At 62.9% G+C, this 55,734-nt stretch carries 57 protein-coding genes and 1 tRNA gene (2 of these 58 cut by a window edge); 34 read left to right on the top strand and 24 right to left on the bottom strand.

Translation table 11 applies throughout. The features are described from left to right. Together ACFQO4_RS01975 and ACFQO4_RS01980 are read right to left on the bottom strand one after the other, a co-directional pair. On the bottom strand, positions 1-287 hold the beginning of the coding sequence (locus ACFQO4_RS01975; protein WP_500259330.1) for a heavy metal translocating P-type ATPase. It extends 2,047 nt beyond the left edge of the window; the window shows 287 of its 2,334 coding nt (coding positions 1-287); it begins with the start codon at positions 285-287; the stop codon falls past the left edge of the window. 87 nt (positions 288-374) lie between these two features. Further along, the gene (locus tag ACFQO4_RS01980) at positions 375-1,364 is read right to left on the bottom strand and encodes an NAD-dependent epimerase/dehydratase family protein (protein ID WP_500259331.1); all 990 of its coding nucleotides are present in this window, start codon (positions 1,362-1,364) and stop codon (positions 375-377) included. 166 nt (positions 1,365-1,530) lie between these two features. On the opposite strand from ACFQO4_RS01980, the gene ACFQO4_RS01985 reads away from it, so the two are divergent. Further along, a complete protein-coding gene (locus ACFQO4_RS01985; protein ID WP_500259332.1) occupies positions 1,531-2,466 on the top strand; it encodes a branched-chain amino acid transaminase in 936 nt (311 codons plus the stop codon). Positions 2,467-2,588: 122 nt separating this feature from the next. On the opposite strand, the gene ACFQO4_RS01990 is transcribed toward ACFQO4_RS01985, so the two are convergent. Next, a complete protein-coding gene (locus ACFQO4_RS01990) occupies positions 2,589-3,143 on the bottom strand; it encodes a DUF6735 family protein (protein ID WP_500259333.1) in 555 nt (184 codons plus the stop codon). Positions 3,144-3,438: 295 nt separating this feature from the next. On the opposite strand from ACFQO4_RS01990, the gene ACFQO4_RS01995 reads away from it, so the two are divergent. Beyond that, positions 3,439-4,110 carry an HAD family hydrolase gene (locus tag ACFQO4_RS01995; protein ID WP_500259334.1) on the top strand — a complete coding sequence of 224 codons (672 nt, stop codon included), beginning with the start codon at positions 3,439-3,441 and terminating at the stop codon, positions 4,108-4,110. Positions 4,111-4,157: 47 nt separating this feature from the next. Here ACFQO4_RS01995 and ACFQO4_RS02000 read toward each other — a convergent pair whose 3' ends face one another. Beyond that, on the bottom strand, positions 4,158-4,604 hold the full coding sequence (locus ACFQO4_RS02000) for an SRPBCC family protein (protein ID WP_500259335.1): 447 nt from the start codon (positions 4,602-4,604) through the stop codon (positions 4,158-4,160). Between the two features lie 194 nt (positions 4,605-4,798). On the opposite strand from ACFQO4_RS02000, the gene ACFQO4_RS02005 reads away from it, so the two are divergent. Then, positions 4,799-6,088, top strand: coding sequence for a DUF7405 family protein (locus tag ACFQO4_RS02005; protein WP_500259336.1), 1,290 nt, complete (start codon positions 4,799-4,801; stop codon positions 6,086-6,088). Positions 6,089-6,269: 181 nt separating this feature from the next. Here ACFQO4_RS02005 and ACFQO4_RS02010 read toward each other — a convergent pair whose 3' ends face one another. Both ACFQO4_RS02010 and coxB read right to left on the bottom strand, forming a co-directional pair. After that, complete coding sequence (locus ACFQO4_RS02010; protein ID WP_500259337.1) at positions 6,270-8,759, bottom strand: cbb3-type cytochrome c oxidase subunit I; 2,490 nt, start codon at positions 8,757-8,759, stop codon at positions 6,270-6,272. Next, positions 8,759-9,745 carry a cytochrome c oxidase subunit II gene (gene coxB / locus ACFQO4_RS02015; RefSeq protein ID WP_500259338.1) on the bottom strand — a complete coding sequence of 329 codons (987 nt, stop codon included), beginning with the start codon at positions 9,743-9,745 and terminating at the stop codon, positions 8,759-8,761. The genes ACFQO4_RS02010 and coxB overlap by 1 nt, the downstream gene beginning before the upstream one ends. A 369-nt stretch (positions 9,746-10,114) precedes the next feature. Here coxB and ACFQO4_RS02020 point away from each other — a divergent pair, with 369 nt between their 5' ends. Further along, positions 10,115-10,405, top strand: a complete 291-nt coding sequence (locus tag ACFQO4_RS02020) for an amphi-Trp domain-containing protein (protein WP_500259339.1) — start codon at positions 10,115-10,117, stop codon at positions 10,403-10,405. Positions 10,406-10,465: 60 nt separating this feature from the next. Here ACFQO4_RS02020 and ACFQO4_RS02025 read toward each other — a convergent pair whose 3' ends face one another. Further along, positions 10,466-10,876 carry a DUF7975 family protein gene (locus tag ACFQO4_RS02025; protein ID WP_500259340.1) on the bottom strand — a complete coding sequence of 137 codons (411 nt, stop codon included), beginning with the start codon at positions 10,874-10,876 and terminating at the stop codon, positions 10,466-10,468. Between the two features lie 59 nt (positions 10,877-10,935). Between ACFQO4_RS02025 and ACFQO4_RS02030 the strand changes: the two genes are divergently transcribed. Beyond that, on the top strand, positions 10,936-11,571 hold the full coding sequence (locus ACFQO4_RS02030; protein ID WP_500259341.1) for an adenylate kinase: 636 nt from the start codon (positions 10,936-10,938) through the stop codon (positions 11,569-11,571). Positions 11,572-11,597: 26 nt separating this feature from the next. Here the strand turns inward: ACFQO4_RS02030 and ACFQO4_RS02035 are convergent, their stop codons facing one another. Further along, positions 11,598-14,195 carry a vWA domain-containing protein gene (locus ACFQO4_RS02035; protein WP_500259342.1) on the bottom strand — a complete coding sequence of 866 codons (2,598 nt, stop codon included), beginning with the start codon at positions 14,193-14,195 and terminating at the stop codon, positions 11,598-11,600. Between the two features lie 321 nt (positions 14,196-14,516). On the opposite strand from ACFQO4_RS02035, the gene ACFQO4_RS02040 reads away from it, so the two are divergent. From ACFQO4_RS02040 to ACFQO4_RS02050, 3 genes are all read left to right on the top strand, one after another. Beyond that, entirely contained in the window at positions 14,517-15,473 is a 957-nt protein-coding gene (locus ACFQO4_RS02040) for a DUF106 domain-containing protein (protein WP_500259343.1), read from the top strand. A 104-nt stretch (positions 15,474-15,577) separates the two neighbouring features. Then, positions 15,578-16,153: a (d)CMP kinase gene (gene cmk / locus ACFQO4_RS02045; protein WP_500259344.1), complete on the top strand. Its 576-nt coding sequence runs from the start codon at positions 15,578-15,580 to the stop codon at positions 16,151-16,153. Continuing rightward, entirely contained in the window at positions 16,153-17,076 is a 924-nt protein-coding gene (locus ACFQO4_RS02050; RefSeq protein ID WP_500259345.1) for an RNA-guided pseudouridylation complex pseudouridine synthase subunit Cbf5, read from the top strand. The genes cmk and ACFQO4_RS02050 overlap by 1 nt, the downstream gene beginning before the upstream one ends. Positions 17,077-17,124: 48 nt before the next feature. Here the strand turns inward: ACFQO4_RS02050 and ACFQO4_RS02055 are convergent, their stop codons facing one another. Beyond that, positions 17,125-17,523: a MaoC family dehydratase gene (locus tag ACFQO4_RS02055; RefSeq protein WP_500259346.1), complete on the bottom strand. Its 399-nt coding sequence runs from the start codon at positions 17,521-17,523 to the stop codon at positions 17,125-17,127. An 87-nt stretch (positions 17,524-17,610) separates the two neighbouring features. Between ACFQO4_RS02055 and ACFQO4_RS02060 the strand changes: the two genes are divergently transcribed. From ACFQO4_RS02060 to yqeC, 12 genes are all read left to right on the top strand, one after another. Next, positions 17,611-18,486: an alpha/beta fold hydrolase gene (locus ACFQO4_RS02060; protein ID WP_500259347.1), complete on the top strand. Its 876-nt coding sequence runs from the start codon at positions 17,611-17,613 to the stop codon at positions 18,484-18,486. Beyond that, complete coding sequence (locus tag ACFQO4_RS02065) at positions 18,483-20,186, top strand: AMP-binding protein (RefSeq protein WP_500259348.1); 1,704 nt, start codon at positions 18,483-18,485, stop codon at positions 20,184-20,186. Before ACFQO4_RS02060 ends, ACFQO4_RS02065 begins: the two co-directional genes overlap by 4 nt. A 76-nt stretch (positions 20,187-20,262) precedes the next feature. Then, on the top strand, positions 20,263-20,985 hold the full coding sequence (locus ACFQO4_RS02070) for a helix-turn-helix domain-containing protein (RefSeq protein ID WP_500259349.1): 723 nt from the start codon (positions 20,263-20,265) through the stop codon (positions 20,983-20,985). A 72-nt stretch (positions 20,986-21,057) separates the two neighbouring features. Further along, positions 21,058-22,227 (top strand): thiolase domain-containing protein, encoded by a 1,170-nt coding sequence (locus ACFQO4_RS02075; protein ID WP_500259350.1) that lies wholly within the window; start codon positions 21,058-21,060, stop codon positions 22,225-22,227. Further along, a complete protein-coding gene (locus ACFQO4_RS02080; protein ID WP_500259351.1) occupies positions 22,224-22,601 on the top strand; it encodes a Zn-ribbon domain-containing OB-fold protein in 378 nt (125 codons plus the stop codon). The genes ACFQO4_RS02075 and ACFQO4_RS02080 overlap by 4 nt, the downstream gene beginning before the upstream one ends. A gap of 338 nt (positions 22,602-22,939) precedes the next feature. Then, complete coding sequence (locus tag ACFQO4_RS02085) at positions 22,940-24,391, top strand: ABC transporter substrate-binding protein (RefSeq protein ID WP_312907128.1); 1,452 nt, start codon at positions 22,940-22,942, stop codon at positions 24,389-24,391. 5 nt (positions 24,392-24,396) lie between these two features. Further along, positions 24,397-25,323 carry an ABC transporter ATP-binding protein gene (locus tag ACFQO4_RS02090; protein WP_500259352.1) on the top strand — a complete coding sequence of 309 codons (927 nt, stop codon included), beginning with the start codon at positions 24,397-24,399 and terminating at the stop codon, positions 25,321-25,323. Next, a complete protein-coding gene (locus tag ACFQO4_RS02095; RefSeq protein ID WP_500259353.1) occupies positions 25,320-26,018 on the top strand; it encodes an ABC transporter ATP-binding protein in 699 nt (232 codons plus the stop codon). Before ACFQO4_RS02090 ends, ACFQO4_RS02095 begins: the two co-directional genes overlap by 4 nt. Beyond that, on the top strand, positions 26,015-27,211 hold the full coding sequence (locus tag ACFQO4_RS02100) for a branched-chain amino acid ABC transporter permease (protein ID WP_500259354.1): 1,197 nt from the start codon (positions 26,015-26,017) through the stop codon (positions 27,209-27,211). Before ACFQO4_RS02095 ends, ACFQO4_RS02100 begins: the two co-directional genes overlap by 4 nt. A 130-nt stretch (positions 27,212-27,341) precedes the next feature. Further along, positions 27,342-28,571 carry a branched-chain amino acid ABC transporter permease gene (locus tag ACFQO4_RS02105; protein ID WP_500260440.1) on the top strand — a complete coding sequence of 410 codons (1,230 nt, stop codon included), beginning with the start codon at positions 27,342-27,344 and terminating at the stop codon, positions 28,569-28,571. Between the two features lie 106 nt (positions 28,572-28,677). Next, positions 28,678-29,700: a 3-oxoacyl-ACP synthase gene (locus ACFQO4_RS02110; protein WP_500259355.1), complete on the top strand. Its 1,023-nt coding sequence runs from the start codon at positions 28,678-28,680 to the stop codon at positions 29,698-29,700. Between the two features lie 66 nt (positions 29,701-29,766). Next, positions 29,767-30,549 (top strand): selenium cofactor biosynthesis protein YqeC, encoded by a 783-nt coding sequence (yqeC, locus tag ACFQO4_RS02115; RefSeq protein ID WP_500259356.1) that lies wholly within the window; start codon positions 29,767-29,769, stop codon positions 30,547-30,549. 71 nt (positions 30,550-30,620) lie between these two features. Here yqeC and ACFQO4_RS02120 read toward each other — a convergent pair whose 3' ends face one another. Further along, positions 30,621-31,004, bottom strand: coding sequence for a CBS domain-containing protein (locus ACFQO4_RS02120; protein ID WP_500259357.1), 384 nt, complete (start codon positions 31,002-31,004; stop codon positions 30,621-30,623). 75 nt (positions 31,005-31,079) lie between these two features. Beyond that, positions 31,080-31,646 (bottom strand): 8-oxoguanine DNA glycosylase OGG fold protein, encoded by a 567-nt coding sequence (locus tag ACFQO4_RS02125; protein ID WP_500259358.1) that lies wholly within the window; start codon positions 31,644-31,646, stop codon positions 31,080-31,082. 147 nt (positions 31,647-31,793) lie between these two features. Between ACFQO4_RS02125 and fdhF the strand changes: the two genes are divergently transcribed. Continuing rightward, entirely contained in the window at positions 31,794-33,872 is a 2,079-nt protein-coding gene (fdhF, locus tag ACFQO4_RS02130) for a formate dehydrogenase subunit alpha (protein WP_500259359.1), read from the top strand. Positions 33,873-33,959: 87 nt separating this feature from the next. On the opposite strand, the gene udk is transcribed toward fdhF, so the two are convergent. Continuing rightward, entirely contained in the window at positions 33,960-34,619 is a 660-nt protein-coding gene (gene udk / locus ACFQO4_RS02135) for a uridine kinase (RefSeq protein ID WP_500259360.1), read from the bottom strand. Between the two features lie 122 nt (positions 34,620-34,741). On the opposite strand from udk, the gene ACFQO4_RS02140 reads away from it, so the two are divergent. After that, on the top strand, positions 34,742-35,506 hold the full coding sequence (locus tag ACFQO4_RS02140) for an aldo/keto reductase (protein ID WP_500259361.1): 765 nt from the start codon (positions 34,742-34,744) through the stop codon (positions 35,504-35,506). 60 nt (positions 35,507-35,566) lie between these two features. Here the strand turns inward: ACFQO4_RS02140 and ACFQO4_RS02145 are convergent, their stop codons facing one another. Continuing rightward, positions 35,567-35,992 (bottom strand): JAB/MPN domain protein-containing protein, encoded by a 426-nt coding sequence (locus ACFQO4_RS02145; RefSeq protein WP_500259362.1) that lies wholly within the window; start codon positions 35,990-35,992, stop codon positions 35,567-35,569. Positions 35,993-36,076: 84 nt separating this feature from the next. Beyond that, on the bottom strand, positions 36,077-36,760 hold the full coding sequence (locus ACFQO4_RS02150; RefSeq protein WP_500259363.1) for a hypothetical protein: 684 nt from the start codon (positions 36,758-36,760) through the stop codon (positions 36,077-36,079). A gap of 119 nt (positions 36,761-36,879) precedes the next feature. On the opposite strand from ACFQO4_RS02150, the gene ACFQO4_RS02155 reads away from it, so the two are divergent. Beyond that, positions 36,880-37,599: a VOC family protein gene (locus ACFQO4_RS02155; RefSeq protein ID WP_500259364.1), complete on the top strand. Its 720-nt coding sequence runs from the start codon at positions 36,880-36,882 to the stop codon at positions 37,597-37,599. A 13-nt stretch (positions 37,600-37,612) separates the two neighbouring features. On the opposite strand, the gene ACFQO4_RS02160 is transcribed toward ACFQO4_RS02155, so the two are convergent. Further along, positions 37,613-37,903 carry a DUF5779 family protein gene (locus ACFQO4_RS02160; protein ID WP_500259365.1) on the bottom strand — a complete coding sequence of 97 codons (291 nt, stop codon included), beginning with the start codon at positions 37,901-37,903 and terminating at the stop codon, positions 37,613-37,615. A gap of 160 nt (positions 37,904-38,063) precedes the next feature. Here ACFQO4_RS02160 and ACFQO4_RS02165 point away from each other — a divergent pair. The 3 genes from ACFQO4_RS02165 to ACFQO4_RS02175 all read left to right on the top strand — a co-directional run bounded on the left by ACFQO4_RS02165 (position 38,064) and on the right by ACFQO4_RS02175 (position 39,035). Beyond that, positions 38,064-38,134, top strand: a tRNA-Pro gene (locus ACFQO4_RS02165). Between the two features lie 78 nt (positions 38,135-38,212). Beyond that, a complete protein-coding gene (locus tag ACFQO4_RS02170) occupies positions 38,213-38,443 on the top strand; it encodes a DUF7563 family protein (RefSeq protein ID WP_500259366.1) in 231 nt (76 codons plus the stop codon). Then, positions 38,436-39,035 carry a J domain-containing protein gene (locus ACFQO4_RS02175; RefSeq protein WP_500259367.1) on the top strand — a complete coding sequence of 200 codons (600 nt, stop codon included), beginning with the start codon at positions 38,436-38,438 and terminating at the stop codon, positions 39,033-39,035. The genes ACFQO4_RS02170 and ACFQO4_RS02175 overlap by 8 nt, the downstream gene beginning before the upstream one ends. A 74-nt stretch (positions 39,036-39,109) precedes the next feature. Here the strand turns inward: ACFQO4_RS02175 and ACFQO4_RS02180 are convergent, their stop codons facing one another. Then, on the bottom strand, positions 39,110-39,301 hold the full coding sequence (locus ACFQO4_RS02180) for a hypothetical protein (RefSeq protein ID WP_500259368.1): 192 nt from the start codon (positions 39,299-39,301) through the stop codon (positions 39,110-39,112). A 107-nt stretch (positions 39,302-39,408) separates the two neighbouring features. Here ACFQO4_RS02180 and ACFQO4_RS02185 point away from each other — a divergent pair, with 107 nt between their 5' ends. The 5 genes from ACFQO4_RS02185 (at position 39,409) to ACFQO4_RS02205 (ending at position 43,039) form a co-directional block, all read left to right on the top strand. Further along, positions 39,409-39,774 (top strand): hypothetical protein, encoded by a 366-nt coding sequence (locus ACFQO4_RS02185; protein ID WP_500259369.1) that lies wholly within the window; start codon positions 39,409-39,411, stop codon positions 39,772-39,774. Beyond that, positions 39,764-39,964, top strand: coding sequence for an RNA polymerase subunit sigma-24 (locus tag ACFQO4_RS02190; protein WP_500259370.1), 201 nt, complete (start codon positions 39,764-39,766; stop codon positions 39,962-39,964). The genes ACFQO4_RS02185 and ACFQO4_RS02190 overlap by 11 nt, the downstream gene beginning before the upstream one ends. Positions 39,965-40,274: 310 nt before the next feature. Continuing rightward, complete coding sequence (locus ACFQO4_RS02195; protein WP_500259371.1) at positions 40,275-40,400, top strand: hypothetical protein; 126 nt, start codon at positions 40,275-40,277, stop codon at positions 40,398-40,400. Between the two features lie 112 nt (positions 40,401-40,512). Beyond that, a complete protein-coding gene (locus ACFQO4_RS02200; protein ID WP_500259372.1) occupies positions 40,513-42,141 on the top strand; it encodes a DUF7845 domain-containing protein in 1,629 nt (542 codons plus the stop codon). A 340-nt stretch (positions 42,142-42,481) separates the two neighbouring features. Beyond that, entirely contained in the window at positions 42,482-43,039 is a 558-nt protein-coding gene (locus ACFQO4_RS02205; RefSeq protein ID WP_500259373.1) for a restriction endonuclease, read from the top strand. 409 nt (positions 43,040-43,448) lie between these two features. Here ACFQO4_RS02205 and ACFQO4_RS02210 read toward each other — a convergent pair whose 3' ends face one another. Beyond that, positions 43,449-44,213 (bottom strand): hypothetical protein, encoded by a 765-nt coding sequence (locus ACFQO4_RS02210; protein ID WP_500259374.1) that lies wholly within the window; start codon positions 44,211-44,213, stop codon positions 43,449-43,451. Between the two features lie 257 nt (positions 44,214-44,470). Here ACFQO4_RS02210 and ACFQO4_RS02215 point away from each other — a divergent pair, with 257 nt between their 5' ends. Beyond that, positions 44,471-45,421, top strand: a complete 951-nt coding sequence (locus ACFQO4_RS02215) for a hypothetical protein (protein WP_500259375.1) — start codon at positions 44,471-44,473, stop codon at positions 45,419-45,421. Between the two features lie 140 nt (positions 45,422-45,561). Here ACFQO4_RS02215 and ACFQO4_RS02220 read toward each other — a convergent pair whose 3' ends face one another. The 4 genes from ACFQO4_RS02220 to ilvD all read right to left on the bottom strand — a co-directional run bounded on the left by ACFQO4_RS02220 (position 45,562) and on the right by ilvD (position 50,290). Further along, positions 45,562-45,948, bottom strand: a complete 387-nt coding sequence (locus tag ACFQO4_RS02220; protein WP_500260441.1) for a PD-(D/E)XK family putative nuclease — start codon at positions 45,946-45,948, stop codon at positions 45,562-45,564. 477 nt (positions 45,949-46,425) lie between these two features. After that, positions 46,426-47,562 carry a S8 family peptidase gene (locus ACFQO4_RS02225; protein WP_500259376.1) on the bottom strand — a complete coding sequence of 379 codons (1,137 nt, stop codon included), beginning with the start codon at positions 47,560-47,562 and terminating at the stop codon, positions 46,426-46,428. Between the two features lie 652 nt (positions 47,563-48,214). Then, on the bottom strand, positions 48,215-48,412 hold the full coding sequence (locus ACFQO4_RS02230; RefSeq protein WP_500259377.1) for a hypothetical protein: 198 nt from the start codon (positions 48,410-48,412) through the stop codon (positions 48,215-48,217). 135 nt (positions 48,413-48,547) lie between these two features. Beyond that, complete coding sequence (gene ilvD, locus ACFQO4_RS02235; protein WP_500259378.1) at positions 48,548-50,290, bottom strand: dihydroxy-acid dehydratase; 1,743 nt, start codon at positions 50,288-50,290, stop codon at positions 48,548-48,550. A gap of 203 nt (positions 50,291-50,493) precedes the next feature. On the opposite strand from ilvD, the gene ACFQO4_RS02240 reads away from it, so the two are divergent. Then, complete coding sequence (locus ACFQO4_RS02240) at positions 50,494-50,772, top strand: HalOD1 output domain-containing protein (RefSeq protein ID WP_500259379.1); 279 nt, start codon at positions 50,494-50,496, stop codon at positions 50,770-50,772. 95 nt (positions 50,773-50,867) lie between these two features. On the opposite strand, the gene rqcH is transcribed toward ACFQO4_RS02240, so the two are convergent. Beyond that, positions 50,868-53,063 carry a ribosome rescue protein RqcH gene (rqcH, locus tag ACFQO4_RS02245; RefSeq protein WP_500259380.1) on the bottom strand — a complete coding sequence of 732 codons (2,196 nt, stop codon included), beginning with the start codon at positions 53,061-53,063 and terminating at the stop codon, positions 50,868-50,870. 159 nt (positions 53,064-53,222) lie between these two features. Further along, positions 53,223-53,792 (bottom strand): twin-arginine translocation signal domain-containing protein, encoded by a 570-nt coding sequence (locus ACFQO4_RS02250; RefSeq protein ID WP_500259381.1) that lies wholly within the window; start codon positions 53,790-53,792, stop codon positions 53,223-53,225. A gap of 807 nt (positions 53,793-54,599) precedes the next feature. Here ACFQO4_RS02250 and ACFQO4_RS02255 point away from each other — a divergent pair. After that, a complete protein-coding gene (locus ACFQO4_RS02255) occupies positions 54,600-54,836 on the top strand; it encodes a hypothetical protein (protein WP_500259382.1) in 237 nt (78 codons plus the stop codon). A gap of 166 nt (positions 54,837-55,002) precedes the next feature. Here ACFQO4_RS02255 and ACFQO4_RS02260 read toward each other — a convergent pair whose 3' ends face one another. Then, positions 55,003-55,734, bottom strand: partial view of a DUF5806 family protein gene (locus tag ACFQO4_RS02260; RefSeq protein ID WP_500260442.1) — the 3' portion only. It continues 120 nt past the right edge of the window; the window shows 732 of its 852 coding nt (coding positions 121-852); its start codon lies beyond the right edge, outside the window; the stop codon is at positions 55,003-55,005.

Here is a 55,734-nt window from a genome sequence, read left to right on the forward strand (position 1 = left end):
AACATTTGCTCGTGGCCCTCGTGCATGCCACTGTGGTCGTGGCCGCCGCCTCCGTGGTCGTCGTGTCCAGCCCTGCGTTCGTACCGGTCGCCGACCTCCCGTCTCGCTTCGTCGGCGTCTTCGGCTTCCTCCTCGAGCATGGACTGTTCCACGCGGGGTTCCGACCGATCGGCCTCGGCGTCAATTTCCCGATTCTCGGTCGCCTCGGGGTCGTGACGGTGGCTGTGGTCGTGGTCACGATGGCCGCCGTCGGGTCCCTCACCGTCGGTGTCTCTATGATCGTCCATCTCGTTGCTTCGTCACACGACACCGCGAGTCAAGAAGGGATACCCCGCTCGAGGCGGCGCAAACAGAGCAGATCCGTTCCGAACGTCTCAGAGCGTATCGAGAATTCCAAGCACTCGTTCTTCGGCGTCCCTCCCCGGATCGTACTCGCTCCCGTCCCGGTCGCTCGCCTCGTGTTCCTCGAGCGTCCGTGCCATCGCCTCCTCGAGTGGGGTCGACTCCCAGCCGAGGGCGGCGAGCTTCGCGGTCGAGAGGACGTGCGGATAGTCTCGGTAGAGGACGTAGTCGTCCGTCGAGAGGCCGCCGGCCTCGAGTTCGCGCGGGCCGGCGTGGACGACCTCGACGTCCCTACCTACGGCGTCAGCGATCAGGTCGACCATCTCCTCGAGCGTGACGATCCGGCGGTCGCCGACGTTGTAGAACTCGCCCGGCTCGCCCCGCTCGGCGACGATCCGGAGGGCGCTGGCAACGTCCTCGACGAAGGCGCGGTGCCAGACGTTGGTGCCGTCGCCGGGGACGATCACGCGGTCGTACTCGAGGACGCGGTCGAGCCAGAAGTCCATCCGCTCGGTGTAGTCGTGAGGGCCGTACACGATGCACGGCCGGACGGACATTGCGTTCACCCCCCGGTCCGCTGCGGCGACGACCGCGCGGTCGCCCTCGGCCTTCCGGTTGCCGTAGGTGTCACTCGACTCGTCGGTCGCCTGCTCGGGGCTGCAGGGTCGCATCGGCGTCTCGTCTTCCCGCTTCGGAATCTCCTCGCGGCCGTAAGCGTCCCCGCTCGAGATGTAGACGTAGGCGTCGACGTCGGCAAAGATTTCGGTCGCCGCGCGCACGTCCCGCGGGTAGTAGGCCACGCAGTCGAAGACGGCGTCCGGATCGACGTCCGCCGCGGCGGCCTCGAGCACCGAGTCGTTCGTCCGGTCGCCCTGGACGTGGTCGACTCGGTCGTCCTCGGCGAAGGGATCGTCGTGGTTCCCGCGGTTGAAGAGGGTGACGTCGTAGTCGTGTGCGAGGAGGTCGGTGACGAGGTGGCGGCCGATGAATCGCGTGCCGCCGATGACGAGTGCGGTGTCCATACCGAACGCTCGCTCGAGAGGGTCAAAACGGTGGCGGAGGCGGCTAGGGAGACGCCCCGGGCGTCCCACATGTAACCGCTCAGACCACGGCCGAGGGCGACCGCGCTCGAGGCCGACGCGGGAGCAATCGCCAACGTTCATTACGAAGGCCTTCGTCTCCCTGGGTATGGGATTTGACGAGATGGACGTCGACACGATCTGGATGGACGGCGAGTTCGTCGACTGGGAAGACGCACAGGTCCACGTGCTCACACACGGACTCCACTACGGGACCGGCGTCTTCGAGGGGGCGCGCTGTTACGACACCGAGAACGGACCCGCGCTCTTTCGCTGGGAAGAGCACGTCGACCGCCTCTTCCAGTCCTGTAAGCCCTACGAGATGGAAATCGGTCACTCCCACGAGGAACTGACGGAGGCAACCAAGGAACTCATCCGCCGCCAGGGCCTCTCGTCGTGTTACATCCGCCCGCTCGTCTACTACGGCTACAAGAGTCTCGGCGTCAGCCCCCAGGACTGTCCGACGAAGACCACCATCGCCGTCTGGCCCTGGGGCGCCTACCTCGGCGAGGACGCCATCGAGAACGGCATCGACGTCAAAGTTTCGTCCTGGCGCAAGCACGCCTCGAGCCAGATTCCGACGAACGCCAAGACGACGGGATTGTACGTCAACAGCCTGCTTGCCGGCGAGGAGGCCCGCCGAAACGGGTTCGCCGAGGCCATCGTCCTCAACAAGGAGGGCAACGTCGCGGAGGGTCCCGGCGAGAACCTCTTCCTCGTGCGCGACAGCGAAATCTTCACGCCCGGCCTCTCCGAGTCGATCCTCGACGGGATCACCCGCAACGCGGTCATCCGGATCGCCCGCGACCTGGGCTACACCGTCCACGACACCGTCTCCATCTCTCGAGGCGAGCTCAACACGGCCGACGAACTCTTCTTCACTGGCTCCGCCGCGGAGGTGACGCCAATCAAGCGCGTCGACAACGTCACGATCGGCGAGGGAACCCGCGGGCCGATCACCGAGGAGATTCAGCAGAAATTCTTCGACGTCGTCGAGCGCCGAACCGACGAGTACGAGGAGTGGTTCGACTACGTCGAGGCGTAGACCGCGTTCAGTTGCTGTTTTTCGACCTTCGTGTCTCGCATCTCGCATCTCGCATCTCGCATCTCGCGTCTCAGGTCATAGGTCTCACACCACTCGCGTCGTTCATCCGATCATCACACATCTCACTCGAGCCCCTCGCTCCCGAGAAACGCGTCGAACGCTTCCGTCGGTCCGTCGTCCACAGCGACGCCGTCAGCGTCACCGTACGTGTAGAAGTAGCCGTTCTCGTCCTCGGCGATCCGGGCCTCGAGGTACGACTGGGCGGCCCGCCGTGAGAGGACGCCCATCTCTACGACGTCGGCGAGGGCGGTCTTCGTGGCGCGAAACCAGGTCCGGACAGCGAGGTCGCGTTCCCCCGGTTCGACGGCGACGAGCGCGCCTCGACCCTGTTCGCGGCCGTCGCCCCACTCGAGCCAGCAGACGCGGTAGGCGCGAATCTCGTACTCGGGTGAAACCAGAATCAGCGCCTCGTATCCACAGGGATCGAGGTAGTCGGTGAGGACGCTGTCCAGGGCGACGGAGTCCGCGAGGAGGTCGGAGTCGATTCGCCCGCCTGCGAGCGGTGCGTCGACGGAGAGGGACTCGAGGACGCTGAGTTCGTCGCCACCCCAGTGGCTGTACCGGAGGTCGTAGAGTCGGTCGGGACGTCGGTAGGCGATTAACGCTCTATGCCCCATCGGTACACCTCGGTCGGTGGTGCTGGATCGGCCGTCGAGAGGGACGAACAGCGACCCGACAAACGGCGCGGATACGCGAACGGAAGTACATCACCCCCTTTTGGCCGTGGACTGGTATTTGAATTCACGGGTCGTCAGCGGGTGATCGACGACTCGAGGGTCGGACGACCCGACGACCCAACGGCCCGCCGACCCAGCCATTCGACGGTCCGGAGATCCAACGATCTGGTGATCCGCCGATCCCACAGCTCGCTGGGCGTAAGGCCAAAACCCTCTCAGCCCGTATCCCCGGTGAATGGCATACGACGCAGTCGTCTTCGACAACGACGGCGTGTTGACGACCCCGACCAGCTACGAGGCGCTCACGCGAGCGATGACTCTCGCGTTCGAACGCCACGGCATCGACGACCCCGTCCAGGACGACCTCGAGACCCTGATCTCCCCGACGATCGACGAACTCGAGGCCGTCACTGATCGGTACGACCTCGAACCGGAGTCACTCTGGGCGGCCCGCGAACGGGCGGCGATCGAGGTCCAGCACGAGGAACTCCTGAACGGGAACAAGACGCTCTACGACGACGTGTCGACGCTCGAGACGCTCGACGCCCCGATGGCTATCGTGAGCAACAACCAGCACGAGACCATCGAGAACATCGTCGACCACTTCGAACTCGAGGCGTTTGATCCGTACTACGGCCGCGAGCCAACTATCGACGGCATCAGGCGGAAGAAGCCCACACCGTACTACCTCGAGCGAGCGATCGACGACCTGACGTGTGCGAACCCGCTGTACGTCGGCGACAGCTGGGTCGACGTCGCGGTCGCTGAGGCCCTCGACATCGACTCGGCGTTCATCCGTCGGTCCCACCGCGAGGACTACGCGTTCGCCGACTTCGGCTACGACGGCGAGGCTACCCACGAGATCACGTCCCTGGAGGCATTGTCGCGGCTCGAGCCGTCGTCCTGACGGATCGACAGGCTAGTGTTCGCGGTGTGTCGACTCACTAACCACGTTCAGGCAGTCGCCCGAACCCGGTGCTCCGCTCGCTCCTTGAGTCCCCGGTTCATCGCACGAAAACCTCGTTCGATTCGACGCCGGTGAAACAGCACTGGAACCAGCGCTCCTCGAAACGTCTCCCGCTGGAGCAGCTGCGTTCGTCGCCCGCCGTCGATCGGCTCGAGGTGGAATTCGTGGTAGCCATCGAAGGCGAACGGAACTCCCAGCCGACCGAGCCAGACGAGCCGACGGTTCGTCTCGACGGTGAGAACCCTGGTCCAGATCGTCCGGCTTCGACCACCCGGCAACTGGACGCGAATCGTCAGCCGCTCCCCTTCGACGGGGAGCCCCTCGACGGAGCGGAGAAACGGGTTCCACTCGGGATAGGCGTCGAACTCGAGAAGGACCTGCCAGACGGTCTCCGGTGGAGCGTCGATCGTCTCGAACACCTCGAGTTGTTCCATGGTAGCAGCGAACGTGGCGAATGGCAAAGCACCTGTCGGTCACGTGGGTGCGCTCACCTTCTCACCAACTGCCATCTCGTCCTCTCACACCTGTCACCTCACACTTCACCGATTGCCACCTCTCGACCCACCCCACCTCACCACCGTACGACCCCACCACAACCCCCATTACCGCGCAGTCCCGAGAGCCGAGTATGACGCGTTCGTCGCGCACGATTTCGCGCCGATCCTTCGTCCGCAGTGCCGTCGCTATCGGCGGCGCGAGCGCCCTCTCCGCCTGCCTCGATCGAGAGAGCGGAGATGCGGACACCCCGCCTCGAGGCGCCGACACCGACGAACTCGAGGCTCTTCCCGAGCGCCAGCACGCCTGGACGGCCGCCCAGCGGACCGACGAGCACGGCAACCCGCTCGTCCCCGAACACCACGTCGCTCTCCACTTCGCATACGTCGGCGACGGTCCGACCGACGAGGAGCGCGAGCAAGTGGAGACGGCGTTCGAAACCCTCGAGCGAGCGTACGCCCGAAGCAACGAGGGTTTGCTGTTCACCGTCGGCTACGGCCCCGCCTACTTCGACCAGTTCGACGAGGCTTTGCCCGAGAGCGTCGACCTCCCGGAGCCGAGGGCGCTCGCTCCCATCGAGACGCCCGAGTTCGATAGTTTCGACGCCATGGTCCACCTGGCCAGCGACCGCGGGTCGGTCGTATTGAGCGCCGAAGAGGCGCTCACCGGCGAACTCGAGTCGATCAACGGCGTCGACGTCGAGGCCACGCTCGAGGGCGTTCTCGAGGTCGAAGAACGCCGAACCGGGTTCACGGGTGCCGGATTGCCCGCCGAAAACCAGGACGGCGTTCGCGGGATTCCCGACAGCGAACCCGTCTCGGAGGACGCCCCGATGTTCATGGGCTTCAAGTCCGGATTCAAGAAGAACCAGGCCTCGGAGGACCGCGTGACCATCCAGGAGGGGCCGTTCGCCGAGGGCACTACGACGCACCTCTCTCGTATTCGCCTCTCGCTCGATCAGTGGTACGAACAGGACAGTCGAACGATCCGCGAACGGAAGATGTTCTGCCCCGCTCATGCCGACGAGGGGAAAATCGAGGGGCCCGGCGACAACCTCGGCGACTCGAGTCAGCTGGGCGAGTGCCCGGCGCACACGCTCGAGGACGCCCGCGAGTACGGAACCGTGGGTCACTCCCAGAAGTCCGCCCGCGCCCGCGAGAACGACGAACCGATCATCCTTCGCCGGGACTTCAACTCGACGGACGACGACGAGGCGGGGCTTCACTTCCTCTCCCACCAGCGTCGCATCGAGGACTTCGTGAAAACGCGCGAGGCGATGAACGGGACCGACGTCGCCGAGCAGTCCGCGATCGGCGCGCGGACGAACAACGGCATCCTCCAGTACATGACCGTTCGGCGCCGGGCGAACTACCTGGTTCCGCCGCGACGGCACCGGGCATTACCTACGCCGCGACCCGAGTAGGGCTGGACTGCGGTACCAAGAGTCGGTCCCGTTTCTCGAGTCACCTCTGCACGTATTCTCTCGAAACTGCTTCGCTCGGGCCGACTGTGGAACGCCCCGCTCGAGGGCACTAAGAGACAAAGTGGAGACTGATTCTCGAAAACGATCGCAAAACGAAACAACCGGGGCTCCCGCCCGCTGTCTACATCAGGTAGAACAACGGGAATAGGAACACCCAGACGATGTCGACGAAGTGCCAGTAGAGCCCAAAGTACTCGACCGGCCGGTGATCCTCGAGGTAGGCGTCGACCGTGGCCACGCGGTAGATCATGAAGCCGGCGACGAGCAGCCCCAGGATCACGTGCAGGGCGTGCAGGCCCGTCGTGACGTAGTAGATCGAGTACTCGAGGCCGCTAAACCAGTAGTCACCGTGAGAGAACTTCTGGCTCCACTCCCAGCCCTTGACGCCCATGAACGTCAGGCCGAGCAAGACCGTCACGGACATCGTCGTGAGCAGCCCCTTCTTGTTCCCGCGTTCGGCCATCACCAGTGCCAGGATGACCGTGAAACTCGAGGTCAGCAGGATGTAGGTGTTGACGAGTCCGGCCATGGGGATCGAGTCGAACTCCCAGGCAGACCAGCCCATGTGGATGCGCATGAATACGAACGCACTGATGGCCGCACCGAAGACGACCACGTCAGAGGCCAGGAAGAACCAGACTCCGAGTTTCGTGTTATTGACGCCCTCGAACGGCCAGCGCTCGGCAACGTGCATTACCGGGGCGTCGAACTGCTCCATGCCGAACTCCCAGAGTGTGTACGCCATCATCGCCAGCCCGATCACGAGCAATGCCGGGGACACCAGACTCGGCTCCTGAGCGGACACGTCAGCCCCGTTTGCCGCAGCGAACTCCGCGACGTAGGGCGTCATCCCCGACAACCCGAGGAAGAAGACGGCCGTTGAAAGCCCGATTCCGAACGGCCAGATACTGGCGTGGTCGGCGTGTTCTTCCTCGTGAGCGTGCTGAGTCGTCGCTGGCGTCGCGTGCCCTCGGCCAGTTTCGGGGACGGCGACGGTCCCGCCGTCGGTCGCGGCGCCAGACTCGTCGTCGACGAACTCGAGGCGACCGCTCGCGTAACTCGGACGACCCGACCAGTTCTCGAGCGGCGGCGGGGACGGAATCGCCCACTCGGCCGTACGGGAGAACTCCCACGGGTTGTCCGGCGCATCCGGGCCGGAGATCAGGCTCTTACCCAGGATGTAGAACATGAGCAGGAACGACGCGCCGAAGATGAACGCGCCGATCGTCGCGAGCTGGTGGTAGATTTCCAGCCCCTCGCCGAAGTGGAAGACGCGTCGTGGGGTCTCCCAGGCGAGGAACATCGGGAAGTAGAGCAGGTTGAACCCGAAGAAGTAGATCGCGAAGTGGATCTTTCCAAGGGTCTCGTTGTACATCTTTCCGCTAATCTTCGGCCACCAGTAGTAGATACCGGCGACCAGCGCGGTCACGCCCGAGACCATCACGTAGTGGAAGTGAGCGACGACCCAGTAGGTGCCACGGAACTCGTAGTCGAGCACGACGGCCCCGAGGAACACCCCGGTAATGCCACCGAGGATGAACAACAAGAGCGCACCCAGGCTAAACAGGAACGGCGTGGTGAACCGCACCCGCCCCTTGACCATCGTGTAGATGAGCGCGAAGACCATCAGGTCGAACGGCAGCGATATGCCGATCGTGGTGGCCATGAACAGCGTCTTGATCTCGAGGTTGATCGTCGTCAGGAACATGTGGTGCATCCAGACCAGGAACGACTGCACCGCGACGAGGACCATCGCGATGATGACCCACTTCCGGCCCACGAGACGCCGACCACAGAAGGTCTGGAAGGTCTCGAACATGATCCCCAGTGCGGGGAAGAAGACGATGTACACCTCGGGGTGGCCGAAGAACCAGAAGACGTGTGCCCAGAGCAAACTCGAGCCCTGGTCGGTCGCGAAGTACTGCGTCAGGAAGATGCGATCGATCCCGAGCAACAGCAACGCGGCGAGCAGGGCCGCGAACGCGAACAGCATCATCCAGACGGTCAGGAGCCACGACCAGGTGTACATCGGCATGTTCCACAGGCCGAGGCCTTCCGCGCGCGAGCGGTGGATCGTCGTGAGGAAGTTGACCGTCCCGAGCGTGATCGAGAACACGAACATCATCAACGCGAGGATCGTCGCGGTCCCGCCGGTGGTCGCCTCCACGGCGGGGGTGTACGTCGGCACGTTCAGCGGCGCATACATCGTCCAGCCGCCCTCGAACGTCCCACCCTGGAAGAACGAGATCATGAACATCGCCCCCGAGAACAGGTAGAACCAGTAGCTCAGGGCGTTCAGGCGGGGGAACGCGAGGTCTTTCGCCCCGATTTGCAGCGGGACGAAGTAGTTCGCGAAGCCCGAGGCGATGGGCGAGAGGAACCAGAACACCATCAATAGCCCGTGGGCGGTCACCGCCTGGTTGTAGGAACTATCGGTGAGGAGACCGGCACCACCGCTCTGCCAGAGGTGCGCTCGGAACAGGAGCGCCATCAACCCTCCGAAGAGCAAGAAGAACAGGGCTGTCGCCATGTAGAGAATCCCGACGTCCTTGTGGTTCGTCGTGACCAGCCATCGCTTGACGGACGTCATCGGTGGGAAGTCATCGGACATCAGTTCTCACCTCCGCTGTCGTCGGATTCGTTTCCGTTTCCATTTTCATCTTCACTACTGGATTCGTCCTCGCCGTCTCCGCCATCGGATCCACCGAGCTGGAGCGATTCCTCGGGACCGTCGACGATCTCGAAGTCGTCCTCCGTGGTCTCGAAGGAGCCGTCGGTCGACTCGACGATCACGGTGTAGGTGTCGCCCTGCTCGACGCTGATCTCGAGGGCGCCCTCATCATCGAAGTCCTCGCCAGTGTAGGTGCCGACAGTTTCGCCGTCGGGATCCTGGACCGTGACCTCGACGTTCTCGGTGTCGTTTACCGTCTCACCCTCACCATCCTCGAGAGTCAGCGTGAGCGTGAGCTGATCCTGGACCCACTGGTCGTAGTCCTCCTGGCTCATCACGGTGAGCGTCCCCTCCATGCTGGAGTGGCCGGGGCCACAGAGTTCGAAGCACTCGATCAGGTACTCACCCTCGTCGTCGGCCTGGAACCACGTCTGGTCGGTCTCGCCCGGAATTGCGTCGGCTTTCACCCGTTGTGAATTGATGCCGAACGAGTGCCACACGTCTGTCGACGTCACGTCGACCCAGACTGGTGTCCCCGCTGGGACGACGAGTTCGTTGCTGGACTCGACGCCGTTCTCGTAGTAGAACGACCAGCTAAAGGTCTGGCCTTCCACGTCGACCTCGAGGGCGTCCTCGCCGGGGCCCTCGGGTCCGCTCTCGACGTCGATCAACATGCCGTACGACCAGAGCGTGAGCGAGATGACGATGAGCGCGCTCAGGAAGAACGAAACGAAGAGCTTCTTCCCGCCGCTCCCGCCGGTCGGAAGTTCGCCGAGGGTCGGCAGGTCCTCGTCCGGGTGACGCTCCCCGTCGTCACGATATTTGTACGCATTGTACAGGATGTACGCTACGACGATGATGCCGACGATCGTCCCTAATCCCAGGAACACGAGGAAGAGCTCCTGGAAGATGTCGACACGCGTCATCTGCGTTTGGAGTGGAGTGGAGATTGTGTTCACCTCAATTATACGGGTCTCTTAGTGGGGGCTCATTGCCGCGTGCACTTATCTATTTGGAAACGCCCGACGGCGACCGTAGTCCGACGACGGCGGGACACGTTGTGGCCGCCTGCAGAGTCTCCTGGGAACCCCCATATGCCCTTGCGTAGACCGATTGACTCGGGTACCTTCTGTCTATCGTTCTTGCGGACGAACACCGTCGACGCAGATGATCGTTGGCGGAAACATGTTCGGGCGTGCTCGAGCAATGCCCGATTATCGGATGTCGGCCGATAGAGACGAAGGCACACCCAGTTGCTACGTGCGATTTATACCCCCAGGCACCCAAGGAAGCGCATGCCAGAAGAAGTGCTCTTTTCGTTCGAGCAATCGCTGACGAGGGGCGAAATCGCCGATTACCTCCGGACCGTCGCCAATCGACTCGAGAGCGGTGACGACCTCGTCCTCGAGAGCGGGGGCGACTCGGTCACGATGCAACCACCGGGACGGCCGACGTTCGAAGTCAAGGCCGAGCGGGAAACCTCGCGGTCGGGCGGTCCAGCCGAGTTCAGCGTCGAGTTCGAACTCGAGTGGGACGAAGGAGACGACGAGAACGAAGGTTATGACGGCTCGCTAACAATTTCCTGAATCCGGGCCGTTCGGAGTTGCCTCGAGTACCCGATCACTCGACCTCGATCGCTGCGTTCGTCACACAGCAGCGATCCAGATCGTCGCATCCTCCGGACACTCGAACACCGCACGCAGAACGTGATCGCAGAACTGGGCGATCCGGTTGGGATCGGCCTTCGCGCTCACGCGCACGTTGGTGCCTTCTGCGTCGTCCGGCCGCGTCAACTCGTCGATTTTGAACGCCGGGTACTCAGGGAGGAGGGTTTTCAACCGTTCGAGTTCGGCGTCCGTACAGTCGAGGCTCACGATTCCATCGGCGAATTGGATCCAGGGCACGCCCAGGTCGGGATCTGGTGCATCGTCGCGCTCGAGGACGGTCTCGTCGACTTCGATGGTCAGGAACGGACTCGCTCGTTCGCGGTGGGCGACGATGGCGTCGACGATCAGGCGTCGCCGTTCCTGTGGGTCGGCAGCCGAGAATCGGGTCATACCCGGACGATTGTGCGCCATTCTTTAAGCCTTTATGCGCTGGGGCAGAAGGACGGGGTATGGCACAGCCACGGATTCTCATCCTCGGTGCCCCCGGGGCGGGGAAAGGGACCCAGAGCGCAAAGATCGCGGAGCACTTCGACGTCGAGCACATCACCACGGGCGACGCCCTTCGGTCGAACAAGCAGATGGACATCTCCCACCTCGACCTCGAGTACGACACCCCGGCCGAGTACATGGACCAGGGCGAACTCGTTCCCGACGAGGTCGTCAACGCCATCGTCGACGAGGCGCTCTCGTCGGCCGATGGGTTCATCCTCGACGGGTACCCACGCAACCTCGAGCAGGTCGAAGCACTCGAGGACATGACCGACCTGGACGTCGTCCTGGCGCTCGACGTGAGCGAGGAGGAGCTCGTCCACCGGCTGACGGGCCGACGGATGGACCCCGAGACGGGCGACATCTACCACGTGGAGTACAACCCGCCGGAGGATCCGGAGGTCGAGGAGCGACTCGAGCAGCGCGAGGACGACACCGAAGAGACGGTTCGCGAGCGGCTTCGGGTTTACGACGAGAACACGGCGCCGGTGTTAGAATATTACGAGGAGGAGGGATCACTCGAGCGCGTCGACGGCGAGCAGGCGCCCGACGAGGTATGGGAGGACGTGAAGGCGACGATCGAAGCGAACGCATAACGGCGGTCGACTCGAACGGTCAGTTGCTAGTCTTCTGCAATCTCAACGTTCCAGTGATCGACGGCGATGGCATAGTCGTTCGATCCGCCGACGGCGGAATAGTCGGCGTGGACCTCGAACCGCGTGTCGGCCTGGACGATGTCCTCTGCAATCCCGTCGAATATATCCATGAGGTTCTCCGCGTTGTCTGCGTGTCTGTACTCCCCGCCAGTCGTCTGGGCGACCTCTTCCAGTAATTCTTCGTCTGCCCCGTCCCCGAGTCCGATTGTGTAGATCGTGATTCCCGAATTGGCGGCGTTTTCGGCCGCCTCGAGCGTATCGTCATCGTGTTCGGAAGGGTCATTAAAACCATCACTCAACAAGACGAGGATGCGGTCGGCATCTCGCGGATTAACCTCGAGTTCGTTGACGCCGGTCTCGAGTCCGGCAGCCATATTGGTGCCGCCACCGATGTTGTTTTCGACGCTGTCGTTGACCGTCTCGAGATCGGTAGACAGATCGTGGACGCGATGGGAAGTGCTGTTGAACTCGAAAACCGCCGCACGATCACGGTGGTCGGGATCGAGCGACGCCGACGCGTTCAGTTCGCCGATGAACGAGCGTGTTGCGTCAACGCGCAATCCGTCAGGATCGTATCCTGGATGCTGATGATCGACGGCTACCGGAACGTTACCCCACCAGGGGTATGTCTGATCAGAACGTACCGTATCACCGTCGTTAAGCGTCGTTCTGTCGCCGTCGCTCAATTTTTCGACCCCTCCTGCCGCACGGTTAATTTCCAGATCGCCTCCCACGACGATATCACCAGTGTGAACTGGATGTTGCCACGATCCGTGATTGTAATACTCACGAATCGTGTGTAGCCCCATCGAGCCCGATCGATCCAGGACGAACCCGACGTCGATCGGATTCCTGGTCGTCACGTTTTCGAACTCGAGCGTCCGGTTCTCTTCCGGAATCGGGACGTCGGTTCGAAGTGATCGATCGAAGTGCACCTCCAGGTCGGAGCCCCCGGCGGCGTTCCCCGGTCCGCCGATCCCTTCGACCGTCCCGCTCACGATGGCGCCGTAGATTTCGGTCCCGTCTTCAACCTTGAGGGAACCGGCACCTGGCGCGTAGACGACGCCCTGGACTGTCCCTGCGACGGCGACGTCGGTTTCGCTCGTCCCGTACACCCAGAGCTGTGACGCCCGGTCGCTCGGGACCGTCACGGACTCGAGGTCGATTGCGGAGCCGCCGGCATAGATACTGACCTGTCCCGGGCCGACGACGGTGACGTCCTCAAGGGAGACGTCGCCGTCGGCAGCGACGTAGATGTCGCCACTGGTCGTGTCGAATTCGATGCCTTCACGAGTGAAATCGCCGTGGACGGAGTACGCTCCGGCGTCGATATCACCGTCTGCGTCCCCCTCGAGTCTCGTCTCGTTTTCGAGTAGCGTTGTCGTGCGCGCAATCTCGTCGTCGATCGGTTCGATGGAATCGAACCCTTCCGCCAACTTCGCGGTCGGAACGTCGACGCTCGCCTGCGAGCGATCGTCCCCGACGTACAACGCGACCGGTGAGACGTCCGCCTCGGGCTGGATCTGGATGTCGCCGTTCACCACCGGAAACCCGGTGATTTCGGCCTGTTGTACCCAGAGTCTATCGACATTCGCAACGAAGAGGTCGTCGGTTACGTTACCCGAATCGGCGTACGATGCCACGCGTCCATCGTAGGAGTCGACGGTGAGCGATTCGTGGGTCCCTAACTGGACCGTCTCGTCCGACACGTAGAGGCCGCCGTAGATCGTGGGTTCGACGCCGAGATAGTCGTCGATGGGCCGATCGACATCGACCGTGGCGAGCACCGACACCGTCCCCGTCGCCTCGTCGTGACAGATGACGTTTTGGTCGCCCGCGTTCTTGAACGAGCAATCCTCGACTGCGGCATCCGCCACGTCAGTCGCGTCGAACTCCTCGCTCAGGAAGTCGTACCAGCCGTCGTGATAGGTCTCGTCGGTAATCTCGAGGTGAACGTACCTGACGAATCCGAGGTCAGACACGCAGTCGGCCGTCCCCGTCTCGGCACGCGTCGCCGCCATCGAGTGCTCACCGACTCCGACGTCCCCCTGAAGATCCGAGACGGAGAACTCGAGATACTGCGTGCCGCGGTCGTCGGCCACGTATCGAAGGTCCGGCTTCGACTGCATTACGGTTCCGTCGTCGGTATGTCTCCAGGTTCCTCCCGCTTGTTTGGCGAGTCGCTTCCCGTCGGATTCGTACTCGAGCGTCCCGAGCGTGACGTCGTCGAGCACTGTACACGACTGTCTAAATCGATTGGCCGCCGTCAGCGACGCTGTTCCGGAGTCGGTCAGTTCGTACGTCCCGTCTTCTGCGTCTGGAATCGTGACCGCCCCTGAATCCGAACTCGAGTGCAGCAACGTCGTCAGTTCGTGATCGAACGTGGCGAACGTCTGTTCGGTTCGCTCGTCGTCGAGATCCCCCTCGAGCGCGTCTATCGCGACCATCCCGGTCACCCCAACCAACGCGGCCCCCACGAATACCATCCCAAACAGTAAAACGATGCCAACGAGTGGGGCGTCTCCCCGGTCGGCTGTCCCACCAGCCATATATGCACCAATCATATTGCTGTATTCAAGAAAGACACATTATAAAAAACCACCAGATATTGCCGGTGAATACCCCTACCCGAGGGTCCAGTTGCCCGGAATCGGCAGACGGGTCGCTGTCTCGATCACTGCCTTCGGAGCGGATAGGGCGGCTTGAAACTCTCTCATGGGCGGATAGGAGACGTTGAAGCGGTGCAGGCGCTGCTCATCACTGCATCGACAACGTCTCATCGCCCGTGGGTGGCCGCGCTCGAGTGAACCGAGACCTGTCGTCCACGACCGCCTCGCCACCGAAGATAAACACTTGTATACCGAAGGTGCCCTAGCCCAAAACAGATGACGCGCACAGCGGAGAAGATAGGCGCCCTCGTCCGCGAGGACTCGTCGTTCGAGGAGGCACTCGAGGCGATCCGCCGGAAGGCCGATGAGAACGGCGGCGAGGTCGAGTGGGCGGACGTCCGTGACGACCTGTCGAGCGGCCAGTGGGGCCGACTCATCGAGAAGGGGATTCTCGTCGACGGTCAAAACGGGTTCGAGATTGCCGACCGTTCGGCGTTCGACGACGCCCTCGATGGCGACGAGGAGGACGGCGGCCTGGCCGACGACCTTCCCGAGATCGACGCCGAGGAATCGAAGTGGTCGCAGTGGGACAAGATCGCAGGGGTGACCGCGCTGCTCTTTATGGTAGGCTACTGGTTTACCTCCGTCAGGGATGCCGTCGGCGGCGTACTCGACGTCGCCCTCGGGCCCCTGGCGACGAGCATGCCCTTCTACACCGTGATCCTCGCCATCGCGATCATGACGGGCCTGTACTCGACGCTCCTGCAGGCGAACCTGATGAACATGGAGCGGATGGGGAAGTACCAGGAGCGTATGAAGGCCATGCAGGACAAACGCTCCGAGGTCCAAGATCGCAAGAAAGAAGCCGAGAAGCGGGGCGCGAGCGAAGCCGAGATCGAGAAACTCGACAACGAGCTCCAGCAGGTACAAGAAGAGCAGATGGAAGCGATGGCCGACAACCTCGGGATGTTCAAAGAGCAGTTCCGACCGATGGTCTGGATCATGCTCTTCACGATTCCGCTGTTCCTGTGGATGTACTACCGAATCCACGGCACCGGTCCCCAGACCATCGAGCAGACCGTGGTCATGCCGATGGTCGGCGAAGTCGAGTGGCAGGAGGGCGTCATCGGCCCCATGCGCGCGTGGATCGTCTGGTACTTCCTGTGCTCGATGGGGTTCGTCCAGCTGTTGCGCAAGGCGCTCAACATCGACATGTCACCCGACACGAGTTAAGCGAGTCTGTTTTTACAGTACGGCGTCGGAGACACGCACCCGGTTTGCCTCGAACGACTCGAGCGATTCAAAACCCCTTTGAGGTGGCCCCGCGCACTTCGGGTATGTTACTGACCGTTTCCGGACCGCCGGGCGGAGGAAAGACGACGAACGCGGCGTTGCTGGCCGATGAGTTCGGCCTCGAGCACGTCAGCGGTGGCGATATCTTCCGTCAGCTCGCGGAGGAACGCGGCTACACTCCCCTCGAGTTCAACAAACTCGCCGAGGAGAACGACGAGATCGACCGCGACCTCGATCGGCGACTGCGCGAGATCGCCGTCGAGCGCGACGACGTCGTCCTCGAGTCCCGACTGGCCGGCTGGCTCGCGGCCGAACAGGCCGATCTCAAGTTCTGGCTCGACGCGCCGCTGTCGGTTCGGGGAGAGCGGATCGCCGACCGCGAGGACAAAACCCCGGAGCGAGCGACGGAGGAGACGCGTGCTCGGGAAGCCAGCGAGGTCGGACGATATCGCGAGTACTACGGGATCGAGTTCGGCGACCTGAGCATCTACGACCTCTCGATGAACACGTCACGCTGGAGTCCCGAGGCCGTCGCCGACACGCTCGTGACGGCCGTCGAGGCGTATGACTCGGCCGCCGACGAGGGGAAAACGCCCGTCGACGTCGACTACGAGTTCTGATGATCCGTCGCGGTCCCCCCGAGGAACGGTCGCCCGCCGACCTCCTGCAATTCGGCGTCGTGAACCTCGACAAGCCGCCGGGGCCGTCCTCCCACCAAATCAGCGGCTGGCTCCGCGACGCCGTTGCCGAGACCCTCGAGGGAGCCGGCGAAGAGCCGATCGACCGGGCCTCCCACGCCGGTACGCTCGATCCGAAGGTCACGGGCTGTCTACCGATCATGCTCGGCCACGCGACCCGGCTGGCGCCGGTGTTCCTCGAGGGCCACAAGGAGTACGTGGCCGTCCTCGAGTGTCACGCCCCAGTCCCACACGACGCCGAGTCCGTCGTCGAAGAGTTCGAGGGGCCGATCTACCAGAAGCCGCCGCGAAAGAGCGCCGTCTCGCGGCGGGTCCGCGTGCGCGAGATTTACGACCTCGAGGTGCTCGAAACGAGCGATCGGCAGGTCCTCCTGCGAATCCGTTGTGAGAGCGGCACCTACGTCCGCAAACTCTGTCACGACCTCGGTCTCGCGCTAGGGACAGGCGGGCACATGGGCCACCTTCGTCGGACGGCGACGACGCCGTTCGACGACCGAACGCTTCACTCGGCCCGGGACTTCCTCGACGCGCTCGCGTTCTGGCTCGAGGACGACGATCCCGACCCGCTCCTGAACGTGGTCGAACCGGCCGAGCGTATTCTCGCGGACGTCCCTCGAGTCACCATTGCCCCCAGTGCCGCGGAGTCGGTCGCCACCGGGGCGCCGGTGTACGCGCCTGGAGTACTCGAGGTCGACGACGGCGCCGCAGATGCCGCGAACCGAGACGACGACCCGCTCGTGGCCTGTTGTACACCCGATGGTGCAGCAGTCTGTCTCGGTCGGCTCGTCGGCGATCACGAGGCCGACTCGGGGACCGTCGTGGCGCTCGAGCGCGTGCTCGTGTAGTCCTCAAAGCGTCTCCCTCTCAAACCGCGAACGGGCTATGAACGCCAGTCAGTCCTCGTGAGCGAGCGAGAGCACCGTGGCTTCGCCCGAGACGACCACGTCGTCCTTGACGCGTGCAACCGTTTCGACGCGGTACCGGTCGTCGCCCAGGTCCTCGAGCACCTCGGCCGTCGCAGTGACGGTCTGGTCGGGAAAGACGGGCGCCTCGAACGAGAGGTCCTGGGAGAGGTAGACGACGTCGCCAGGGAGGGAGGCGAGGGCACTCGAAATGAGACCCGCCACGAGCATGCCGTGGGCGATGGGGCCGTCGAAGAGGCCCTCTGCGGCGTACTCGGGCTCGAGGTGGAGCGGGTTCTCGTCGCCGGTGAGGTCGGCGAAGCGCTCGATGTGGTCGGTCGTGATTCGCTGGCTGACCTCGCTCCGGTCGCCGGGGCTGGCAGTCGACATACGTCTTCTTTCGTCGCGACCCGCGTGTAGTCGCGGGTTGATACTCGAACGTCGGAGTACTTGAGCGCGGACGGAAACTAGACTAGTATGACTCGAGCGACCAACGGCGACGTGGAACTCGCCTACGAGGTCGGCGGACGCCCCGGTGGGGAGCCCGTCGTCTTCGTCGAGGGACTCGGCTACGGCCGGTGGATGTGGCGCTGGCAGCGCGACGCGCTGGCCGACGAGTGTCGAACGATCCTGTGGGACAACCGCGGCACAGGCGACTCCGACGCCCCGGAGGGACCCTATACGATCGAGGAGATGGCGGGCGACCTCGAGGCCGTGCTCGCCGACGCGGGCGTCGACCGCGCCCACTTGATCGGAGCGAGCATGGGCGGGATGATCGCCCAGCGCTACGCCCTCGAGTACGACCGCGCGGCAACCCTCTCTTTGCTCTGTACCACCCCCGGCGGCCCGGAGGCGGTGCCGGTGCCCGAGGAGACGCAGGCGGCGATATTCGCGGTTCCGGAGGACGGCGACGAGCGCGAGCGGATTCGTCATCGAATGGCCCCCGCAGTTTCGGACACGTTCTTCGAGGAGAACCCCGACGTGACCGAGGACATCGTCGACTGGCGCCTCGAGAGCGACGCGAGCGACGCGGCCAGGAAGGCTCAGGCGGCGGGCGTGGCCGAGTTCGACGTGGCGGACGAGGTGTCGGCGCTCGATGTGCCAGTAGTGATCCTTCACGGGAGCGACGACCGGGTCGTCCCCGTCGAGAACGGCCGTCTGCTCGAGAACCTGATCCCGCACGCCCGACTCGAGGTCTGTGACGGCGGTCATCACCTCTTCTTCGTCGAGCGGTCCGACTGGGTGAACGACCGGGTGGTCGACTTCCTCGAGGCGAACCCCATCGGGGCAGATCTCGAGGCCGGGGGCGAATCCACGGCAGAAGCCGCACTCGAGGCCGGTGATCGCGAGTGAACTGGAGCGACGACGACTACGGCTGGGTCGGCGACTGGACCGCCAGGCGGGCGTCGCTCTCGCCCGACCGGACGGCGATCGTCGACGCCACCGACGACGCGCGAGCCACGTACGCGGACCTCGAGTCGCGGGCGAATCGCACGGCTCGACTACTCGAGGATTACGACGTGTGCGAGGGATCCCGGGTCGCCCTCGTCTCGCGAAACCGCCTCGAGGTCTTCGACCTGTTCTTCGGGACCGGCAAGACTGGCGGCGTGCTCGCACCGCTGTCGTACCGACTTGCACCGCCAGAACTGGCCGAACTGCTGGAACTCGTCGACCCGAACCTGCTCGTCATCGAATCGCCGTTCGTCGAGCGCCTCGAGCACGCGATGGCTCGCTCGAGCGTCGATCCATCGGTCCTCGAGATCGAGACCGACGAACCCGCAGGCGGGTGGGACGTCTATCGAGACCGGCTTCCGGCGGACGACGGCCCCGTCGAGAGCCGCGAACGAGCCCTCTCGGATCCGCACCTGCTGCTCCACACCGGCGGCTCGACGGGAACGCCGAAGGAGACGACGGTCACCCACGGCTCGCTGTACTGGAACTCGACGAACACGATCACCGCGTGGGGACTCCGGCCCGACGACGTGACGCCGATGGTGTTCCCCAACTTCCACACTGGCGGCTGGAACGTCATCACCCTGCCGTTGATCCACATGGGCGGTACCCTGGTCATCGACCGCGAGGTCGATCCCCGGCGCGTCCTCGAGCAGGTCGAAACCCACGAGGCGACGATTCTCGTGGCCGTCCCCGCGGTGTTGCGGTCCATGGCGACCCACGACGACTGGGAGCGGACTGACCTCTCGAGTCTCCGGTTCGTCAAGAGCGGCGGCGGCCCCTGCCGGGATTCGATCGTCAGGGCCTGGCGAGACCGCGGCGTCGACATGTCTCAGGGGTACGGCCTCACCGAGATCGGTCCGAACAACTTCGCGATGCCCGACGAGTACGACCCCGGAAAGGTCGCGAGCGTAGGGAAACCGGTTCTCCACGCCGACGCCCGGATCGTCGACGAAAACGGACGCGAGGTCGAGACCGGAGAGATCGGCGAACTCGAGTTGCGCGGCCCCCACGGCTCTGCGGGCTACTGGCGCAATTCCGAGGCCTCGAGGGAAACGTTCGGGGACGAGGACGACACGAGTAAGTGGGTGTCGACCGGCGACCTCGCCCGCGTGGACGACGACGGCTTCTATCACATCGAGGGGCGCAAGAAGAACATGTTCGTCAGCGGCGGCGAGAACGTCTACCCGCCCGAGGTCGAGGACGTGATCACGGACCACGACGCGGTGGCTGAAGCGATCGTCGTCGGCGTCCCCGACGACCAGTGGGGAACGGTCGGGAAGGCCGTCGTCGAACTGACACACGAGGCCCGGTCCAATGCGGCGACCCCCGAGGACGCCCTGGCACTGGAGGACCTCGAGGTGTTCCTCTCGGGGAAACTCGCGCGGTTCAAGATTCCCAAGTACCTCGCGTTCGTCGACGAGATGCCGATGAGCGGCCCGTCGAAGATCGATCGGACGGCGCTCGAGGATCGGTTCGGGGGTGAGGAGGGCGACGGGGGCCGAAGTAAAGGCGACGCGGACGACGAAAGCGAGAGGAGTCCAAACGATGGCGACGGGAAGCGAAACGGGACCGACGACGGAGCGGAGGTCGAACCGTGATTCGCGCTTTGTTCACCCGCTCTCCGTCCCGAAATCGACGGGTAAGGTTATGCTGCTCAACTAACAATACGTGTCAATGATCGACCTTACCCTGGACATGGAGCAGTACGACTGCCCGTTCATCGACACGACCGACGATCACGACGTGTCGTTCACCGCCGTTCAGTGGGAGTTCGACGGCCAGCGACGCGAGCTCGAGACGCGGATGATGGTCGAGGGTGAGGACCGGTCGACGCTCGAGTCCGGCCTCTCGACGCTGCAGGCTCACGATAACATGTACGAGTGCACTCTCTTCAAGAAACACGAGGGGACGGCGCTCCTGCGAACCGTCATCGACGAGACGAACGCGATGCGGGTCATCCGGGACAACGGCGGCTACATCACCGGCCCGTTCCACATCGAGGACGGTAGCGAGCGCTGGGAGGTCGGCTTCGACGAGAACCGGACGGCCGACGACGCCCTCGCCGACCTCGAGCGCAACAACGAGTTCGACGTCCTCGCCGAAGACGCCCTCGACCTGCCCGACCTCTTCGACGTGCTCGACAACGCCGACGCAGCGAGTAACCTGATCGAGGGCTGTCGGTCGCTCTCGGACGTCGAACGCCAGACGCTCACGGTCGCGGCGGAGAAGGGCTACTTCGACCAGCCCCGGGGAGCGACCCTGCAGATGCTCGCCAACGAGTTCGACGTCTCCGACACGGCCGTCTCGAAGAACGTCCGCCGCGCGGAGCGAAAGGTCCTCCGACGGGTCGTCGACGCCCTCGAGGACCTCGATAACAGTGTTTCAGACCTCGAGTAACGGCACTCGCGGATCCAGCGATTAGACGGGAATTTCACATCGTTTTTGAGCACGGACCACTTTCGTTCGAGTATGCACCAGGCACGTATCGTCGGCGTTGGCATGACCAACTTCGGCGTTCACGACCAGCCGTTACCGGAACTCTTCTCGAGCGCGGCGTTCGACGCGATGGACGACGCGGGCGTCGATGCCCCCGCCATCGAGTCGTTCTACCTCGGCAACGCCATGGGCGGGCAGACCGAGCAGGATACCCACCTCGCGCCGACGCTGGCGAGTCACATCGGCCTGGCGGGCATCCCCTGCCAGCGCTACGAGGACGCCTGTGCGACCTCCTCGAACGCGTTCAAGCACGCCGTTCGCGCGGTCGAGGCCGGCCAGCACGACGTCGTCCTCGTCGGCGGGGTCGAACGCTGTACGCCGACGACGGGCCTCGATACGCCCGAGATGACCTCCGTCTTCGCTTCGGCTTCTCACCGCCAGTACGAACAGCCGACCGGGCTCTCCTTCCCCGGCGTCTTCGGCCTGCTGACGACCCGTCACATGCACGAGTACGGCACCACCGAGGAGGACCTCGCCGCCGTCGCGGTCAAGAACCACCGCCACGGAACCTACAACCCGCGCGCGCAATTCGGCTCCGAGACGACGGTCGAGGAGGTCCTCGAGAGCCCGATCGTCGCCTCGCCGTTCCACCTGTTCGACTGCTGTCCGTTCTCCGACGGCGCGGCGGCCGTCGTCGTCGCCAGCGAGGAGGCCGCGGCCGACCTTTCGGGCGAGTCCATCGCCGTCTCCGGCGTCGGTCACGCCACGGACACGATTCCGCTCGCGGACAAGGCCGACTTCACGGCGACGCAGTCGGCTCGAGACGCCGCGAGCCAGGCCTACGAACAGGCCGGCGTCGGCCCCGACGACATCGACGTGGTCGAACTTCACGACTGCTTTACCGGCGCTGAGGTGCTGGCCATCGAAGCGCTTGGCTTCTTCGAGGACGGCGAGGGCGGCCCGGCCGCCGCGAACGGGGAAACCGCGCTCGGCGGTCACATCCCAGTCAACCCGAGCGGCGGCCTCAAAGCGAAGGGCCACCCCATCGGCGCCACCGGGGTCGCACAACTGGTCGAACTCACCGAACATCTCCGCGGAGAGGCCGGCGAGCGCCAGGTCGAGGGCGCCCGTCGCGGGCTCGCACACAACCTGGGTGGCGACGCCGGAACCACCATCGTCTCCATTCTGGAGGTGGACGCATGAGCGACACACTCCCCGACCCCTTGATCCACGCCGAGTGGACCGCGGCGCTCCGCGACCGTCGGCTCCTGGGCCAGCGCTGTGGCGCCTGTGGCAACGAGACGGCGGCACCGAAGGCCGCCTGCAACGAGTGTGGCTCCCGCCAGATCGAGACGGTCGAACTGCCAACGGAGGGGACCGTGTACACCGTTACGAGCATCGCCGTCGCCCCGGCGGCTTTCGAGGGCGGCTATCGCGTCGCGGTGATCGATCTCGGCACGGAAGGGAACGCTCGCGTGACCGCCCGTCTCGAGGCCGACTGTGACGCCGAAATCGGCGACACCGTCGCGTTCTCGGACGTACTCGAGGTCGACGAGCCTGTGCCGGTTTTCGGCTGAACTGACTCCGAGGGCCTGCCTCGAGTTCCGAACGCGCTCGAGTCGCCAGGGATTGGGACCGAGGCCTGGAGACCGAATTGGCGAGACGCGCCGCCGCTCGAGGCGGCCAACCGTTCGGCACTTTCGACTTTGCGGACCACTCCGAGGCCGTCAACCTCGAAACGCTGTATGACGTGGCGATGCTGGCCACGGGTAAACAGTCGATACCACTAAATCTTTTATATTGTTTTAGTACACATTCTATAGCGAATACACACGTTCGAGACGGCCCTCGACGCCTCGAGGTTCGTATACCAACCGTCCCTGCTTAGGAGGGGGAATCCATCTAGTGAGCTAGTATGGCACGAGGTACCAACCGGCGGGACGTGCTCCGGCGAACGGGTGCGCTCGCCGCGCTCGGATCGGCCGGACTGGCAGGGTGTATCGCGGACGAGAACGGAAACGGCAACGGCGGGAACGGTGGCAACGGCGGTAATGGTGGAAACGGCGGGAACGGTGGCAACGGTAACGGAAACGGCGACGGCGACGGCAGCCAGCAGGTCTCCGACGAGACGATCCGCATCGGCGCCCTCCAGCCCGTCTCCGGCGACCTCGAGTACTACGGCCAGATCAGCCTCATGGGCTTTTACTCGGGCATCGCCTACAAGTACGACGTCGACCCCGTCACCGAGATGACGACGGGAACTCACACCCTCGACCCCGACGACGGGCCAACCTTCGAGTTCATCGTCGAGGACACCGGGTTCGTGCCGGACACGGCCCAGGAGGCCGCCGAAAGCCTCGTGCTGGACGAGGAGGTCGACCTCCTCTTTGGCGCCTCGAGTTCCGACTCTGCGCGTCGCATCTCGGCGAACATCCTCGACGAGGCCGGGATTCCGTACATCGCGGGACCGTCCGCTGACGCCGACATCACCGCCTCGAGCGAGCACTGTCACGAGTTGCTCTTCCGAGCGAGCGAACACACGGGGATGGACGCCCGCGCGGGCGGTCGATACGTCGCCCAGCAGGGGGACGTCTCGACGGTCGCCATCTTCGCCGCGGAGGGTGCCTTCGGCGAAGGCGTCGCGAACAACTACACCGAAGTGCTCGAGAACGAGGGCGTCGAGGTACTCGAACCGCGGTTCGTCGAACCGGGCTACAGCGAGTTCGAGGGGCTGTTCGACGAGGCCCTCGACCAGGGCGCTGACGGCGTCGTCGGCGGGTTCACTTTCATCACGCTGCCGGAGTTTCTCCCAACGGCGATGGCGTACGACGAGATCCAGGCCTTCGGCGGGTTCGCGGAACTCGTGACGACCCAGATCACGGGTCAAACCGTCGAGGCGACCCTCGGCGAGGACTTCACGGCCGAGGACATCCAGGAGTCCGGACTCGGCCCCTTCACGACCCGCTACCACTGGAACCAGTACGACAACGAGATCAACGACGCCTTCATCGATATGCACACCGAGGCCTACGGCCTGATGCCCGACCTCTTCAGCGCGGGGACGTTCGTCGGTGGCTCGGCGCTCGTCCAGGCCATCGACGAGACCGGCTCGGTCGACGGCGGCGACATCGCCGACGCGATGCGCGGCATGACGGTGACTGACACGCCGAAGGGCGAGGGCGCGTACACCTTCCAGGAGCACAACAACCAGGCGGCCTCGGCGATGACCGTCGCCTGGCCCGTCCCCACGACCGACGACGTCGCCGAGTACTGGGACGCCGCCGTGATGCCGGGCGAACCGGTCGAGACCATCCCGGCCGACGAGGTCATGATCCCGGCCGACGAGGCTAGCTGTTCGCTGAACTGATCGTCATGGTGCTCCGGACGACCAATTTGACGAAGGAGTTCGGCGGCATCACCGCCGTCGACGGCGTCGACTTCAGCCTCGAGGCCGGCGAACTCTGCTCGGTGATCGGGCCGAACGGGGCCGGAAAGACGACGTTTTTCAACCTGTTGACGGGCGTCCTCGAGCCGACGCAGGGGACGGTCGAGTTCGCGCCGAGCGGTAGCGACGGCGCTCGTCGCGCCGCCGACGCTGAATCGACTGCAACCGACACCGGGTCGACCGCAACAACCAGTGACGAGTCCAGACAGTGGGTCGACATCACCGACGCCCCGCCCCACGAGACGGCGCTACTCGGCCTGCACCGGTCCTACCAAATCACGAACGTCTTTCCGACCGTCTCGGTCCTCGAGAACGTCCGCGTGGCCGTCCAGGCCCACCGCGGCAACGACTCCTGGCAGTTCTGGCGCAACGTCGGCGCGTTCGACGACCACTACGCCGAGGCCGAGGCCGTCCTCGAGCGGGTTGGCCTCGCTGCGGAAGCCGACCGGACCGCCCAGAACCTGAGCCACGGCGAGAAGCGCAACCTCGAGATCGCCATTGCACTGGCCGGCGATCCGGACGTCCTGTTGCTCGACGAACCGACCGCGGGCGTCTCGAGCGAGGACGTCGACCAGGTGACGGCGATCATCGAGGACGTCGCCGTCGATCACGCGGTCATGCTTATCGAACACAACATGGACGTCGTCATGGGGATCAGCGACCGTATCGCGGTGCTCAATCGCGGCGAATTGATCGCCGACGGCGAACCCGAGACGGTTCGCGAGAGTGAGGCCGTTCAGCGCGCGTATCTGGGTGGTTACGAGGGCGACGATGACGGCAGCGAGGGGGGCAGTGACGGCGGAGCGTCCCAAACTGACGACGGCAGCGATTCGCCTGCGGGGGTGGTGTCGTGAGCCTGCTCGAACTCGAGGGCGTCCACACGTACTACGGCGAGAGCCACATCCTCCAGGGCGTAGACCTCCACGTCGAGGAAGGAGAAGTCGTGGCCCTAATCGGGCGCAACGGCGTCGGCAAGACGACGACCCTGCGGACGATCCTCCAGTTGACGCCGCCGCAAGAGGGAACGGTTCGCTACGCGGGCGAGGACGTCACCGACCTCCCGACGCACGAGGTCGCCTCTCGCGGCATCGGCTGGGTGCCCGAGGAGCGACGGATGTTCGGCTACCTCAGCGTAGAGGAGAACCTGCGGGTCGCGGTCGGCCCGGAGGGCGATTTCGAAGCACTCCGCGCGGAGATGTTCGACCTGTTCCCGGACCTCGAGCGCTTCCGCGAGAAGGAAGCCCGGAACCTGAGCGGCGGCCAACAGCAGATGCTGGCTATCGCCAGGGGCATCGTCGGTGGGAACGACCTCCTCCTGGTCGACGAGCCGAGCGAGGGACTGGCCCCGCTGATCGTCGAGCAGGTCGTCGAGGCCCTGCGCGACGTCTCCGCGGACACTACGATGGTGCTGGTCGAGCAGAACTTCCCGCTGGCGATGGACCTCGCCGACCGGTTCTACCTGCTCGATCACGGTACGGTCGTCGAGTCGGGGTCGACCGAGGGCGTCACCGCCGACGACGAACAGATACGGAGGTATCTCTCGGCATGATCGATTCGTTCGGCACGATCAGTTCGTTCTCGTCTCTCCCTCTCGCGAACGCACTGTTCGTCTCGCTCCTGGCGATGCTCGAGGCCGGAACCGGCCCCGTCATTGTCGGACTGTTCGAGGCCACAGCTGGAATCGGCGTCGTCGGACTGCTCGAGTCCTCGTTCGGGTTCGAGTGGGTCGGAGCGTTCGCCGCTGTCGCATCTGTCGCCCCGCTCGAGGGGCTCGACACCGTCGCCCGCATCCTCATCGAGGGCCTCGGTAAGGCGTCCATCTACTTCATCATCGCCATCGGCCTCACCCTCGTCTTCGGGCTGATGGGCGTGCTCAACTTCGCTCACGGCGCGTTCGCGATGGTCGGCTCCTACGTCGGCGGCGTTCTGATGGTCCTGCTCGTCGCTTCGAGCGCGGGCGCGGCGACCCGAATCCTCTTCTTCGTCGTCGTCGTGGCTATCGTCTTCGCGCTGTTGACAGCCGTCGGCGCCGCCCTCGAGGTTGGCCTCGTTCGCCCGATCTACGACCGTACGCCGATGTACCAGATCCTGCTGACCTTCGGCGTCGGGCTCATCCTCGAAGAGGTCGCCAGAATCGTCGCCACCGCTCGGGGCATCCAGCCCGAGCCGAAGTGGTCCGGAGCGCAGGCGACGATTCCGTCGGCCCTCGACGCGCCGTCGGAGATTCTGCTGACGCTCTTTGGCGCCCGTATCCGCGGATTCTACCTGTTCGCCATCGTCGCCGGCGCGATCCTGGCCGTCGTCGTATGGGCGTTCCTGACCAGGACGCTGTACGGTCTCTACATCCGGGCCGGCAGCGAGGACTCGGAGATGGTCGAGGCCCTCGGGATCGACGTCCGTCGGGCGTTCACCATCGTCTTCGGCCTCGGGACCGGCCTGGCAGCCGTCGGCGGCGTCTTCCTCATGTGGGACCCGACCGCCGGCCCGAGCGTGCTGCTCAACCTCGAGGTCCTGCTGTACGCGTTCGTGGTCGTCGTCATCGGCGGACTTGGCTCGTTCAAGGGGACGGTCGTCGCCGCTCTTGTCGTCGGGCTGGCGGACTCACTGACGACGTGGCTGTTCACCTCCGGGACCGTGCCCTTCCCGGGCCTCTCCGAAGTCACGCTGTTCACGTTACTCGTGATCGCTCTCGTAATCCGCCCCCAGGGACTGTACGGCGTCGAGGAGGTGGGCGGCCATTAGCTCCTCGTCCGACCTCGAGACCGAGGCCACCGAAGAACGCGACGAGGGGTTAAACCGAGAGCGCGATACGCCGCCTCGAGGTGACAGTCGCGCCGGTAGCGACTGGCCCCGCCAGTACCTCCGCGATCACCTGGTCCACGTCGCGGTTATCGCGTTCTTCGCGGTGTACCCCATCGTCTACGGTCCGCTAACCGCGTTTCCGGCGCTGGACGTCGGCGTCGGTATCGTCGACCCAGGCGCGTTCTTCGACGCGTTCCTCCCGGCGACGACGTTCCTGATCGCGATGCTCTTCCTCGGGCTGTTCGCGATGAGCTTCGACTTCGTCAGCGGTTACACGGGCTACCTCTCGTTCGGTCACGCCGCGTTCTACGGCATCGGAGCGTACTTCATCGTCCTCGTGGCCAACGGGAAAGTGCCGGGGCTCCCCGACAGCACGCCGTTCATGGTGACGATGCTGCTGGGGGCGCTGCTCGCCGTCGTTTTCGCGCTGGCGATCGGCGCGGTCTCGTTCCGGCTGTCGGGGGTGTACTTCGCCATGCTCACCCTCGGGTTCGCCCAGGTGCTCTACCAGCTCGTGCGCAACTGGGACTACGTCGGCTCGAACCCCCAGCAGGGACCGAACCTCGCCGGACCGACTCCCGAGGTGGGCGTCCCCTACGTCGACTCCCTCTCGGTCGCACTCGGCCGGCTCGCCGGCGATAGCTTCGAGAACGTCCTCGGAACCGGCATCGATGTCTCGGCGACGATGACTTCCTACTACGCCATCGGGATCATCGTCGTCCTTTCGTACTTCGCGATGCAGCGGATCATCCACTCCCCGTTCGGTCGCGTGATGATCGCCATCCGGGAGAACGAGGAACGCGCCCGCGCCGTCGGCTACAACGTCTTCTGGTACAAGATGGCTGCCTTCGCCATGAGCGCCTTCTTCGCCGCCATCGCCGGCGCGCTGTTCGCGGCCTACCGGAGCAGCGCCTCCCCCGACACGACGTTCTACTTCCTCGTCACGGCCGACGCACTCATCGTGACGATCATCGGTGGCATCGGGACGCTCGCCGGGCCGCTCTTCGGCGCGTTCACCTTCGAGTGGCTCGAGGACGTACTCTCCTCCCAACAGGGCGGACTCGCACCGTACCTCCGGGGTGGGCTCCCCGAGAGCGTCCTGAACGCGGACGTCGCCGGCGTGACGTTCCTCGACGTGATCAACACGGTGATCGACGGACGCGCGCCGCTGTACCTGGGAATCGTCTTCGTGCTGTTCGTGCTGTTCGTCCCCAACGGCCTGCTCGGGTCGATCCGCGACCGACTCGGCGGGACCGTCGCAAGCCGACTGCCGGCCCACCTCGAACGCTACCGACGATGACTTCACGTTTCACCACTCTACGACCACGACCACAGTATCGCGACTGCCCGATCGGCCACCGGCACCGAACTCGAGTCGACCCTTCCCCCACGCGAGGTGACCTGCGATGACGACCGTCGGCCTGACCGGCTACGGGCGCTACCTCCCCGACGAGGTCGTCACCGGCGAGGAGATCGCTGCCCAGAGCGGGATCCCGGAGTCCGTGGTCGTCGACAAGATGGGCGTCCGCGAGAAGCGCGTCTGTCCACCCGACGACGACCACGTCACCGACATGTGCGTGGCCGCCGCCGAGGACGCCCTCGAGATGGCCGACTGCGATCCCGAGGACGTCGACCTCGTGCTCTACCACGGGAGCGAGTTCAAGGATCACGTCGTCTGGTCGGCCGCGGCCAACGTGGCCGAACGGCTTGGCGCGGAGAACGCCTTCGCCACCGAGAGCTACACCCTCTGTGCCGGGGCGCCGATCGCGATCCGACAGGTGCGAGCTCAGCTGCAGGTCGACCACCTCGAGACCGCCCTGCTCGTCGCCGGCAGTCGCGAGGAGGACCTGGTCGACTACGAGAACGAGCAGTCCTCGTTCATGTTCAACTTCGGCTCCGGGGCCAGCGCGATGGTCCTGGACGCCAATCCCGGCTCCCGGGCACGGGCGCTGGTCCACGAGAGCGCGGCCCTCACAGACGGTTCGTTCTCGAAGGACGTTATAATGCCCGCTGGCGGCTCGATCGACCCCGCCAGCGAGGAGAGCGCCGCCGCGGGGCGACACACCCTCGACGTGCCCGACCCCGACGGGATGAAAGAACGGCTCGCGCCCGTCTCGCTCCCGAACTACCTCGAGGTAGCGGACACCGCCCTCGAGCGCTCCGGGTTCGCTCGCGACGATCTGGAATTCGTCGCCGTCACCCACATGAAGCGGTCGTTTCACGATCTGCTGTTCGAGGAACTGGGGCTCGATCCGGCGACCGACGGCGTCTATCTCGACGCCTACGGCCACGTCCAGAGCGTCGACCAGATCCTCGCCCTCGAGGACGGCCGACAGGACGCATTACTCGAGGAAGGCGACCTGGTCTGCTTCCTCGCCGCCGGCACGGGCTACACCTGGGCGGCGACGGCGTTGACCTGGATCGGGTGACCGGGACACGGCTCGGGTGATCGGCATTCGCCTAGGTTTTTGCCCGCTTCTACCCATCCTCGAGTCATGACCGACTCGCTCGTCCAGGCGCTCGAGGCCGATACAGGCGTGACGGCCGTCGTCGGCGCCGGCGGAAAGAAGTCGACGCTCTACGCGCTCGCCGACCGCCTCGAGCGCGCCGTGGTGACGGCGACGGTTCGGATTCCGATCTTCGACGAGCACGTGGCTGACGTGGTGCTCACGCCCGATCCGGTAGCGGTACTCAAGGCAAGACTCGAGAACGACGACGGTTTCGAGAGCGACCCGCCCGCCTGGCCCCTCGGACTGGTCCCCGAGCGAGACAGGAGCGACCGCTATCGAGGATATGAACCGGATCAGATCGACGGGATCGCCGACGTTGACGGCGTCGACCACGTGCTCGTCAAGGCCGACGGCGCCCGGACGCGGCTGTTCAAGGCGCCGAACGAACGCGAACCCCAGATCCCGTCCGTCGCAGACACCGTTCTCGCCATCGCTAGCTGTCACGCTGTCGGGCGCCCCCTCAACGTCGAGACCGTTCACCGGCCCGAGCGCGTGGCCGAACTCACCGGGCGGGCTGTCGACGAGCCGATCACGCCGACGGACGTCGCGACCGTCCTCACCCATCCCGACGGCGGGCTGAAACGAGTTCCCGAGAACGCGTCCTTCGTTCCGGTCGTGAACATGGTCGACGACGACGGCGACCTCGAGACCGCTCGAGCCATCGGAGAGGCGATTCTCGAGGACGGCGGGGCGAGCGAGGGTCGGATCTCTACGGTCGTTCTCACGAGCATGATCCGCGAGGAGCCGCTGGTGACCGTCCTCGAGTGAGTTCCGGTTTTCAGCCCCGGTTACAACGGGGGCCCTGGACTCGATGTCAGCGTGGGGAGTCTCGAGCCCGTTCAACGCGGAGACTCGGAGAGGTGAGCGGTCACGTCGGTCGAGGAGACCATACCGACGTAGTCGCCGTCGACGACCGGGAGGTGCTTGATCCCGTACGTCGTCATCATCGCGGCGACTTCCTCCATGTAGAGATCCGGGGTAGCCGTCTCGACGTCGGACGTCATCACGTCGGTCACCTGCAATTCCGAAACGTTCCGCCCCTGTGCAACTGCCTCGAGCACGTCCGTGCTGCTGATGATCGCTCGCGGCGTGGTCAGAACGACGAGGGCGCTGATATCCTCGTCGCGCATCCGTTGGGCGGCGTCCATCACTGTCGCGTCCTTCGAAATCGTTTCCAGCGGACTGGACATGACGTCTCCGACTGTCGTTCTATCGTTCGGCATACCCGTACGACGGGCACGAAACGTATGGTGTTTTCCCTCGAGGCCTCGAGGACCAGCTCGAAAGCAGTGCACTCGTTACGCCAGTCCGTCACTTCCGAGTCGCCACAGCGCCCGGTACAGCGACACCAGCCCGAGATCGTGTTCGTGAGCGAGCGCTCGGCAGGACTCGAGGTAACATTGGTAGTCCTCGGCGTCGATCGGATCGGGAGGCGGAACCTCGAGCGAGCCGCGTTCGGCCACTGCGTTCCACAACTGCTGGTCGACGACGAGGTAGCGTCCGGGATCGACGTAGTGCAGAAATGCCGAGGCGATGGGCACGTTGACGCCCTCGAGCGCGGTCAACGCCTCGAGCGCCGCCCCTGCGTCGTCTACTCTCGCGGCATCGACAGCCGTCTCGACCGCCGCCTCGAGGTCGTCCCATCCGTTCTCTCGAAACGCCGACTCCGCCGGGTGTGGCTCGCTCGAGAGCGTTCGTCGGGTGTACCAGCGAACGACCCACTCGACGTCTTTCCAGAGGAACGAGCCGTCCGCGAACGCCTCGGGCAGCGTCGCGAGACGCTCGTCCTCGACGGTCGCGAACGGCTCGTAGGACTTGTAGGCGACGGCCGCCCGCTCGAGTTCCCCAGTTGCAGGTCCGTCCATCGAGTCGACCGACGACCCGAACCGACAAAAACCGTTTCCGGACCGATCGAACGATTGTGGCGATTCGTCCCGTCGATCCATCCCGCCCGGTGACTGTCCGCTCGAGACTCCCAAAGACTGATACGTGCAATGGTAGCAATCGACAATATGGGTTCCGAGAACGAGGGTATCGAGACGATCTGTCCGTACTGCGGCGTCGGCTGTGGACTCACCTTACAGGAAGGTGAGGAACCCGGTGAGGTGTCCCTGAAGCCGTGGTTCGACGCGCCCGTGAACGAGGGCGCGCTGTGCATCAAGGGCGGGGCCTCGCCGCAGGTGGTCAACCACGAGGATCGGTTGAAGACGCCGTTGATCCGCGAAGACGGTGAGTTCCGCGAAGCGACCTGGGACGAGGCGCTGGACTTGACCGTCTCGGAACTCGAGCGAATCCACGAGGAACACGACCCCGACGCAGTGGGCTTCTTCGGCTCCTCGAAGGTGATGAACGAGGAGAACTACCTGCTTCAGAAGCTCGCCCGCCGCTACGGGACGAACAACGTCGACAACTGCACTCGGATGTGTCACGCCTCGACCGTCTACACGCTCCGCCAGAGTCTGGGCGCCGGCGCGATGACCAACAGCATGGCCGACCTCGAGAGCCACGGCGACGTCTACTGGGTTCAGGGGGCGAACCCGGCCGAGCAACACGTCATCGCCCACAGCAACTACTTCCGGCGGGCCGTCCGCGAGGGGGCGACGCTGATCCAGGTCGACCCCCACGCGAACAAGACGAGCCGGGACGCCGACGTCCACCTCCAACTCGAACCCGGAACCGACATCCCGCTGCTGAACGTCGTCCTGCACACGATTCTCGAGGAGGGGCTGTACGACGAGGACTTCGTGAGAAAACGAACGAGAGGGTTCGATCATCTCGAGGCGACCCTCACTGACTTCGACGCGGCGGCGGCCGCCGACACCTGCGGCGTTCCGCTCGGGGACATCCAGGAGGCCGCCAGGATCTTCGCCGAGGCCGATAGCGCCGCTATCTTCACCGGCATGGGCATGAGCCAGCACGCCTGCGGCGTCGACAACGTGCAAAACGAGGTCAACCTCGCTTTGGTGACCGGCAACGTCGGGCGGCCCGGCACGGGCGTCAACCCGCTTCGCGGCCAGAACAACGTCCAGGGCACCTGCGACGTGGGCGCGATGCCGAACGTCCTGCCCGGGTACCAGAACGTCGACGACGACGAAGCCCGGGAAGCGGTCGAATCGGTCTGGGGCTTCGAGATTCCGCCCGAACCGGGGCTGACGAACGTCGAAGTCTCGAACGCCATCGGCGACTCGATCCACGGACTCTACGTCATGGGCGAGAACCCGGTGATGAGCGAACCCGACGCCCTCGAGGTCGAAAAACGCATAGCCGACCTCGAGTTCCTCGTCGTCCAGGACATCTTCATGACCGGCACGGCGGAATTCGCGGACGTAATTTTGCCCGCCACGTCGTGGGCCGAACGCGGCGGCACGGTCACCAATACCGACCGACGCGTTCAGCGGATGCGCAAAGTGACCGACGTCCCCGGAAACACCCGCCACGACCTCGACATCCTCTGTGATGTCGGCACCCGCCTCTTCGGTTCGGGATTCGACTTCGACGGCCCCGAGGCCGTCTTCGAGGAACTCCGGGAGGTGTGTCCGATCTACCACGGCATGACCTACGACCGCATCGGCCGCGAGGGCATCCAGTGGCCCTGTTACGAACCGGGCAACGAGGGCGATCAGTACCTCTACGCCGAATCGTTCGATACCGAGGACGGCCTCGGCGTCGTCCGCGGCGTTCGCCACCAGGCGCCAGACGAGGTTCCGGACGACGAGTTCCCGCTGGTCCTCACGACCGCACGCCTCGAGGAACATTACAACACGGGGACGATGAGTACCCGCTCCCCGACGCTTCGCCGGAAGACCCCCGAGAACTTCGTCGACGTCCACCCCGCCGACGCCGCGAAACGGGGAATCGAGGACGGGGAGTACGTCGTGCTCCGGTCCCGCCGCGGCGAGATCGTCCTCGAGGCGAACGTCACCGAGGACATCAAGGAGGGCGTCGTGTGGACCACCCCGCACTTTTCGGACGCCCGAGCGAACACGCTGACGAACGACGTGCTGGACCCGCTGGCAAAGATTCCGGAGTACAAGGCAGCCGCGGCGGAGGTCGAGCCGGTCGGCGAGGGCGGAGCGCCGGCCGACGACTGATCGCAGTCGGCGAGAATGGAGTGCTGACCGACGACTGATCGGGCTCGAGTCGTCGCGGCTGAAACGAGAACGGAGAAAACCGCAGCCTCAGTCGTGATCCAGCGTCTCGAGTGGTTCTCGCGGCTCGAACTCCTCGGAGAGCTCCGACTCGATCTTCTCGGTGAGCAGGTCGATCGCCATCCGGTTGACCCCCTCGGGGATGATGACGTCCGCGTGCTTCTTCGTTGGCGCGACGAATCGCTCGTGCATAGGCTTGACCGTCTCGAGGTACTGGTCGATGACGCCCTCGAGGTCCCGACCGCGGTCGATCACGTCCCGCTGGATTCGCCGGAGGATGCGGACGTCGGCGTCGGTCATGACGTAGACGCAGAGATCGAGCATCTCGAGGATCACGTCGTCGTACAGCGCGAGGATCCCCTCGACGACGATGACGTCCGTGGGCTCGACGGTGACCGTCTCGTCCATTCGGTTGTGGCGCTCGAAATCGTACTGGGGCATCTCGACCGGTTGCCCCATCGAGAGCGTATCGAGGTGCTCGCGCAGGAGTTCCCACTCGAAGGCCGAGGGGTGGTCGTAGTTGACCTCGGTCCGTTCCTCGTACTCGAGGTGTGAGAGGTCCTCGTAGTAGTTGTCGACGGGGATTCGAGTGACGGCTTCGCCGACCGCCTCGGCGACGTCGCGGGCGACGGACGTCTTCCCGGCGCCCGTTCCCCCGGCGATCCCGATGACGAAGGAGGGGATACTCATTACTCGAGGATCGAAACGCACGGTTAAGAAGACGGTGGTCTCGGGCGGCCCGAGACGGCGCGAAGCGCGAGGCTCGGATAGCCGACCGGGACACCGAAATACCGCCGGCCGATAGTCATCACATGGACCTGCCACCGATCGGTCTCGGCACGATGGACATCGAGGACCCGGACGTGATCGCGACCGCCCTCGAGGTCGGCTACCGTCACCTCGACACCGCACAGATCTACGGCAACGAGGCCGTCGTCGGTGAGGGAATCGCCCGGAGCGACGTCCCACGAGACGAGCTCACCGTCGCCACCAAGGTCTGGGCCGACAGCCTCGCCCCCGACGACGTGATCGACAGCACCGACGCAAGCCGTGAGCGCCTCGGGGTGGAGACGATCGATCTGCTGTACGTCCACCGACCGATCGAGACCTACGACCCTGAGGCGACGCTCCGCGCGTTCGACAGCCTCCGCGAGCGCGGCTGGATCGAACACGTCGGCCTGAGCAACTTCACACGCGAGGAGCTCGAGACCGCCCGATCGATCCTCGTGGCCCCGATCGCTGCCCACCAGGTCGAGTTCCACCCGCTCTTTCGGTCTCCAGGCCTGCTCGAGCACGCTCGACGCTACGAGTACCCCGTCGTCGCCTACTCGCCGCTCGCCGGTGGTCGAGTGCGCGACCTCGAGCCCATCGTGGCGGTCGCCGAGAAGCACGAAACGACGCCCGAGGCGGTGGCACTCGCGTGGGTCCTCACTCACGACGGCGTCCACGCGATTCCGAAAGCCAGCAGCCGCGAGCACCTCGAGGCCAATCTCGACGCAGCCGGACTCAATCTCGAGTCCGGCGACGTCGACGTGATCGACACGATCGAGCGGCGTGAGGAGCTATTTCCCGAGTGACGGTTCGACAATTAGTCCACGGCGAGTTCGCCGACGAGTCCCCGAAAACGTCGAGCCAGACTACTCGAGCGATTCCACCGGCGGCTCCGCGTCGACGATCTCGAGCGGTAGTCGCTCGCCAGCCCGGTCGAAGGCGGCGAACGACTCGGGCGTCGGCTCCCACGGCGGAACGGCGACGAAGACGACCTCCGCGAGGTCGTCCCGTCGCGTGACCAGTAGTTCGCCGGTCGGATGGGAGACGAATCGGCCCTGGGTCTCCCTGGCGGGCGTCGACAGGGTGACGCCGAAGACGGCATTAACCGCGTTGCCGGGATCGGGCAGGAAGAAGTCAGTGAACACCGGCGCCTCCGCGGGGAGTACACCGGCATCGGCACCCTCGAGTGTCGACGACTCCGAGACGGAGAGGCCCGTCGTCAGTCGCGACGGCTCGGCGTCGGCTGCCAGCTCTAGCAAGACGTCGACCAGCCCGCGGGTGATGTAGACCACGTTTACGACTCGAGTTCCGCCCGGAAGCTACAAAGACCTGTTCCCGTCGTGGGTTGGCTCGCGGCCTTCGTTTGGGCCTCAGGGTCAAAACGGCAGGAACTGTCGAACCGCCCCGGCGTACACTCTGGGCGTTCGTCGCCGCGACGTATCGAGGGTCTCCGACAGAATCCGAGCAGCGTCGTCGTGGATGCCCTCGCCGTGGCCGACCAGAATTCGGTCGGGTCGGTAGCCGCTGAGCGTCCCACGCGGGGGCGACAGACGGCGCATCGGATGGACGCCCAGCGGTTCGTCGCCCGCCCGGAAGTACGCCACTGTCCCGAGTGATTCGGGGACGATCAGCGTTCTGCGAGCGGGGTCGTACACCCCGACCTCCTGCCAGAAGCGCCCGTCCTTCACCACGAACGACTCGAGGCCCGTGTCCGCGAGTTCGTCGCCAAACCTGACGACCGGTGCGCCGACCTCCTCGCTCACGCCGTCGAACCACTCGGGTAGGTAGACCGCGGCGTCGTGGCGTTTGGCGATCGCTCCCGCGTCGCGCTTGTGTCGGTCGAGCATGACGACGACGCCGACCACCTCGCCGAGCGACGTGAGCAATTCGTCGACCCCATCTGCGTCGACGGGATCGAACACCCAGACCTCGCCGTCGATTTCGAGGGCGTGGCTGGCCCGTTCCATCGCCTCCTCCGGATGGGCGATCCAGCCGACGCCGCCGTCGAATCGGTCGATCTCCTGGAGGGCAGTCTCACTCTCGTCGACACGAAAGCTCATGAGTAGCCCTTCGAACGCGACGACTATAAACGTCATACAGGCTCGCCAACACGTCGTCGAACCGCTCCGACGTTTGTGACAGCGATGGGACTTTGAAGCCGTCGGACGTACTCGGACGTATGCTGACCAGGCTGGCCTGGCTGGGGCTGGAGGTCGAGTTTCTCGAGCCTGCACGTCGATTCTACGAGGAGACGCTCGAGTTGTCGGTCGCGGATCGACCCCTCGCTCAGCGCATAGACGAGATGCCAGACGACAGTGGGCGAGCGGTCGCGCTCGACGCCGGCGGGACGGACCTGGTCCTCCGGCGGCCGACGGGACTCCCGCGTGGCGGGCTCCACACCCACTACGCCTGTTCGATCCCAGCTACCGAGTACGACGACTGGTGGGACGCACTCGAGGACGAACACGACCTCCAGGAACACACCTTCGGGGACGCTCGCTCGCTCTACCTCTACGACCCCGACGGCAACTGCGTGGAACTGGGCCAGGGAGACGTTCCAGGGCCGGGCATCGACGGCGTGTTCGAGGTCGTCCTCGAGGTCGCATCGCTCGAGGACGCCGAGGACCGCTACGGACGTCTGGGGTTCGAGACCGTCGACCGCGGCTCGGATCGCCGTCGCGTTCGGATGAACGGCCCCGTCGCGCTCGAACTCTGGGAACCGCAACTAGGGTTGGCCGACGCCAGGGGCGGCGTCCACGTCGACCTGGGATTCGAGACGGACGACCTGGACGCCGTCGAAGCCGCGCTCGAGGAGTGGGTTTGCTCGCTCGAGCGATCCGACTCCCGGCTCGTTGCGCGCGACCCCGACGGCCATCACCTGACCGTGTTCGAGGACTGAAAAACGAAACCCGTTAGAGGCGACTCGTATCCACGTCGACGCCCGGGGGCGCGACGATCAAGAAGCCCCGAAAGTGGACTAACGAGCCGCCCGCTTCCTTGATGTCTCGAGCGAAGCCCGCCGCCAGTTCGTTGACGTCGCCGTTGACGTTCAGTACCAGGACGTTGCCCGCGTTGACGGCCTCGAGCCACTCTTCGGGTTCTTTCGAGCCGTCGAGGACGTCCAGCAGGATGCTCCCCTCGAGCTCGAGTTCGTCGTCGATGTGTTCCTCGACGGTTCGCAGGTCGAGGTCGAAATCGCTCATGTGCGGAGGTTGAACCGGGACGAGAAAAACGTTCCCCCGCCGGTAGCACTCCTGGCTGGGGGTCCAGGTAGGGCGATGGGTTCGCAGGGGCGAGCGAAAGAGTCACACCCTGCCCCCGAAGCGATACCCTTAAACAACACACGCGCATCGTTCGAGATGCGGGACCGTGGGGTAGTGGTATCCTCTGCGGATGGGGTCCGTAGGACCCGAGTTCGACTCTCGGCGGTCCCACTCGAAATTTACTGTCTTTCAGTCTGCAACTATCTCGAGTAGTTCAGACTGTCGAAAACGGCTCTTCGAGGTGGCCGCATGTCTGCTGAATTATTCACACACTCAGCGGACAGCAGGTGCAACCACTGCGGCGCCCACGTTAGCGAGCAATTCCGCCGCGTCTACGGTGACTCGTCGGATCGCGCCCACCGCTGCGGCGAGTGCGATTCGTTCCGTCGCCTGAGCCGCGGGAGCGGTGCCGGCGTCGACGTCGCGATTCCCGATCCCGAGATCGCGCCTGGTCGCCACGGAGGTGAGGCCGATGTCTGACCTCGAGTGGCCAGAATCGTTCCCACGGACGCCACCGGAGGAGCGTGAGGCCTATCCGGGGAACTTCCGCGTTCCGACTCGGCGTGCTTTCGAGAACATCCTTGGCGAACTGAACTCGTGGGATGAAGTGACCGACGTCCAACTCGAGAGCGGTGCCGATCACCTCAAACAAAACCCGAACCTCCCTTATGCCAACGCTACGCGGCCAGATGATCCAGGCGTCGTCGCCTACTTCACGAAAGACGGCGACCAGATGGCCGCGGCCTGTGATCGGTGGGATAACCTGCGTGACAACGCGCAGGATCTCTACCACTACCTACACGAAACTCGAATGCAGGAACAGCGCGGTACGGTCACCGCCGAAAGCGAATATCAGAAACTTCGACTCCCGAGTGCTGGTGAGGCCGTCGAAGCCGCGCCGTCACATTACGCCGTCCTCGAGGTCGCTCCGGACGCGACTCACGATGATATTCGCGACGCTTACCGCGAGCGGATCAAAGACGCCCATCCCGACAACGGAGGCTCAGAAGCCGCGTTCAAGCGAGTGCAGAGTGCGTATCAGACGCTGAAAAACGGGGGCGATTCGGCGTGAACGAAACCGATCACTCCTCGAGCGGGATTGATCGACAATCTCTAGTCTGTCCGGAACAGGTGAGAATGTCGAGATCACCCCTCCGGAACGGCGTCATCGACGAACAGGACTACCCGTTCGCCGGGCGTCAAATCGTCGACGAGCAGCCCGAATTCATCACGACCCGCGAAAGAACGGACGCGGGGAGAAGGTGCATCTTCGGCACTTCGTTCGCAGACGAGTTCGATCGTTCCGGTACTGTCGGCGCGGAGGTCGAACGTTCGCATGCGTTTGTATACCGCCCCAAAGGATATGGGTATTACTTCAGTAGAGGTGTCGTTTCCGAACCCCGCCCACTACAGCCGGGGGCTGATCGATCAGAGGGTGATTCGGCGTGAGTACCCGGAAAGGCCTCGAGCGCTTCGGCGTCGTCTCGCCGACGGTCGTCCGCGAACCCGCTCGAGACGCGCAGAAAATCCCGATCTGCGCCGAGTGCGGCCATCCGGTCGCGAACTCGAAGGGGTCGCAGTCCATCGAGCGACCGACGTTCGTCGACGACGACCTGGCGGGCGTCGATCGATTGATCACATTCGGGTGGTCGTGCGAGCGCCACGCCTACGACGTCGTAATGCCGGCCCACGCCCACGGCCCATCGGCGCCGGGCATGATCGACGGCTGGATCGGCCTCGAGGTCGAGTTCGTCGACGGTCACGTTCGCCACGTTCCGACGCCGGAGCGGGAGGTGACCTATGTCGAGTGAGCAAGCCCGCCTGGTCGACTTCGGCCCGGATCTCTCGCCGTTAACGGAGGCCGAACGCGAGGCCTACGTCGCCTGTCGCGAAATCGGGGTCGGCCTTCGCGAGTTCGCTCGACGAACCGACCGGCGTCCGGGTACGATTGGGAACCTGCTCGGTCGAGCAGAGGATCGCCTCGAGGAGGGATTGGCGTGAGCGAAACCGATCACTGCTCGAGCAGCATTGGCCGTAGCCCCTGGTCAAAATGCGGTTACTTAGTAACGAGTTCCAGCTCGGACGATCCACACGAACATCCGGACCGCCTACCGATCGGTCGAATCGTCTCATCGGGGCAGATTTCCGCACCGTATACGAGTCCACACTGGAGACATTGTGCAACCACCCTCTCGGTATCAACTGGTTCAGTCACTACGGCTTATCGGAGGAATTGGTCTACAAATAAGACTCTGACAAACTCATCAAAATGGGCCCTCTTTACGGGATTTGATCGATCGGAGGGCAAGCGATGAAGCCCGATCGCGACGCGCTTCGGTGCGTCGTCCCTCACTGTGGGCGGGAAGCGGCCGCCGCTACGCCGGATGGGCCGATGTGTTCCGAGCACGCAGCTGAACTCGCGGAGGGTCTTCGATGAGCCGACTCGTCGAGAACAGCGAGTGCGAGCGCTGTGAGGAATCCATCACCGGCCTCCGTCGCCTTTGTCCCGAATGTACTCGAGAGGTCCGCCGTGCTCGAGGAGGGCCGCTGTGAGTTCACAGCCGGCTACCACGCCCCACGAGAGCCATGGGCGATGGAAGTGGGACACTTGGGGCCGCGGGCCCTACGACGCGCTCTCGAGCGTCATGCTCGGTCCACCCTTTGAGGGACACCTGAAACTGGACGTCGACGTCGACGGCGAGCCCTGGCACCTCGAGGTGACCTACTCGAAGTCGGGCTTCAAACCTCGTCCTCGAGACAATATCAACGCCTCGAGGCTCTACGAGTGGGATATCAAAGGCCGTGGACCGGGTGAGGCGAAAGCGTCGTTCAATATCTCACCCCGGTTTCCGAATATGCGTCACTGGGAAACCGGTGATCCGGTGGGCCTTCCCTGGGAGAACCAGTTCGGCGAGGTCGACGGCGTCGACGTCGAGTACGAACCCTCGAATGTCGAGCCCGAGCGAGCGCTCGAGTTGCTGCCCAAGTTCTACGCGGCGATCTTCGAGGAGGCCGGCGAACCCGTCTATCCCGAGTACTTCCGGAAGCCACCACACCCGGAGTACAGCCGCGAGTGGGCACATGAACGCTACGTCCGGATGCGCCGCGAATGGGCCGAGAAACTGGCGTCAGCGGGCGTGCTGCAGAAGATCACGCACCACCTGACCGATATGGAGGGCGTCATCGCCGAGCTGAAGATCAACAACAAGGAGGTCGTCAACCACCAGAATCGGCTGGTGCTCGACCCAGCCGCGGTGAGCGAACTGCTCCCCGGCCACAGCTACGGGCGGAAGTTCGAGATCTACCAGCTGAAAGATCCGGACGCGGTGTCGAAGGACCACCCATCCTACCACCCGAAGGTCGAGGTCTTGGTCAACAAGAAGATGAACGACCGCGAGGCATGGGCGTGGGCTGATCGACGCGAGGTCGTCGAGGAGATCGACGAGACGTTGATGAACTTCATCAACTGGGACGACATTCCGCTCGCACCCGACGCGAGCGCCGTGTACATTGCAGACGACCATTTCGAGGCCGTCGCTCGAGACGATCCGGTCGAACTCTATCCCGATCCGACGCCGCGCCTCGAGGCGAAAAGCGAACATCTGCTACTGACGACGCTTCGCGATCTCGGGAAGACGCCGCGAGACGTCGCCGAGAAGGTCTCGACCGACGGCGGCGTGACCGTCGACGACCTGGCCGATGAGCTGGGAAAACACCCGTCGACGATCTACCGGGCGATCGAGGAACTCGGTGAACTACTCGACCTCGAGAACGGCCAGGTTTCTTATCGAGCCCGGAAGTATCGCGAGGAGATCCGCGCCCTGGTAGAGAGTGCCGAGTATGGCATCGAGAGCTACGCCGACCGAATCCAGCACATTATGGGCCTCGCGGATCACGTCGCCGAATGCTCGCCGTTCCAGAAGTGGCTGGCCGAGCACGGCGCCGAACTCGAGTTCGACCAGGAGGGCGAGCCGAAGCGCCTCCGCATCGACACGATCCTGTCGACGCTTAAGGCCTCGAGTTTCGAGAGCGCCCAAGAGGTCGCCCGCGAGGCGATCGAGAAGTGGCGCCACTCGGGTAACGACCCAGCACTCTTCTCGAGGGTACCGATGCTGTGGCGGACACCTGGAGGCGACACGGAAACGCGACCGGTCGGACGACTCGCACCCGACTGGTAGAACGGCCCTCGTGAGTGGCTACACTCTTTTGTGGCTTCTTTTCAGCAATTAAGATTGTACTCAACCCGTGAGTGTGCAATTTCGGTTGTGTTCCGCTCCTCGAGGAGTCGGGCCCCGCCGCGATCGGGCCGGGCCTCAGTGGGGTCGATTCGCGTTTCGTGCGAACGTCCCCTTGCGGCGTGTCACCAAGGGGACAGAGCCAAAAATTTACAACGCTCCCGCCCCGCTTCCGCAGCGGATCTCCAGTTGATGCACTCGAAGCGGAGGTTTCCTCGACATTAGCGTGGGCGTATCAAGATGCCAAAAACTTCATGTTACAATTATACTGTTAGTCAACAGGATGGACAAGCGAGACGAAATTCAAAAGGAGTTATTCGAGATAGAATCCAACGACTTCGCCGATTTCACAGCAGATCTATGGGAACATCGTGGTTATAAGATTGATCGGGAAAATGCCCGTCGATCAACATTCAAGGCTACAAAGGGAGGCGGTTTCTTCAGATCATCTACGACCGAACTGGTCCAACCGTTCTACCGAGAAGGGTACAAAGTGGATAAATCAGCAGTAAATGGTGTTCTTGATCTTCGATGGGACGACGACGTTGATAAGATCGTAGTAGTTACGACGACAGAGTACACTGAGGGTGCACGCAAGCAGGAGAAACGCGACGAAGTTGAAGTTTATAACGGTGAAGAGTTAGCAGATCTCGTTATAGAAGAGAATGCAGAGAGAGTTCTGAGTCGGTACACACCAGACGGATCGATACTCAAAGGGCTGTTTTGGTTCTTTGTCATACTTCCGCTGAAAATTTGCTGGTTCTTCATCTCGCTTCCGTTTAAATTGTTATTTGGCTCGGAGAAGGAAGACGACGAGTTGGAAGCACAAGCCGCCGAATAGTCTTTTTGCGTACCATTGAGATTGTACATTGATCGGATCGACGACTGTTGCCCCTAAGGGGGCAGGGTAATCTTGCGGCGCGCAGAACGCGCGCCGCGCTCGAGATTGGGTCGATCGGCTGGAAACGGACGGCTCATACCCTCAGTACACCCCTACGGTGGGGATGGTACCTCGCTAACCAGGATTGTCGAGTGTGTTTAGGGTGGGCCGATTCGGCCACTAAGATTACCTTCTTTGCGGACAATACTCAATCAGCGCGGGGGAGTCTGTCGTTGCCACGTCGGACTTATAGCTGATCAGCCAACCAACCACATCATTGTTAGTTCCCCGCGCTATTCCTATCCTTTTACAGTTCGTCTTGAACCCTAACTGTCTCTTATGGATTCCGAAGAGCTCTTTCGTTGAAATCCTACGAGTAGACTGCTTGTAGAAGGTTTTTCCTTACTGTTTCCACAGTATCTTTCTGTTCTCGTAATTTATACAGATCTTGCTCAATTCCCTCATAGTAAATTGTCTCTTCATATATTTCATATTTCATCTCTCTAATGCTATCTACCGACTCTGGATCGATTTCATAACTGCCAGACATTTCTAATAAGTTTGTGTGTATTCCTAAAACCAGATCGTCTGCGGTAGATTCAATGTTCTCCTGCAAGCCTGGTTCAAAGCTTTCAATAATACCAAGATGGTCGTCTTGTATCTTTTCAAGACTTTCATAGAGCCAACCTGTATTATGCAACCCAGAAGAAATTTCCCATTGATAATTTGCATCATATCTCTCTTTCTCTGGTTCAACACCAACATTGATACTATACCATGAGTTTTCATCCTTGTATTCGCGCAGAATGTCTTCCTTCTCGGTGGGCTTTGTCTCTCCCATTCCAATATCCATCTCTAGTTTTGCAGGCTCACCTGTAAAGAAGGAATAAACGATCACATCTCTAGCGATCATTTCTAAATTTGAATTGAGATCTTCATCAGAAGGTGGATTCTCTATAGCTGAGTGAACTGACCCCATTATCTTTTTTAGTTTATTTAACTCATCTGCTGCTTCCTCTAGCTCTTCTCTCTCTTCCTCGTCTTTTTTCTTAGATTGAAACATATACCAGCCAAATCCTGAGCCTAGTATTCCAACTATAAAACTCGATATTGTTAATAGTTCCATGACAGCCATTTTGTATGTGTCTAAATTGAGAACATATAATGATTTTCTCTGGTGTCGTGACTACGGGCCTGGAACTGCGCAGTAGAAGGGGAAAACTTTCCAAAGATTACACCAGCTCAAACCCTACCGTCTCAAGTATCAAAGGTATTTAGAAGGTGTTAGTGTTTCTATCGCTGAAGATCGAACCTAAATAGCTAGAGAAATTTGGTAAATATTCTCTTTTAACAACCCGTCAGAATTTTATATGTTTAGCATAACGGACTGGTATGGATATTGAAAGCCAACTACATACTGCCTCAGAAATTTGCTCACATCCTGCAGATGTCGAAACCATTGACTCCTATGAAGACCGTATCGGGCATTATGAATCGAAGAATTACACCTTTCTACCAATCCCCTCTTCAGAGAAATACTACAATACAGAACAAGGCTGGCTAAAGGATCTAGAACAAGAACAAGTTCTAAAGGAAGACACGCACTTGATGGATGTTCTAAGGAAAATGCAGAAATATCCATTTTTGCTTGTAGATTATATAGATGATGATGAATATTATGTATATGAAGGCGAAGAAGCCAAAACTACAGTTCCCGTGGACTGGGTAGAAAGAAATAATGAACTTATACATTTAAACATTCAAGGAGAATTTCTCGATGGTGAAGAGTTGTTAGAATATTTTTCAGAAAAAGATCCGATCTCGATACACGCACTCCGAGAACAGTATCCAGATATTGCCGATAGTGAATTGAGTTACAAATATGATGAACAATATGGAATGATTACTCTTGTAGACTTGAATAAGCGCGGTATGAAACAGATGCTTTATAAGGTAATCTCAGAACTCTCTGCTTCCTTAGGTGAGAAAATCGAATCAAGATATTCTGATTCAAATGCCATTCTGAAGCACCTGAGGCCTGTTACAATTGGCAGATGGAAGAAGGACCAGATAAATGGATTAGATATGCATGTCTCAGAGCACATGAATCTTTTAGAGATGATGCAAGTAATTCAAAGTTCGAATAAGGATTTTGTTGAAGAGTGCGGATTTGAATCTAAAAGCGATGTAGAAACCCTCAATAGTATTAATGAGATTAGGAATAGGGTTATGCACGCAAATAGATCACTCGTGTATGAGAGAAAGGAGATTTCGGAAATAATTGAAATGGTGAACGATTCGCAAAGAATTGCATCAAATATTTCTATGGCTGTGCAAGACTAGTTTTCGTTCCCGCTGTTATGCCCCACGGAACAATCTCATTAATTATACTTGAGAGATTTTTCATCCAATCAACACTGGCCTTGTGACATCAATAGACTCCCTTCTTATCGTATGTTATTATGGATCACATTGCAAACCGATCAGGGTACCACATCTGTAATAGATAATTTCGTTTGCTGAGTCCCCCGATGATCACCTCCGCCATGCCACCGAAGCAACGGAAGATTCGAGGCCTTGCACATCCTATCTTTGACGATCGTCAACCCCGATCGCCCATGCGGCCGGTACACTACGAAACAGTACCAGCCATCCGCTCGCCGTAACCGGTCGTGGTACGCTTTGTAGACCTTGAAATTCCCCGGTTGCCCATCGCTGTGCTCGAGCATCGTGCTCTTGATCTCGACGGGCGTTCCGTTCTGGAACTTCGCATCGTGCCAGCTCGAGCGCTCGAGGTCGAACCGTCGCTTCCGGACCATGCGCTTCTCGCAGATCGTGCCGAAGTGGTTCGCTCGCTTCGAGCGATTCACGCCGACCACGCGCTATGCGCGCCTGTGCATTCGTGTAAAGCGCCTCCTGGTCGGCGCCGTTGGTGCCGGCCATGTTTGCCTGCCTCCATCGATGGCTGTCTCTACTGGCTCGGGCGCCATCCCCTGGGGATTGTCAGCCGAATCGTCGTCAATCGCGGAGTCATTGACGCCGCCTGTCACGAGAACGGCGTGAGCATTCGCAAGTACGCTTACGTTGATCATTATCGGGACGGTCGTCTTCCTCTACGACATGGTGGCAAAGCGATTCACGTTGCGTTCGGTTTCGATACCACACGACACGCCAGGACGGGGGACAATCCCCGGTCGGGTAATGGCCGAAGACGACAACTGACCTCGCGGAGAATCAGCGGCTGCTTCCGTTCCAGATATATTTCCGCCGTCGAGTTCACGACGTCCGCAACGGCTCACTGAAAACGAGTCGCGTACTGAGCGACGACGAAACGGGGACCGATCCCTTCAGCTCGAGAGACCGAGCGCTGCGGCGACGTCGAGCAGACCGCTTCCCTGCTCGTTGTCCGAGAGCCCGATGTCCTCGGCCGTGTCTTTCAATTGTTGGCGGGCTTCGGTGTTCGTGTAGCCGTTAGCCATCAACTGACCGCCCGCGCCGGACACGTGCGGGCAGGCCATCGAGGTTCCGGAGAACGTGTCGTAGCCGCCGCCGGGGACCGTCGAGTTGACGTCCTCGCCGGGCGCAGCGATCTCGACCTCGGAGCCGGTCGAGGAGAAACTCGCCAGCGAGTCGTCCTCGCTGGTCGCGCTGACGGCGATGAACTCCGGATAGGCGGCCGGGTAGCCGACGCAGTCAGAACACGGCCCGTCGTTACCCGCGGCAGCGACGAGCAACACGCCGTTGTTGTACGCGTACTGGCCGGCGTCCCTGAGGGTCTGGGAGCCGGAACTCGCGCCGAGGCTGAGGCTGGCGACGTCCCAGCCTTTGTCGGCGACGTACTCGACACCGGCCGCGATGTCGGAGAACGATCCGCTGCCGCGCTTGTCCAGGACCTTGACCGCGTGCAGCGTCGCCTCGGTGGAGACGCCGACGACGCCTTCGTTGTTGTCGACGGCGTCGGCGGTCCCCGCACAGTGGGTGCCGTGATCGTTGTCGTCGTCCCAGTCTTCGGCACACACGTTCGGACCGCCCTTGCAACTCACGAACGCCCTGCCTTCGCCCAGGTTGGCCTGCAGGTCGGGGTGATCGGAGTCGATTCCGGTGTCGAGAATTGCGATGTCGGCCCCGGCGCCGGTCTCACCGTTGTCGTGTGCGACGTCGGCGTCCACGCGGTCGATTCCCCACGGCGTGGATTGTGCGAGCGCGTGCATCTCGCCGTTCTCCTCGACGTATCGTACGTTGGGGTTGTTCTGTAGTCCGGAGACGGCGCGTTTGGGTACCCGAATCGTCACCGCGTCGAACGCGAACTCGCGAACCGTGTCCGAGGCCGCCTCGAGCGCCGCGGTTCGACCGCGACCGTTCGAGAACCCGACGTTGACTTCGACGACGTCGTCTGGGTCGGCTGCTGCCAGCCCAGAGACCCCGGCGGTCGCGAGCGTGCCGCCCACTGCTTTCAATACTGTTCGTCTGTCAACTGGGTGCATATCCCGTGACATCCGTTTTCACGTGACACTCACCCAATGATGAATGTTACGGTCGAGACATCCATATGTTAAGTGAATAGCAGATTAAGTAAGGCAATGACGGTCACCATCGTATATAAAAGTGCATTCGAACTAATTTGGAGTCAATAACGATATAATAACAACTCTTCAACACAACTGCCCGTACTGGTTGTATCGACGTATTAACGCTATCTGCTCGCCCACGATGGTCGAGGCAATGGTCGGTATCGGCCACACACTGTATGCTCGAGGGTGGACAGTATACGTCGCATATTCGAGTGGAGTAATATCGTCACACGCCAGACCGTCGACTGGTCGGGTGTGCCGTCACGACGTGAAAGGGGCGTTCGCGATGGTTGTGGCGAGGCAATTCACCTGATCGCTCGGAAGTGTTCGGATCCACACCGACAGGAGTGCGTTCCGATCGGGCGGATACGACCGCTCTGGAGCTTTTTCGCTGCGTATACCGACTCGCAGCGTTCGCACACGGCCATGACGCGATTGTGCTCGCGCAAGGCGATCACCCCGATTCTGTAGACGACACCGAGGAATTTCAATATTCGCCACGGTTTTCTGACGCGATGGTGGCGGTCGAGCTCGGCAGCGTGTCGACTGGCGAGAAGGAAGCCGGTTAGACCGGGTCGGAAGTGGTATTCGAGTCGCTGCCTGCATCCTCGTCGACGGCGACCAGTTCGGACGAACCGCAATCGCACCCCTTGGAGCCGATAGGTTGCACCTCGCCGTCGGGCCACCGTCTGGCAGCGTATCCGGATTCACAATTGCGACAGATGGCGATGACGCGTTCGACGTCGTCTTTCCTGTAGGCCATTTTTCAACGCTCAGAGGCACGGAGACTATTTGAGGATAGCTATCAGCGTCTGTCAGCGGGGAGCAAACCGTTCTCGAGGTGCCCTTCATCGGGAGCCTCGAAAGGGAATCGCCGGTCGAATCGCCCGACGTCCGCTCAGTCTCGAGTGAGCCGCGGATTCGTCACGGCACCGTTCGACGCCGAGTCGAAGTCCCGACAGTACTTCGCCAGGACGCCCCCGTCGTAGACCGGGTCGGGACGGTCCCACGCCTTGCGTCGGTCCTCGAGTTCCGCGTCGTCGATGTCGATCTCGAGGGTTCGGTTGGGAATGTCGACCGTGATCTCGTCGCCGTCCTCGAGCAGGCCGATGGGACCGCCGACGAAGGCTTCCGGGGCGACGTGGCCGATCATCGGTCCCCTGGTGCCCCCGGAGAACCGGCCGTCGGTGATGAGCGCGACGTCGTCTTCGTGACCCGCGCCGACGACCGCCGCGGTGACGCCGAGCATCTCGCGCATGCCGGGACCGCCACGGGGACCCTCGTTGCGGATGACGATCACGTCGCCGCTCTCGATGTGGCCCTCCTGGACGTAGGCCATGGCGTCCTCCTCGTGCTCGAAGATCCGGGCCGGCCCCTCGTGGTGGAAGGCGTCGTCCCCGGTCACCTTCAACACGGCTCCGTCGGGCGCGAGGTTGCCCTCGAGGATCTTGATCGCACCCTCTTCCTCCTTCGGCTCTTCGACCGTGTAGAGGAAGTCCGCCTCGAGGTCGGCGTCGTTCGTCGGCAAGTCGCCAGTTTCCTCGAGGTGGGCGAGTTCCTCGGCGATCGTCCGGCCGGTGACGGTCATCGCGTCACCGTGGATGAGGTCCGCCTCGAGCAGTCGGCGGAGGACGACCGGGACGCCCCCGAGTTCGTGGAGGTCGTTCATCACGCGCGTCCCGCCGGGCTGGAGGTCGGCGATCTTGGGTGTCCGCCGCGAGATCTCGTCGAAGTCGCCGATCTCGAGGTCGACGTCCGCCTCACGGGCGAGCGCGAGCAGGTGGAGGACGCCGTTGGTCGACCCCCCGATAGCGGTCTGGAGGGCGATGGCGTTCTCGAAGGACTCGCGCGTGACGATGTCCGAGGGGCGCCGATCCGCCTCGATGCACTCGAGGGCGAGTTCGCCCGCACGTCTGGCGACCTCGTAGCGCTCTTCGTCCTCGGCGGGCGGCGAGGCGCTACCTAGCGGAGCCAGCCCGAGCGCCTCCGAAATCGAGGCCATCGTGTTCGCCGTGAACATCCCACCGCAGGAACCGGCGCCGGGGCAGGCGTGACGCTCGAGGTCGTCGAGTTCGTTCTCGTCCATCTCCCCGGTTCCGTACGCGCCAACGCCCTCGAACACCTGGACGATGGTCACGTCCCGGCCCTCGTGCTGGCCGGGCATGATCGAGCCCCCATAGCAAAAGACGGAGGGAAGATCGGTGCGGATCGCGGCCATCATCATTCCGGGGAGGTTCTTGTCGCAACCGGCGACGGTGACGAGACCGTCCATCCGTTCGCCGAAGCTGACGAGTTCGACGCTGTCGGCGATGAGTTCTCGCGAGATGAGCGAGGCCTTCATCCCCTCGGTCCCCATCGAGATGGCGTCGGAGATAGTGATCGTGCCGAACTCGATGGGCATCCCGCCCGCCTCGTCGATCCCGTCGAGCGCCGAGTCGGCTACGTCGTCGAGGTGAACGTTACAGGGCGTGATGTCCGCGGCGGGGTTCGCCACCCCGATCATCGGCGACCCGAAATCTTCGTCGTCGAACCCCATCGCCCGAAACATCGCCCGGTGGGGCGCCCGGTCGGCCCCCTCGGTCACATCGCGGCTGGTCAGCCGCTCGTCCTTGCCGTGGTCGAACGCGTCGTCGCTGCTCATGGTCGCCACTTGACTCGAGCGTGCATAAGTCACCCCACTCGGTCAAGTGGTGCCGGATTTCGAGGACGAGTCGTACGTGCTCGGCTCCGTCCGCTGTGGCAGACGTACGCTACAGTGGCGTCTGGCAAGAGCATGACGAACGTCAGACTCCTATCACCACACAATCACTGGGATATTTATCGTCGGTTGTAGCCACCAGAAATATGCAGGAGGACCACGATATCGGCTACCGGATCATCGAAGCCATCGCCACGCGAGAGGGTATCGACCCGCTCGACGTCGACCCACCGCTCCACGACGGAATCGACGTCGGTGCACTCGAGGAGGTCTTTCGATCGACGAACGACTCCACCTCCATCTCGTTCGAATACGGACGGTACACGGTGCACCTCGACGGACCCGAGTCGGTCCGACTCACCCCACGACCCAATTGTGACTCCGCCGCCGCTCGCGGTAGCCAGTCACACCACGGCGAGGCGTAGCCGAGTACGGACGACGAGCGATCCGGCGGTCGAAGTCGAGGCACGGTCGTGATGGAAGTCTCTTCCAACCCCACTGAGTGAGCCCGCGTCGAACGCTACTCCTCGAGCAAGCGGCTCCCGCCCGGCGGCAGGAAGTGCGCGATTTGGTCGGGGCTCGCGATCTTTCTGACGAACGATTCGTCCGCGAAGCGCTCGCGGAGTTCGCGGTAGATGCGCTTCGCGGCGTCGGCCTGAGCGAACCGGCCAGGTTCGACCTCGATCGTCGTCACCGCCTGGCCCTCGATCGCCGACGGTGGCCCGCCGACGACTCGCGTGTACGGCTCACACTGGATACCCACAGCGACGCTCACCGGCGTGTCGTTCAGGTAGGTTCGGTCGCCGCGAATCGCGAACCCGCCCTTCTCGAGGTACTCGCCGCTCTCGGGCGTCTTCGACACCTGGTCGGAGTCGACGACGTAGACGTCGCCCGCGTACCGGCCGTCCTTCCAGACCGACGAGTACGAAACTGCGAACTGGGCTGCCTCCTCGACGCTCGAGTCGGGAATCTCGATGTCGCCCGACGATGCCTCACTGGGATCGGTGGCCTTCAGGACCGTGACCGGCCCCCCGTGGGCCTGCGTGTGTAACACGCGGTCGCCGCGCTCGAGATACTTCTTGACGAGTTCCTCGTTCTGGTCGGCGTTCCGCCCACCGATCACGAGGTAGTCGTCGCTGGTCCGGAACCACCGGAATCGCTCGTACCACTGCTCGTTCTGGCGAATCGGGACGGAGGGTTCGGCGAGCCAGTCGCGTTCGTCGTCGTCCTCCTCGTCTAATTCTTCGTCGCCGTCGTCGGCTTCCCACTCGTCGCGCCGACGCTCGATCTCCGCGAGTTCCTCGCGGGTGTCCTCGATCGCCGCCAGTGCGCCTTCCTTCTTCTCGGCGATGCGCTTTGCCTCCGTGTAGAGCCGGTCGGCGTTCTTCTCGACGCCGTCCTCGACGAGGAGCGTGATCGGCTGGTCCTCGAGGCGAATCGTCACCGTCCCCTCCTTTCCGTTGACGTCGACGAACGGCTGGGCGGCGTCCATCCCTTCCGCTTTGGCCTCGTCGAGTCGGCCGGCGATTTCGCCCCAGGGAACGCCGTCGTCGCGGGCCGAGCGGACGGTCGACAGGAGGTCGTCCACCGTGCCGTAGTTGGCGTACAGCAGTTCGGCCTTCTCGCGTTCGGCCTCGGCTTGCTCGTCGAAGCCCTGGATTGCGCCCTCCTGCTGGTCGATGATCCGCTGGTGTTTGGCGATCTGTTCCTCGAAGTCCGGACGCTGGTCGCGCGGATCAGGCTCGTCGGCGTCGAGGTCCAGCCGGAAGAAGTACTCCTCGAGGGCACCGTTGAACGTCTCGTGGGGCTCGCTGGCGAGGCTTTCGTGTTCCTCGAGCGGGAACGGGGTGACGTCGACGACGGAGGTGTTCGTCTCGTCCCGGTCTGCGTCCCCGTCGCCGCTGTTCCCGCCGCCGGTGTCGCCGTCCTCGTCGTTACTTTCTTGATCGCTGCCGTCGCCGCCCTCGAGATACACCCGCGGCTCGAGCGTGGCGTTTCGCAGGTCGAGCGCCAGTCGCTCGATCGCCTGGTAGAGCCGTTCGTACTCGTCCTCGCCCGCATCTTCGATGTCGAGGGTCTTCTTGACGCCCGCGCGGGTACACAGTTCCTCGGCGTAGAGGCCGCCGAAGTTGAGTTGGGTTGCGAGCGTCCGGACGACGTCCGTGTCGGAGTCGTCCATCTGCTGATCGAACGCCTCCCGCGAAACGGTGAGCGGATTGACGCGAGACTCCGGGAACTCGTATCGCGAACCCGGGACGACCGTCCTGGACTTCAGCCGGACGGTCTCGAGGGAATCGATCACCTCGTACTCGCGGTCGGTGACGGCGACGTTGCCCTGGCCGAACAGTTCGACGATGATCCGCGTCATCCCGTCCTCGCGGTCGAAGACGAACTCGAGGATGCGGTCGAACTCGTACTGCTCGACGCCGACGAAGTCCGCCCCCGAGAGGCGGTTACGAAGCATCATCGCGAACTGCGGCGGGCGACCTGGCGCGTCCGGCACCCGTTCGGGCGAGACGGTGTGGACGCGTTTGCGGTCGCCGACCTCGAGCATGAGCTCGACCCGGCCGCGGTCGAAGTCACGCATCTTGAGGCGAACGAGGTCGTCGCCGTAGAGGTAGGCCTTGTCGACTTTGGCCCCCTCGTAGGATCCGAGTTCACCGACGAGCGCCGCGAGGTCGACGCTGGTGAGTTCCTGCTTTGGCTCGGTGCTCATACACCACAGTGTCGCCCACGGTGGGAAAGACGTGTCGCTCTACGAGTGTGAAGAGTTCGAGCGCACACAGGATCCGTCCACAGCTCCCGTTTTTGGCCGCTCGCAGCATCGCCTGATCCTCGAGGTTCGAAAGAAAAATCCGAGACGAGGGTAATCGCGTCAGTTGCCGCCGCCGTTACCGCCGCCGTTGCCGCCGCCGTTACCGCCGCCGTTGCCGCCGCCGTTACCGCCGCCGGCACCGTTCTCCTCTTCCTCCTCCTCCTCGTCTGCTGCAGCGCCTCCAGCAGAGGCGCCAATATCGACCTCGAACAGGTTCAGCTCCGCATTGCGAATCGACACGGTGTCAGACGTCATCGTTCCCGTATCACCTTCGCTCACTTCCGCCTCGTCTTCGTCGACGAAGATGTGACCTAATGGGCCGCCCGAACCGATATCAACCTGGATCACGTACACCTCCCAATCGTCGTCGAACTCGTCGCCGAGTGCCTCGACGAGGGTGTCTCGAGTTCCCGAGTCCATCTCCGCAAGGACCGTGAAATCGGTATCCGGGAAGTAATCGCGGCCGTGGATGACGACCTCACCATCCTGGAGTCCTTCACCGTTCTCGTCGTCTTCCTGAGCCGCCACGTTCGTGCTGGCACCGGCACCGACAGCCAGGGCGGTTGTTGCTAACGCGCTCTTCTTCATGAATGACCGTCTTCCGTCGTCTGGGTCTCGTTCTTCTCTCATGTCTCTCAGCCCAGGTTGGGCGGTCGATTGTTTGGCCAAGGTTTCGTATAAGTAAGTTCGTTCGTTTCACTTCTTTTCGCAAACAGTCAGTGAATAATACCTCGTGCGGACACAATATTGGCTGTAGTGACCCTGGCCTCGCCTATCGAATTCCGTCTGTAACTGTTGATTTCTTCACCTGGCCGACGGCTGCCGCTGTAACGGACGCATTTCCGCCTGAAACGCACCGACAGAGGTGGGTAATGATTTCTCGTTCGAAACCGAGGGAGTCGCTCAAGAATTCGTGGTCGATGTGGTCTCTCAGAGCGCGACGACCAGTGTGCTCAAGCCGTCGTTACATCGCAGTGTGAACGGCTACTGCCGCCGTTTAGCTGTACTTGACCCGATCCGAACTAGCAATAGCGTCAGGCTCTGGACGGACAAATGAACCAAATTTCTCCTCGAAACGGCTCAATTACGTGAATGTGAACACCCCACCCAGTAGGGCGACCACTGGGCCGAACGTGATTTCAGCCCAGTTTTCCGTTGCGAGCAGCGCTAGACGATCACAATGACGCGAGCGCTGATCGCCGCGACCGACGAAGGCATTCGTCATGCAATGGGACAGTCGATGAGGACCGAATGTGGGTCCGAATGGATAGCACCGTTGACCGTTCCGATGCCGTTCCTTGAGGCATCGACGACGCATCCAGGAACGCTCAGGTGATCGACAACCTCAATATTCGATCGACGGTTATGCGAGGAGGGCAGTCGTGTGGATGGTTTTTCCGGAAGTAACTGTCGACGGGAATGATAGATGCGTGTGTCATGGCCGATCGAATCAAACTCACCAGAGTGATCGCACAGTGTCCCAACTGCGGGAACGTGTACGCCTCCTACGTCTGGCCCGACGGCTCGGTCAAGCCGATCGGCCAGCAAAAGGGTTGCTCATGCGGCTCGACGGATTTTATTGTGCTTGACGAGAATCGAACGGCCGTCGAGCCTCTGCCTGGCACCGAAAACGAACGCAACGACGCGCTCGGCGGTCCCGTGTATCCGATCTGACGGTCCAATCGTCGGTCTCCGTCGTGAACGTCGTCGATGAACGAACCCGCCACAGGTTCGCTGGGTCCCGTTCGCCCGTCTGGCCTCGAGCGGTGGATCAGCGTCGCTCGAGGGGGAACGGTACCTGATCGTTGACGGCTCGTCTCACAGCCGGCCAGCAGATCGCCTACGTATCTTCCTCCCGAAGTTCCTTGCTCGCCTCGCGAACCTCGCGCATCACGCTCGAGATCCGCTCTTCGGCCTCGAGTTCGTCCTCGACGGAGAGGTCGACGCCCTCGACCTCGAGGAGGAACTTCGCGACCTCGGTGGCCTCGTACATGACGTCGTCGAGTTCCTCCGCGGTGAAGAAGTCACACATCGCGCCGTAGAGGAAGGTCGCACCCGACTTTCGGACCTTCTCCTCGAAGGACGAACGCGCCTGGTTGACCGCCTGGGGCGTGTAGGTGTCGGTCATGAACGGCACGAGTTCGGGCAGGTTTTCGCCGATTTTGGTCATCTCGACGCCCGTCTCGGTCCGGAAGTCAGAACAGAGTCGGGCGATGGCCCACTCGCGGGCGGTGACGTACGTCCGGTCGCGCAGGAATTCGTTGACCCGGTCGTACTGGGCGCCGTCCATCTTCTGGAAGCGGGCGTACTTCTGGACGTCGGCCGGGATCTCGTCGTCCTCGTCGACGGCGTCTGGGTCGGGGACGCCGGGCATCGGCGGTTCGGACGTCGCCGCCTCGTCGCGAGCCTCGCTCGAGTACTCTGTCCCCTGTGCGGATTCGTCATTCCGACTTTCGGGTTCGTCGTCTCGTGCCTCGGCTTCGACGTCCTGCTCCTCGGATTCGTCGTCTTGCTCCTCGGATTCGTCGTCTCGTTCCTCAGGTTCACCTGCTGTGGTTCGCCCCGACCCGCC

This window comes from Saliphagus sp. GCM10025334, assembly GCF_042663485.1.
Taxonomy (GTDB): Archaea; Halobacteriota; Halobacteria; order Halobacteriales; family Natrialbaceae; genus Natronosalvus.

Coding starts and splice junctions, on each gene's coding strand:
- ACFQO4_RS01980 (WP_500259331.1), bottom strand. CDS start 1,364: ATGGACACCGCACTCGTCATCGGCGGCACGCGATTCATCGGCCGCCAC.
- ACFQO4_RS01985 (WP_500259332.1), top strand. CDS start 1,531: ATGGGATTTGACGAGATGGACGTCGACACGATCTGGATGGACGGCGAG.
- ACFQO4_RS01990 (WP_500259333.1), bottom strand. CDS start 3,143: ATGGGGCATAGAGCGTTAATCGCCTACCGACGTCCCGACCGACTCTAC.
- ACFQO4_RS01995 (WP_500259334.1), top strand. CDS start 3,439: ATGGCATACGACGCAGTCGTCTTCGACAACGACGGCGTGTTGACGACC.
- ACFQO4_RS02000 (WP_500259335.1), bottom strand. CDS start 4,604: ATGGAACAACTCGAGGTGTTCGAGACGATCGACGCTCCACCGGAGACC.
- ACFQO4_RS02005 (WP_500259336.1), top strand. CDS start 4,799: ATGACGCGTTCGTCGCGCACGATTTCGCGCCGATCCTTCGTCCGCAGT.
- ACFQO4_RS02010 (WP_500259337.1), bottom strand. CDS start 8,759: ATGTCCGATGACTTCCCACCGATGACGTCCGTCAAGCGATGGCTGGTC.
- coxB (WP_500259338.1), bottom strand. CDS start 9,745: ATGACGCGTGTCGACATCTTCCAGGAGCTCTTCCTCGTGTTCCTGGGA.
- ACFQO4_RS02020 (WP_500259339.1), top strand. CDS start 10,115: ATGCCAGAAGAAGTGCTCTTTTCGTTCGAGCAATCGCTGACGAGGGGC.
- ACFQO4_RS02025 (WP_500259340.1), bottom strand. CDS start 10,876: ATGACCCGATTCTCGGCTGCCGACCCACAGGAACGGCGACGCCTGATC.
- ACFQO4_RS02030 (WP_500259341.1), top strand. CDS start 10,936: ATGGCACAGCCACGGATTCTCATCCTCGGTGCCCCCGGGGCGGGGAAA.
- ACFQO4_RS02035 (WP_500259342.1), bottom strand. CDS start 14,195: ATGATTGGTGCATATATGGCTGGTGGGACAGCCGACCGGGGAGACGCC.
- ACFQO4_RS02040 (WP_500259343.1), top strand. CDS start 14,517: ATGACGCGCACAGCGGAGAAGATAGGCGCCCTCGTCCGCGAGGACTCG.
- cmk (WP_500259344.1), top strand. CDS start 15,578: ATGTTACTGACCGTTTCCGGACCGCCGGGCGGAGGAAAGACGACGAAC.
- ACFQO4_RS02050 (WP_500259345.1), top strand. CDS start 16,153: ATGATCCGTCGCGGTCCCCCCGAGGAACGGTCGCCCGCCGACCTCCTG.
- ACFQO4_RS02055 (WP_500259346.1), bottom strand. CDS start 17,523: ATGTCGACTGCCAGCCCCGGCGACCGGAGCGAGGTCAGCCAGCGAATC.
- ACFQO4_RS02060 (WP_500259347.1), top strand. CDS start 17,611: ATGACTCGAGCGACCAACGGCGACGTGGAACTCGCCTACGAGGTCGGC.
- ACFQO4_RS02070 (WP_500259349.1), top strand. CDS start 20,263: ATGATCGACCTTACCCTGGACATGGAGCAGTACGACTGCCCGTTCATC.
- ACFQO4_RS02075 (WP_500259350.1), top strand. CDS start 21,058: ATGCACCAGGCACGTATCGTCGGCGTTGGCATGACCAACTTCGGCGTT.
- ACFQO4_RS02080 (WP_500259351.1), top strand. CDS start 22,224: ATGAGCGACACACTCCCCGACCCCTTGATCCACGCCGAGTGGACCGCG.
- ACFQO4_RS02085 (WP_312907128.1), top strand. CDS start 22,940: ATGGCACGAGGTACCAACCGGCGGGACGTGCTCCGGCGAACGGGTGCG.
- ACFQO4_RS02090 (WP_500259352.1), top strand. CDS start 24,397: ATGGTGCTCCGGACGACCAATTTGACGAAGGAGTTCGGCGGCATCACC.
- ACFQO4_RS02100 (WP_500259354.1), top strand. CDS start 26,015: ATGATCGATTCGTTCGGCACGATCAGTTCGTTCTCGTCTCTCCCTCTC.
- ACFQO4_RS02110 (WP_500259355.1), top strand. CDS start 28,678: ATGACGACCGTCGGCCTGACCGGCTACGGGCGCTACCTCCCCGACGAG.
- yqeC (WP_500259356.1), top strand. CDS start 29,767: ATGACCGACTCGCTCGTCCAGGCGCTCGAGGCCGATACAGGCGTGACG.
- ACFQO4_RS02120 (WP_500259357.1), bottom strand. CDS start 31,004: ATGCCGAACGATAGAACGACAGTCGGAGACGTCATGTCCAGTCCGCTG.
- ACFQO4_RS02125 (WP_500259358.1), bottom strand. CDS start 31,646: ATGGACGGACCTGCAACTGGGGAACTCGAGCGGGCGGCCGTCGCCTAC.
- fdhF (WP_500259359.1), top strand. CDS start 31,794: ATGGGTTCCGAGAACGAGGGTATCGAGACGATCTGTCCGTACTGCGGC.
- udk (WP_500259360.1), bottom strand. CDS start 34,619: ATGAGTATCCCCTCCTTCGTCATCGGGATCGCCGGGGGAACGGGCGCC.
- ACFQO4_RS02140 (WP_500259361.1), top strand. CDS start 34,742: ATGGACCTGCCACCGATCGGTCTCGGCACGATGGACATCGAGGACCCG.
- ACFQO4_RS02150 (WP_500259363.1), bottom strand. CDS start 36,760: ATGAGCTTTCGTGTCGACGAGAGTGAGACTGCCCTCCAGGAGATCGAC.
- ACFQO4_RS02155 (WP_500259364.1), top strand. CDS start 36,880: ATGCTGACCAGGCTGGCCTGGCTGGGGCTGGAGGTCGAGTTTCTCGAG.
- ACFQO4_RS02160 (WP_500259365.1), bottom strand. CDS start 37,903: ATGAGCGATTTCGACCTCGACCTGCGAACCGTCGAGGAACACATCGAC.
- ACFQO4_RS02170 (WP_500259366.1), top strand. CDS start 38,213: ATGTCTGCTGAATTATTCACACACTCAGCGGACAGCAGGTGCAACCAC.
- ACFQO4_RS02175 (WP_500259367.1), top strand. CDS start 38,436: ATGTCTGACCTCGAGTGGCCAGAATCGTTCCCACGGACGCCACCGGAG.
- ACFQO4_RS02180 (WP_500259368.1), bottom strand. CDS start 39,301: ATGCGAACGTTCGACCTCCGCGCCGACAGTACCGGAACGATCGAACTC.
- ACFQO4_RS02190 (WP_500259370.1), top strand. CDS start 39,764: ATGTCGAGTGAGCAAGCCCGCCTGGTCGACTTCGGCCCGGATCTCTCG.
- ACFQO4_RS02195 (WP_500259371.1), top strand. CDS start 40,275: ATGAAGCCCGATCGCGACGCGCTTCGGTGCGTCGTCCCTCACTGTGGG.
- ACFQO4_RS02205 (WP_500259373.1), top strand. CDS start 42,482: ATGGACAAGCGAGACGAAATTCAAAAGGAGTTATTCGAGATAGAATCC.
- ACFQO4_RS02210 (WP_500259374.1), bottom strand. CDS start 44,213: ATGGCTGTCATGGAACTATTAACAATATCGAGTTTTATAGTTGGAATA.
- ACFQO4_RS02215 (WP_500259375.1), top strand. CDS start 44,471: ATGGATATTGAAAGCCAACTACATACTGCCTCAGAAATTTGCTCACAT.
- ACFQO4_RS02225 (WP_500259376.1), bottom strand. CDS start 47,562: ATGCACCCAGTTGACAGACGAACAGTATTGAAAGCAGTGGGCGGCACG.
- ACFQO4_RS02230 (WP_500259377.1), bottom strand. CDS start 48,412: ATGGCCTACAGGAAAGACGACGTCGAACGCGTCATCGCCATCTGTCGC.
- ilvD (WP_500259378.1), bottom strand. CDS start 50,290: ATGAGCAGCGACGACGCGTTCGACCACGGCAAGGACGAGCGGCTGACC.
- ACFQO4_RS02240 (WP_500259379.1), top strand. CDS start 50,494: ATGCAGGAGGACCACGATATCGGCTACCGGATCATCGAAGCCATCGCC.
- rqcH (WP_500259380.1), bottom strand. CDS start 53,063: ATGAGCACCGAGCCAAAGCAGGAACTCACCAGCGTCGACCTCGCGGCG.
- ACFQO4_RS02250 (WP_500259381.1), bottom strand. CDS start 53,792: ATGAGAGAAGAACGAGACCCAGACGACGGAAGACGGTCATTCATGAAG.
- ACFQO4_RS02255 (WP_500259382.1), top strand. CDS start 54,600: ATGGCCGATCGAATCAAACTCACCAGAGTGATCGCACAGTGTCCCAAC.